At 70.7% G+C, this 41,971-nt stretch carries 44 protein-coding genes and 4 pseudogenes; 29 read left to right on the top strand and 19 right to left on the bottom strand.

The genetic code is table 11. The annotated features are described in order from the left end of the window. Positions 1 to 57 precede the first annotated feature (57 nt). The 3 genes from ACY34J_RS05490 to ACY34J_RS05480 all read left to right on the top strand — a co-directional run bounded on the left by ACY34J_RS05490 (position 58) and on the right by ACY34J_RS05480 (position 2,758). Positions 58 to 690: a sigma-70 family RNA polymerase sigma factor gene (locus ACY34J_RS05490; RefSeq protein WP_462725341.1), complete on the top strand. Its 633-nt coding sequence runs from the start codon at positions 58 to 60 to the stop codon at positions 688 to 690. Then, on the top strand, positions 687 to 1,445 hold the full coding sequence (locus ACY34J_RS05485) for an anti-sigma factor (RefSeq protein WP_462725340.1): 759 nt from the start codon (positions 687 to 689) through the stop codon (positions 1,443 to 1,445). The genes ACY34J_RS05490 and ACY34J_RS05485 overlap by 4 nt, the downstream gene beginning before the upstream one ends. A gap of 308 nt (positions 1,446 to 1,753) precedes the next feature. Continuing rightward, positions 1,754 to 2,758, top strand: coding sequence for a DUF3048 domain-containing protein (locus ACY34J_RS05480; protein WP_462725339.1), 1,005 nt, complete (start codon positions 1,754 to 1,756; stop codon positions 2,756 to 2,758). A 322-nt stretch (positions 2,759 to 3,080) separates the two neighbouring features. On the opposite strand, the gene ACY34J_RS05475 is transcribed toward ACY34J_RS05480, so the two are convergent. After that, positions 3,081 to 3,497 carry an RNA-binding S4 domain-containing protein gene (locus ACY34J_RS05475; RefSeq protein ID WP_462725338.1) on the bottom strand — a complete coding sequence of 139 codons (417 nt, stop codon included), beginning with the start codon at positions 3,495 to 3,497 and terminating at the stop codon, positions 3,081 to 3,083. 543 nt (positions 3,498 to 4,040) lie between these two features. On the opposite strand from ACY34J_RS05475, the gene ACY34J_RS05470 reads away from it, so the two are divergent. Both ACY34J_RS05470 and ACY34J_RS05465 read left to right on the top strand, forming a co-directional pair. After that, on the top strand, positions 4,041 to 4,547 hold the full coding sequence (locus tag ACY34J_RS05470; protein ID WP_462725337.1) for a DinB family protein: 507 nt from the start codon (positions 4,041 to 4,043) through the stop codon (positions 4,545 to 4,547). Positions 4,548 to 4,776: 229 nt separating this feature from the next. After that, positions 4,777 to 5,640 carry a YihY/virulence factor BrkB family protein gene (locus tag ACY34J_RS05465; RefSeq protein WP_462725336.1) on the top strand — a complete coding sequence of 288 codons (864 nt, stop codon included), beginning with the start codon at positions 4,777 to 4,779 and terminating at the stop codon, positions 5,638 to 5,640. 44 nt (positions 5,641 to 5,684) lie between these two features. On the opposite strand, the gene ACY34J_RS05460 is transcribed toward ACY34J_RS05465, so the two are convergent. After that, complete coding sequence (locus ACY34J_RS05460) at positions 5,685 to 6,503, bottom strand: SAM-dependent methyltransferase (protein WP_462725335.1); 819 nt, start codon at positions 6,501 to 6,503, stop codon at positions 5,685 to 5,687. A 272-nt stretch (positions 6,504 to 6,775) separates the two neighbouring features. On the opposite strand from ACY34J_RS05460, the gene ACY34J_RS05455 reads away from it, so the two are divergent. Beyond that, entirely contained in the window at positions 6,776 to 7,639 is an 864-nt protein-coding gene (locus ACY34J_RS05455; protein WP_462725334.1) for an adhesin, read from the top strand. Here ACY34J_RS05455 and ACY34J_RS05450 read toward each other — a convergent pair. The 5 genes from ACY34J_RS05450 to ACY34J_RS05430 all read right to left on the bottom strand — a co-directional run bounded on the left by ACY34J_RS05450 (position 7,623) and on the right by ACY34J_RS05430 (position 12,522). Next, complete coding sequence (locus ACY34J_RS05450) at positions 7,623 to 9,431, bottom strand: phosphatidylglycerol lysyltransferase domain-containing protein (RefSeq protein ID WP_462725333.1); 1,809 nt, start codon at positions 9,429 to 9,431, stop codon at positions 7,623 to 7,625. The two genes, ACY34J_RS05455 and ACY34J_RS05450, sit on opposite strands and share 17 nt — an antisense overlap. Before the next feature lie 160 nt (positions 9,432 to 9,591). Continuing rightward, entirely contained in the window at positions 9,592 to 10,500 is a 909-nt protein-coding gene (locus tag ACY34J_RS05445) for a M48 family metalloprotease (protein WP_462725332.1), read from the bottom strand. Beyond that, positions 10,497 to 10,883: a BlaI/MecI/CopY family transcriptional regulator gene (locus ACY34J_RS05440; RefSeq protein WP_462725331.1), complete on the bottom strand. Its 387-nt coding sequence runs from the start codon at positions 10,881 to 10,883 to the stop codon at positions 10,497 to 10,499. The genes ACY34J_RS05445 and ACY34J_RS05440 overlap by 4 nt, the downstream gene beginning before the upstream one ends. 26 nt (positions 10,884 to 10,909) lie before the next feature. After that, entirely contained in the window at positions 10,910 to 12,094 is a 1,185-nt protein-coding gene (locus ACY34J_RS05435; protein ID WP_462725330.1) for a glycosyltransferase family 4 protein, read from the bottom strand. Continuing rightward, complete coding sequence (locus tag ACY34J_RS05430; protein WP_462725329.1) at positions 12,091 to 12,522, bottom strand: hypothetical protein; 432 nt, start codon at positions 12,520 to 12,522, stop codon at positions 12,091 to 12,093. The genes ACY34J_RS05435 and ACY34J_RS05430 overlap by 4 nt, the downstream gene beginning before the upstream one ends. Positions 12,523 to 12,681: 159 nt before the next feature. Here ACY34J_RS05430 and ACY34J_RS05425 point away from each other — a divergent pair, with 159 nt between their 5' ends. The 8 genes from ACY34J_RS05425 to ACY34J_RS05390 all read left to right on the top strand — a co-directional run bounded on the left by ACY34J_RS05425 (position 12,682) and on the right by ACY34J_RS05390 (position 18,006). Continuing rightward, the gene (locus ACY34J_RS05425) at positions 12,682 to 13,410 is read left to right on the top strand and encodes a protein-L-isoaspartate(D-aspartate) O-methyltransferase (protein WP_462725328.1); all 729 of its coding nucleotides are present in this window, start codon (positions 12,682 to 12,684) and stop codon (positions 13,408 to 13,410) included. Between the two features lie 240 nt (positions 13,411 to 13,650). Next, a complete protein-coding gene (locus ACY34J_RS05420) occupies positions 13,651 to 13,791 on the top strand; it encodes a hypothetical protein (RefSeq protein WP_462725327.1) in 141 nt (46 codons plus the stop codon). Between the two features lies 1 nt (position 13,792). Then, the gene (locus ACY34J_RS05415; RefSeq protein WP_462725326.1) at positions 13,793 to 14,395 is read left to right on the top strand and encodes a PRC-barrel domain-containing protein; all 603 of its coding nucleotides are present in this window, start codon (positions 13,793 to 13,795) and stop codon (positions 14,393 to 14,395) included. After that, positions 14,382 to 14,855: a PRC-barrel domain-containing protein gene (locus ACY34J_RS05410; RefSeq protein ID WP_462725325.1), complete on the top strand. Its 474-nt coding sequence runs from the start codon at positions 14,382 to 14,384 to the stop codon at positions 14,853 to 14,855. Before ACY34J_RS05415 ends, ACY34J_RS05410 begins: the two co-directional genes overlap by 14 nt. Positions 14,856 to 15,008: 153 nt before the next feature. Continuing rightward, positions 15,009 to 15,242 (top strand): hypothetical protein, encoded by a 234-nt coding sequence (locus tag ACY34J_RS05405; RefSeq protein WP_462725324.1) that lies wholly within the window; start codon positions 15,009 to 15,011, stop codon positions 15,240 to 15,242. Between the two features lie 166 nt (positions 15,243 to 15,408). Beyond that, the gene (locus tag ACY34J_RS05400; protein WP_462725323.1) at positions 15,409 to 16,560 is read left to right on the top strand and encodes a baeRF10 domain-containing protein; all 1,152 of its coding nucleotides are present in this window, start codon (positions 15,409 to 15,411) and stop codon (positions 16,558 to 16,560) included. A 286-nt stretch (positions 16,561 to 16,846) separates the two neighbouring features. After that, the gene (locus ACY34J_RS05395) at positions 16,847 to 17,056 is read left to right on the top strand and encodes a hypothetical protein (protein ID WP_462725322.1); all 210 of its coding nucleotides are present in this window, start codon (positions 16,847 to 16,849) and stop codon (positions 17,054 to 17,056) included. 473 nt (positions 17,057 to 17,529) lie between these two features. Continuing rightward, positions 17,530 to 18,006: an Hsp20/alpha crystallin family protein gene (locus ACY34J_RS05390; RefSeq protein ID WP_462725321.1), complete on the top strand. Its 477-nt coding sequence runs from the start codon at positions 17,530 to 17,532 to the stop codon at positions 18,004 to 18,006. An 81-nt stretch (positions 18,007 to 18,087) separates the two neighbouring features. Here the strand turns inward: ACY34J_RS05390 and ACY34J_RS05385 are convergent. Then, positions 18,088 to 18,474: pseudogene (locus ACY34J_RS05385) on the bottom strand (PP2C family protein-serine/threonine phosphatase); the annotation flags it as partial. Between the two features lie 132 nt (positions 18,475 to 18,606). On the opposite strand from ACY34J_RS05385, the gene ACY34J_RS05380 reads away from it, so the two are divergent. Beyond that, on the top strand, positions 18,607 to 18,825 hold the full coding sequence (locus tag ACY34J_RS05380) for a hypothetical protein (protein ID WP_462725320.1): 219 nt from the start codon (positions 18,607 to 18,609) through the stop codon (positions 18,823 to 18,825). A 21-nt stretch (positions 18,826 to 18,846) separates the two neighbouring features. Here the strand turns inward: ACY34J_RS05380 and ACY34J_RS05375 are convergent, their stop codons facing one another. Next, on the bottom strand, positions 18,847 to 19,686 hold the full coding sequence (locus ACY34J_RS05375; RefSeq protein ID WP_462725319.1) for a YihY/virulence factor BrkB family protein: 840 nt from the start codon (positions 19,684 to 19,686) through the stop codon (positions 18,847 to 18,849). A gap of 502 nt (positions 19,687 to 20,188) precedes the next feature. Between ACY34J_RS05375 and ACY34J_RS05370 the strand changes: the two genes are divergently transcribed. Genes ACY34J_RS05370 through ACY34J_RS05355 form a run of 4 tightly spaced genes read left to right on the top strand, consistent with a single transcriptional unit; the run spans position 20,189 to position 24,742 of the window. Further along, a complete protein-coding gene (locus ACY34J_RS05370) occupies positions 20,189 to 21,559 on the top strand; it encodes a four-carbon acid sugar kinase family protein (protein WP_462725318.1) in 1,371 nt (456 codons plus the stop codon). Beyond that, a complete protein-coding gene (gene pdxA, locus ACY34J_RS05365) occupies positions 21,556 to 22,593 on the top strand; it encodes a 4-hydroxythreonine-4-phosphate dehydrogenase PdxA (protein WP_462725317.1) in 1,038 nt (345 codons plus the stop codon). Before ACY34J_RS05370 ends, pdxA begins: the two co-directional genes overlap by 4 nt. Before the next feature lie 47 nt (positions 22,594 to 22,640). Next, positions 22,641 to 23,957, top strand: coding sequence for an MFS transporter (locus tag ACY34J_RS05360; protein WP_462725316.1), 1,317 nt, complete (start codon positions 22,641 to 22,643; stop codon positions 23,955 to 23,957). Further along, positions 23,954 to 24,742 (top strand): DeoR/GlpR family DNA-binding transcription regulator, encoded by a 789-nt coding sequence (locus ACY34J_RS05355; RefSeq protein WP_462725315.1) that lies wholly within the window; start codon positions 23,954 to 23,956, stop codon positions 24,740 to 24,742. The genes ACY34J_RS05360 and ACY34J_RS05355 overlap by 4 nt, the downstream gene beginning before the upstream one ends. A gap of 71 nt (positions 24,743 to 24,813) precedes the next feature. On the opposite strand, the gene ACY34J_RS05350 is transcribed toward ACY34J_RS05355, so the two are convergent. The 5 genes from ACY34J_RS05350 to ACY34J_RS05330 form a co-directional block, all read right to left on the bottom strand. Then, complete coding sequence (locus tag ACY34J_RS05350) at positions 24,814 to 25,056, bottom strand: biotin carboxylase N-terminal domain-containing protein (protein ID WP_462725314.1); 243 nt, start codon at positions 25,054 to 25,056, stop codon at positions 24,814 to 24,816. 61 nt (positions 25,057 to 25,117) lie between these two features. After that, entirely contained in the window at positions 25,118 to 26,422 is a 1,305-nt protein-coding gene (locus ACY34J_RS05345; RefSeq protein ID WP_462725313.1) for an MFS transporter, read from the bottom strand. An 81-nt stretch (positions 26,423 to 26,503) separates the two neighbouring features. After that, on the bottom strand, positions 26,504 to 27,082 hold the full coding sequence (locus ACY34J_RS05340; RefSeq protein WP_462725312.1) for an HhH-GPD-type base excision DNA repair protein: 579 nt from the start codon (positions 27,080 to 27,082) through the stop codon (positions 26,504 to 26,506). 158 nt (positions 27,083 to 27,240) lie between these two features. Beyond that, positions 27,241 to 28,194, bottom strand: coding sequence for a hypothetical protein (locus ACY34J_RS05335; protein WP_462725311.1), 954 nt, complete (start codon positions 28,192 to 28,194; stop codon positions 27,241 to 27,243). 200 nt (positions 28,195 to 28,394) lie between these two features. Then, positions 28,395 to 29,489: a PP2C family protein-serine/threonine phosphatase gene (locus ACY34J_RS05330; RefSeq protein ID WP_462761937.1), complete on the bottom strand. Its 1,095-nt coding sequence runs from the start codon at positions 29,487 to 29,489 to the stop codon at positions 28,395 to 28,397. Positions 29,490 to 29,666: 177 nt separating this feature from the next. Between ACY34J_RS05330 and ACY34J_RS05325 the strand changes: the two genes are divergently transcribed. Together ACY34J_RS05325 and ACY34J_RS05320 are read left to right on the top strand one after the other, a co-directional pair. Beyond that, positions 29,667 to 31,145, top strand: a complete 1,479-nt coding sequence (locus ACY34J_RS05325) for a glutamate--cysteine ligase (RefSeq protein WP_462725309.1) — start codon at positions 29,667 to 29,669, stop codon at positions 31,143 to 31,145. An 81-nt stretch (positions 31,146 to 31,226) separates the two neighbouring features. Further along, a complete protein-coding gene (locus ACY34J_RS05320) occupies positions 31,227 to 32,246 on the top strand; it encodes a zinc-dependent alcohol dehydrogenase family protein (protein WP_462725308.1) in 1,020 nt (339 codons plus the stop codon). Positions 32,247 to 32,273: 27 nt separating this feature from the next. Here ACY34J_RS05320 and ACY34J_RS05315 read toward each other — a convergent pair whose 3' ends face one another. Beyond that, complete coding sequence (locus tag ACY34J_RS05315; protein ID WP_462725307.1) at positions 32,274 to 33,059, bottom strand: Fpg/Nei family DNA glycosylase; 786 nt, start codon at positions 33,057 to 33,059, stop codon at positions 32,274 to 32,276. A gap of 294 nt (positions 33,060 to 33,353) precedes the next feature. On the opposite strand from ACY34J_RS05315, the gene ACY34J_RS05310 reads away from it, so the two are divergent. The 4 genes and pseudogenes from ACY34J_RS05310 to ACY34J_RS05295 form a co-directional block, all read left to right on the top strand. Continuing rightward, positions 33,354 to 34,829 (top strand): MGH1-like glycoside hydrolase domain-containing protein, encoded by a 1,476-nt coding sequence (locus ACY34J_RS05310; RefSeq protein ID WP_462725306.1) that lies wholly within the window; start codon positions 33,354 to 33,356, stop codon positions 34,827 to 34,829. 39 nt (positions 34,830 to 34,868) lie between these two features. After that, positions 34,869 to 35,321, top strand: a complete 453-nt coding sequence (locus ACY34J_RS05305; RefSeq protein WP_462725305.1) for a YbhB/YbcL family Raf kinase inhibitor-like protein — start codon at positions 34,869 to 34,871, stop codon at positions 35,319 to 35,321. Positions 35,322 to 35,344: 23 nt separating this feature from the next. Next, positions 35,345 to 35,956, top strand: a complete 612-nt coding sequence (locus ACY34J_RS05300) for an MBL fold metallo-hydrolase (RefSeq protein WP_462725304.1) — start codon at positions 35,345 to 35,347, stop codon at positions 35,954 to 35,956. Between the two features lie 63 nt (positions 35,957 to 36,019). Beyond that, a pseudogene (locus tag ACY34J_RS05295) lies at positions 36,020 to 36,228 on the top strand (hypothetical protein); the annotation flags it as partial. Positions 36,229 to 36,235: 7 nt separating this feature from the next. Here the strand turns inward: ACY34J_RS05295 and ACY34J_RS05290 are convergent. Then, positions 36,236 to 37,393: an acetyl-CoA C-acetyltransferase gene (locus tag ACY34J_RS05290; RefSeq protein WP_462725303.1), complete on the bottom strand. Its 1,158-nt coding sequence runs from the start codon at positions 37,391 to 37,393 to the stop codon at positions 36,236 to 36,238. Positions 37,394 to 37,429: 36 nt separating this feature from the next. Then, a pseudogene (locus ACY34J_RS05285) lies at positions 37,430 to 37,569 on the bottom strand (TetR family transcriptional regulator); the annotation flags it as partial. On the opposite strand from ACY34J_RS05285, the pseudogene ACY34J_RS05280 reads away from it, so the two are divergent. After that, positions 37,559 to 37,927 (top strand): annotated as a pseudogene (locus ACY34J_RS05280) (acyl-CoA dehydrogenase family protein); the annotation flags it as partial. The pseudogenes ACY34J_RS05285 and ACY34J_RS05280 sit on opposite strands and share 11 nt — an antisense overlap. 17 nt (positions 37,928 to 37,944) lie before the next feature. Here ACY34J_RS05280 and ACY34J_RS05275 read toward each other — a convergent pair. After that, a complete protein-coding gene (locus ACY34J_RS05275) occupies positions 37,945 to 38,748 on the bottom strand; it encodes a DeoR/GlpR family DNA-binding transcription regulator (protein ID WP_462725302.1) in 804 nt (267 codons plus the stop codon). 100 nt (positions 38,749 to 38,848) lie between these two features. Here ACY34J_RS05275 and ACY34J_RS05270 point away from each other — a divergent pair, with 100 nt between their 5' ends. From ACY34J_RS05270 to ACY34J_RS05260, 3 genes are all read left to right on the top strand, one after another. Next, positions 38,849 to 39,790 (top strand): SIS domain-containing protein, encoded by a 942-nt coding sequence (locus ACY34J_RS05270; protein WP_462725301.1) that lies wholly within the window; start codon positions 38,849 to 38,851, stop codon positions 39,788 to 39,790. Between the two features lie 15 nt (positions 39,791 to 39,805). After that, positions 39,806 to 40,642, top strand: coding sequence for a class II fructose-bisphosphate aldolase (locus ACY34J_RS05265; RefSeq protein WP_462725300.1), 837 nt, complete (start codon positions 39,806 to 39,808; stop codon positions 40,640 to 40,642). A 147-nt stretch (positions 40,643 to 40,789) separates the two neighbouring features. Further along, a complete protein-coding gene (locus tag ACY34J_RS05260; protein ID WP_462725299.1) occupies positions 40,790 to 41,029 on the top strand; it encodes a chaplin in 240 nt (79 codons plus the stop codon). 278 nt (positions 41,030 to 41,307) lie between these two features. Here ACY34J_RS05260 and ACY34J_RS05255 read toward each other — a convergent pair whose 3' ends face one another. Then, positions 41,308 to 41,745 (bottom strand): cyclic nucleotide-binding domain-containing protein, encoded by a 438-nt coding sequence (locus ACY34J_RS05255; protein WP_462725298.1) that lies wholly within the window; start codon positions 41,743 to 41,745, stop codon positions 41,308 to 41,310. Positions 41,746 to 41,971 lie beyond the last annotated feature (226 nt).

The raw sequence follows: 41,971 nt of genomic DNA, 5'->3' as shown, positions 1-41,971 counted from the left end.
GTGAAGCCCACAACAACACCAGGCGCAGCCACTGCGCGGCACAGGCGAAGGGCAGCTATGGGCATACACGGCTGGAGCGGCTACGGCACAAGCGGACAAGGCGGACCCGCCACGCAGGACCCCAGCCACGGGCACGGGCCGGCCTCCCGCAGCCTGACCGAACTCATGGCACAAGTCGCAGCCGGAGACCAGCAGGCCTTCGCCACCCTGTACGAACACCTCTCAGGCCCCGTCTTCGGCCTGGTCCTGCGACTCCTGCGAGACCCCGCCCAATCCGAAGAAGTCACCCAGGAAGTGATGGTCGAGATATGGCGCACCGCCACCCGCTACCAGCCCGACCGCGGCAGCGTCATGACCTGGGTCATGACCCTCGCCCACCGGCGCACCGTGGACCGCATACGCTCCGAACAAGCCACCACCGGCCGGGAAATCGCCAACGCCGCCCGGCACACCACCCCGCCCTACGACGACGTCAGCGAACAAGTCGAACGCCGACTGGAGACCGAACAAGTACGACGCTGCCTGCACACCCTGACCGAACTCCAACGCCAAGCCATCACCCTGGCCTACTACCGCGGCTTCACCTACCGCGAAGTCGCCGCATCCCTCTCCGCACCCCTGGGCACCATCAAAACCCGCCTCCGAGACGGACTGATCAGACTCCGGGACTGCATGGGAGTAAGCGCATGACCAGCCACGACGCCCACGCCCTCACCGGCGCCTACGCACTGGGCGCCCTACCGGAATCCGAACGCCAGGCCTTCGAACACCACCTGAATGCCTGCCACATCTGCACAGTAGAAGTACAGGAACTCACCGCCACCGCCGCCCGACTCGGCACCGCCACCGCCTGCCCACCCCCACCACACCTACGCCAACGCGTACTAGCCCACATAGCAACCATCCGGCAACTACCCCCCCATACACTCACACCCCCCACCCCCCCATCAAACACCAAACCCACCCCCCGACGACTCCCACGTCTACTCCTCGCCGCCTCCCTCGCCACCCACATCACCCTCGCCGCCACAACCGCCTGGCAATACCAACAAGCCCACCAGGCCCGGACCCAAGCCCACCAAACCCAAACCCACGCCACCACTCAAGCTCAACAAATCGCCAACATCCTCACCGCAGCCGACACCAAAACCACCACCACCACAGCCAACGGCGCCACCGCCACCATCGCAGTCTCCCCCAGCCACAACAAAGCCGCCCTCTTCACCACCGGCCTCCCCCCCCTCCCGCCACACCGCACCTACCAACTCTGGTACGCCCAGCACACCCACATGCAACCCGCCGGACTCCTCCACCACAACGGACAACACCTCCTACCCGAACACCCCACCAACACCACCGCCATCGGCCTCACCATCGAACCCACCGGCGGCTCCCCCCAACCCACCACCCAGCCCCTACTCCTCCTCCCCCTCCCCACCCCATAACCCCCACCCACAACCCCGACCCCCACCCCACACCCGAACCCAGCACCTCCCGCCGACAGTGCCACTCAGGCACCCGAGACCCCACCACCCCGGACCGCCAGCACCACCAGCCCCCGACCGCCAACCCCCTCCAAAGACCCAGGACGACACCGCAACCACCCCACCAGCCACCAGACGCCCCCGCCCGCGCACGCCACCAGGGTCGAAAAATGGTGACAAAACACCCGATATCGGGTGTGCAGGGAGAGGCTCATGGGGAACCCGTGCACCGCTTTACCTGATGTGACCCATGAGCAAAGGAGCAGGCCATGCACACCAGGCGCAGCATGGGACCGGTAGCCGGATGGCTCGCCGCAGCGGCGGCCCTGGTCATGACCGCCACCCTGGCCACCAGCCCCGCCACCGGACAGCAACACCACACCCCCACCACCGGGCCACACCCCGCCCAGCCAGCCCAGCCCGGACAGCAGACCTCACCCTTCACCGGACTCCCAGCGCGCCCCGGCCCCGTCCTCGCCGTCAAAATTGACAACGTCGCCGCCGCCCGGCCCCACACGGGCCTCCAAGCCGCCGACCTCGTCTACGTCGAACAAGTCGAAGGCGGCCTCAGCCGAATCCTCGCCATCCTCTCCTCCCACCTTCCCCCCACCCTCGGACCCGTCCGCAGCGCCCGCGAATCCGACATCACCCTGCTACGCCAGTTCGGCCGCCCCGCCCTCGCCTACTCCGGCGTCCAAACCGGACTCAACCCCACCCTCCAAGCTGCCCCCCTCAACCTCGTCAACCCCACCACCGCACCCAACGCCTTCTTCCGCACCGCCAACCGCCCCGCCCCCTTCAACCTCTTCACCCGCCCCCAACAAGCCCTCAAGGCCGCACCCGGCACCAGCAACTCCAAAGACATCGGATTCCGGTTCGGCTCCCCACCCCCCGGCGGCACCCCCATCCCCAACCGCACCGTCCGCTACCCCGCCGCCCAATACACCTTCACCTGGAACCCCACCCAAAGACGCTGGCTCATCTCCTTCGACAACAAACCCGCCACCACCACCGACAACGGCCGCCTTAGCACCGCCACCGTGATCATCCAACACACCACCATCCGCCCCTCCCGCTTCCACGACCGCAGCGGCGCCGTCTCCCCCTTCACCCAAACCACCGGCACCGGCACCGCCGACATCCTCCGCGACGGCAAGACTTTCCCCGCCCGCTGGAATCGCCCCAACCCCCAATCCGGCACCACCTACACCACCCCCACCGGCATCCGCATCAACTTCCCCCGAGGCCCCGTCTGGACCCTCTACACGCCCTAACCACGACGAACCCACAGGACGCCCGGGAACCGGCCGGCAGCCCGAGGCACCGGCCCGGGGCACCCGCCCCAAGGCAGCACCACAAAACCGGCCTCGTTCACCAACTCGGCGACGCGGTCGGGAGACAACCGATGAAAGTCCAGAGACACCGCATGGCCAACGACTCCGCCACATGCAGAGGCTCGTCACCGACCTGGAAGGCAAGCAGCAGGTAGCCACCTGGGCACAGCACCCGGTGGGACTCGGCGAACACCACCGACAACCGCTCCGCCGGGGTGTGGATGATCGAGTACCAAGCGACGACGCCCCCGGGCCCACACCGTCAGGGCCAGACGGGAGTCGACTCCGGTCCCCCCTCACCCTCGGAACGACCGCGGAGACGGTCAAGGTCACGCCTGTCACGCTTCGTCGGACGCCCCGCGCCGCGGTCACGGCGGCCAACCGCCATCACCATTTCGCGGTCCGGCGGTGGCGGGCTGTTGTCGATGAAGCACTCCGCAGCGACGGCCGCCCCGACCCGCTTCCGCACCACTCGCTGGACGACAACGATCCTGTCCCGCCCCGCGTGGCGCAGCCGCACCTCATCCCCGGACCGCACCGCGTGGGCCGGCTTGACGCGCTCACCATTGACGCGAACGTGACCCGCACGGCAAGCCGCAGCGGCCAGCGAACGCGTCTTGGTCAACCGTACGGACCAGATCCAGCTGTCGACCCGCACCGTTCCCTCTTCCGAAGCCATACCACGACCCTAATGCCGGGGCTCCGTACGGACGTCCCCCTCACCGCTTGCCCGAGGCCGACGGTCGGTGACGCCCCCGAGCATCCCCGTATCGCCAGGGCCCGGGTGCGCCACAGTGCAGAAGCGATTCGCACATCACCCCCGCCCCTGCGCCTCAGCCGCACCCGCGCCGGCACGCGGCGCGAGTGCGGGCTCGGCGTCCCGTCGCCGCGGTCTGCGCTGGTAGCAGTCCGCACACAACGGAACCAGGCGTGGCCCACCCGCGGTCTCCACAACGGCCTCCAATCCCGCCACAGCCGCCGTCGGCACGTTGCACAAGCGGCACAGAGCAACACCGGCACTCACCAATAGACCATCCACATCGCTCATAAACCCCTAACGCCCCCAGAGGCCGCCAGTTCCGCCCCGACCACAGTGGGACGGCATCGCTGCGAACGACTGCTCCGCACAGCACGACCACCACGCCAATGGTTTCCATCCCGGCGGAAGAGTGCGGCGAGGCTCGGGACGGGGCAGCATCGTGACAGTCGAAAGGAATCACCAGTGGCCACCGAGCGAATCAGTCCGCCCCTGATCGCGGATGAGCGTGAGATGCTGCGCGCCCACCTGGACTTCCAGCGCGCGACGCTCGCCCTGAAGTGCGACGGCCTCTCCGACGAGGACCTGCGCCATCAGTCGATGCCGCCCTCGACGCTTTCGCTGCTCGGCTTGGTGCGGCACATGGCCGAGGTGGAGCGCACATGGTTCCGCAGGGTGATCAATGGGGAGGACATCCGCTTTGTGTGGTCGGACGACCGCGACTTCCAGGCGGCGTACGACGCCACCGGCGCCACGCGGTCCGAGGCCTTCGACGCCTGGCAGGCGGAGATCGAGCACGCCCGCCGGATCGAGGAGGAGGCGGAGTCACTCGACGTGACCGGCTACCAGCCCAGGTGGGGCGAGAATGTGTCCCTGCGGTTGGTGATGGTGCACATGATTCACGAGTACGCCCGGCACAACGGGCATGCCGACTTCCTGCGTGAGGCAATCGACGGGACCGTCGGCTTCTGATACGCCCGCCTGAACCCGCGGCACCCCGGACAGAAAGACCTGTCTTCCCACCCGCATGGTTCAAGGATCATCCGGTGGGCATTCGCAGCCGGGGTGTGGAGGCGAGCCGTGGTACCCGGCGCCATCGCGAGTCACGCCCACCCGGCGGACTGAACCGGAAGCCCGCCATTCGGAGGCTCGAAGCGTCCACTGCTACCCGGGATCCTGGCGGGCGGGGTAGTCGAGATGCATGCCCCACAAACCTTCCGGCCCCGAGCACCACAGGTCGCTGTACACCCGGCTGCGCCATGCCTTCCACCGTTCCCCGGCCGGGCGGAGCTGGCGTCGGGGCAGCGAACTGGAGCTGATGCACCGCGCGATGGGGTTCGCGGCGCTCGGGTTCCTCACGCTGGTGCCGCTGCTGATCGTGGTGGCCGCGGCGGATCCGGCGAACGGCCACGGGTTCGCCGAGTGGCTGGCGGACGGTCTCGGTGTGTCGCCCAGCTCGCGGGGGGAGGTCAAGCAGCTGTTCGCTCCACCCCGGCAGGCTCTGGAGACCACGACGGGCTTCAGCCTCGCGGCACTGGCTGTCTTCGGACTGACCTTCGGCGGGGCGGTGCAGACCGGATACGAGAAGGTGTGGGAGCTGCCCCCGAGCCGCTGGCACACCGCCTGGCGGCATCTGGTGTGGCTCGCCGCCCTGATCGGCTATCTCCTCGTCTCGGCCCACGTCACGCTGGGGACCGTGGGCATCGTCGGGATGGGCGGAACCGTCCTGCGCATCGGCATCACGACGCTCACCTCCCTGCTGTTCTTCTGGTGGTCCCAGCGTCTGCTGCTCGCCGGGCGGGTCAGCTGGCGCGCCCTGCTGCCCGGGGCCGCGGCCACGGTGGTCGGGCTGTTGGGCCTGCGGGTGTTCTCCCGGCTGGTGTTCTCCCCGCTGATCGCGTCCAGCGCCGTCACCTACGGGCCCATCGGGACCGTCCTCGTCGTGCAGTCCTGGCTCGTCGGGGTGGGATTCATCGTCTTCGGCGGCGCTCTGGTGGGCCGCATCCTCCACGAGGAACATCCCCGGCACCGCGCCGGCCGCCGGGAAGAGACCTCACACGGGTAGCGGCAGCCGGTCACGCACTACTACCTGGCGAGTCCGGCCACGGACTACTTCCTGGCGAGTCCGGCCACGATGAGCTGCTCCCAGACGGTGAGCTGGTGCTCCCCCGCGCCGATCCGCACCACTGCGTCCGCCGTGTCCGGGCGCCACAGGGTGGTCGGTACGATGCCGGGCTCCAGGATCTCCAACTCGCCGAAGAGGTGCCGGATCTCCTCGTCGCTGCGCCACCGTCCCCGGCCGAACGTGGCCTGAAGCACCGCCTCGGCCTCCGCTGTCTCCGGGTTGTTGCCGCTGCGGAAGTGGCTGATGAAGAAGTAGCTGCCGGGCGGAACCTGCTCCTGCCAGTAGCGGACGACGGCGACGGGGTCTTCGTCGTCGTTGAGGTGGTGCAAGATGGCGCTGAGGATGACGGCGACGGGCTCGTCGAAGTCGATCAGGGCAGTGGTGTCGGGATGCTGCCGGATGGCGTCCGGGTCGCGGACGTCGGCCTGGATGACACGGGTGTGCTCGTTGTCCTCCAGCAGCGCCCGGCCGTGTGCGAGGACGATCGGATCATTGTCGACGTAGACCACGCGGGCGTCGGATATGTGGCGCCCGGCGATCTGGTGGACGTTGTCGGCGGTCGGCAGCCCGCTGCCCATGTCGACGAACTGCCGTACCCCCGCCTCCCGGGCGATGTCCCGTACGGCGCGTGCGAGGCCTTGCCGGTTGCTGTGGGCGATGGCCACCGAGCCGGGCAGATCGTGCTTGAACTTGTCCCCGATGAGGCGGTCTACCTCGTAGTTGTCCTTGCCGCCGAGGAGATAGTCGTAGACCCGGGCGATACTCGGCTTGCTCTGGTCTACTCCGGGAACGCCCTCGGCCATGACAAGTGCCCTTCGTACGAACGGGGTTGCGTCGTCGCCGACATCGTAGGAGATGAGCGGGCCATTCGGCGCCCGTTCGGCGGGCCTGGGTGACCTACTGGGGAGCCGCCCGGCGGTCGCGGAAGCGGGGGTTCAACTCGGGCTGCCAGACCCCTACCTAGGGCTCGTCACCTGGTGCATAGTGTCGCTCCATGGCATGTGATCAGTGCGGCGGGCGTGCAGGACAGTTGCCGGGCCTGCTGTGCTCGTGCCAGGCGGCCCGGGGCCCATGGGTGGCGCGCGAGAGCATGTACGGCCGTTGGAAAACCGTCCCCCGCGGCCGGAAGATCGCGGTGGTCTCGGCCGCCGTCCTTCTGCTCCTCGGTGCCATCACGGCGGCGAACCGGATCGCGGCTCCCGCCCCGGAACCCCCCAAGGCCGGTACGGAACCGGACACCGAGTTCCGTACGGATCCGAGCCTGATCCTGCCGACGGGTGTCGCCCCGCAGCCCAGCCTCACCAAGTCGGCCAAGCCCACGGCGGCCAAGGCCACTGACACCGAGCCTGCGAAGAAGAAGAAGAAGAAGCCGACCGCGACGAAGCCGGCGGAGAAGAAGCCTCCGGCGGGCGGCTCCGGCACCTTCACCGCGTGGGCGGGCCGCGGCTGTCAGAGTCCGGCCGGCTCCGGCTACGACGAATTCGGCAGGTACTCCGACGGTATCGAGGGCTGGTACACCGTCAACTCCGCTCCTCCGTCCGGCGCTCCCTGCGATGGCACCTTCTCCGCCGTTCCCATGTCGGGCAGCCGCAGCACCGACCACGACAACCGGGTGATGTGGTGGTGGACCGTGGGAGGCGGCTACGACCGGTGCGCGCTCTCGGTCTATGTGCCGACCAGCGCCGACAGCCGGGATGTCGCGGGCGACCCCACGACGTACCAGGTGCTCGCCGCCGCATCCACCGACGCCGCGCCCTACGGCAGCTTCCAGATCGACCAGACCGCCAACCGGGGCCGTCTCATTCCCGTCGGCACCTGGCCGGTCGTAGGCGGCCGCCTCGCGGTGCAGATGCTCGACCGGGGCCAGGACTGGGACCACAGCGGCCCCACCTACGCCCACCACGCGGCGGCGCAGCTGAAGGTCACCTGCCGGCGGTGACGGTGTGCCGGCGGCGGAAGAGTGCCGGCAGGCTCGGCGCGGTGATGAAGCCCTCCGCGCGGGCGCTGGCGATGCCGATCCGCGGGATCTCACTGCTCTTCTCGAACAGCAGATACCGGGGCTCCCAGATCGGCCGGTACTTGGCGTTGGCCCGGTAGAGGGACTCGATCTGCCACCAGCGGGAGAAGAAGGTGAGCACCGAACGCCACAGCCGCAGCACCGGTCCGGCCCCCAGCCGCGAGCCGCGTTCGAAAACGGACCGGAACATGGCGAAGTTCAGTGACACCCGCTCCACGCCGACCTCATCGGCGCGCTGCAGCAGCTCGATGATCATGAACTCCATCAGGCCGTTCTCGGAGTTGCGGTCCCGGCGCATCAGGTCCAGTGACAGCCCCGTGCTGCCCCAGGGCACGAAGCTGAGCAGGGCCCGCAGCTCGCCCGCGCTGTCGTGGCATTCCAGCATGACGCAACGGCCGTCGTCGGGGTCGCCGAGGCGTCCGAGCGCCATGGAGAAGCCGCGTTCGGTGTCGCTGTCCCGCCAGTGGTCCGCCTTGTCGAGGAGGGCGGCCATCTCGCTTTCCGGTATGTCCTCGTGGCGGCGGATGCGCACGCTGTAGCCGGCCCGGCGGACTCGGTTGTGCGCCTGCCGGACCCCGCGCATAGCCCGCCCTTCGAGGGTGAAGTCGGCGCGGTCCACGATCGCCTCGTCGCCCAGTTCCAGGGCGTCCAGGCCGTGCCGGGCGTAGATGGTGCCGGCCTCCTCACTGGCGCCCATCACGGCGGGCACCCAGGCGTGCTGGCGCGCTTCGTTCAGCCACTGCTCGATAGCGCCAGGCCATGCCTCCGGGTCGCCGATCGGGTCTCCGGAGGCGAGGCTGACACCGCCCACCACCCGGTAGGCGATCGCCGCTTTGCCGGTCGGCGACCAGATGACGGCCTTGTCGCGGCGCAGCGCGAAGTAGCCCAGCGAGTCCCGCTCGCCGTGCGCCTGCAGCATCTCGCGCAGCCGGTTTTCGTCCTCCTCGCTGAGCAGCTCGCGGCCGCGTGGGGCGCGGAAGCACGCGTACAGGACGAGCAGGAAGGTCACCGCGATCAGGAGGTTGATCAGGACGTCCACCCAGCCTGGTGCGTCGACGGTGGCGAACCTGTCGGCCAGCGGGCCGACGGTGACTCCCCGCAGCAAGGTGTAGGCGATCAGGTCGCCCAGCGACGCGCCCGAGACCCGGTTGGTGACCCACACCAGCAGGGTGCCGATGGCGCCCCACACCAGGATGCCGCTCACCAGGACGGCCAGCGCCAGCGCCGGGTTGGAGCGGTCGCCCTTGGCCCGGAACTCCTTGCGTCCGACCACCAGCGCCAGCACGAACAGGCCGGTCAGCAGGGCTGAGAACCAGTTGAAGCCGTGCCTGCGGTACTCCTCCTGGGTCAGCGCCAGCACGTACAGCGCGAACAGCGGCCCGGCCAGCAGCATGTTGAAGATCCACGCGGCCCGTTTACGGCGCCGCATCACCACGGCGAGGAAGAGAGCCAACGCCGCGGAGACCAGGCCGGCGGTGGCCAGGTACGGGGTGAAGTACTGGCCCGCGTTGTGCTCGCGCACTTCCTCGCGGAAGGGCACCGAGACGACTGCCACCAGGTTGAGCAGCGCGACAAGACGCAGATACCAGACCGTGGCCTGAGCTGCCCGCACCCGCAGCCGTGAGCTTACGGGCGGCTGGTCGTGGCGTTCGGGGACCCGGCTCGGCCGTGGTTCCTGCTGTTGCGTGGTCCGTGCTGGCTGCTGTGCAGACACGCTGGGGCGTCACCTTTGGGTGCTAGATGGGTGGATGTGGCGGGTGGGGCAGTTGGAGCTGGACGCGTAGCTTTCCAGCGGCCCGGGCTTCAGGGAACCCCGGTTCACTGAACGGCGGATTGCGCCTTGATCACAGCATGCTCGTACCGTGCGGATCTTGCTATGTGGGCAGTACGGGCAGTACTCGGGCGAGCAGGTGCAGGAAGTCACTGGTCGCGTCGGCGGCTCCGAATGCGGCGACGGCTGCGAGGGCGAGGACTGCCGCGGCCCAGGCCCGGGCGGGCGAGGGCGGCGCGGCCTGCAGGGCAGCGACACGGCGGGTGATGGCGAGCCGGGAGAAGTGCAGGGCGCATCCGACGCTGCTGCGGCGGGAGAGGAGGGCCGCTCGGGCGAGCGCGCGGGCCGCCGTGGTGCGGTCGGCCACGGTGCCGGCGGCGTGCTCGTCCGCCCAGCGTTCCAGCAGGAAGGCGACGGTGTCGCGGAGCGGGACCAGGAACGGGTTGAGGGCCGCCGCGAGGTCGACGGCCAGCCGCAGGCGGTCGTGGCGGTGCGACAGGTGGGAGCGCTCGTGCGCCAGGAGGACGTGGCGTTCGCGCGCGTCAAGTCCGGCGAGCATCGTGGAGGTGACCAGGATCCGTCCGGGCGGCCCGGGGATGGCGAATGCCTGCGGGGTCGGGGATGCGGCGACGATCATTTCCGTGTCGGCCGCGTACGTCTCGCTCAGCCGCCTCAGTGCCCGGCGGGTCGTGCGGTGGGCGCGGATCACCCGGTGCACCCGGTACAGGCCGATGACGATGAGGACGGCCGCGGCGACGGCGATGACCTGCGGGACCGGATCGGGGATCTGGACGCGCTTCTCCCTGGCCTCCGCGATCAACGGCGGCGACTCGTCGATGAGGGTTCCCGCCAGCAGCAGCATCGCCCAGCCCGAGGCCACGGCGGTGACCGCCCCGGTGATGGTCAGGGCGCGGGCGACGTGTGCGGGCGCGAGAGGGCGGGCCGCCGCGAGCGGACTCGCCACGGCGAGCAGCAGGGACAGCAGCAGAGGGATATAGACGTCGAGCCTCACGGACCGTGGCCTCCACCCAGGAATCCGCGCAGCGCCTGCTCCTCGGCAGCACTGAGTCCGGTGACGAACTGCTGGAGGGCTGCGATGGGGTCCGGCCCCCTGTCGAGGGCCTGGTGCATGACCTCGGCGGTGAGTTCGGCGGCGTTCTTCGAAGGGCGGTAGGCGCCACGGCGCCCATCGGCGTCGCGGATGACCAGGCCCTTGTCGTACAGGCGCCTCAGAATGGTGTGCACGGTGTTGTACGCCAGGCCGCCGCCGAGTTCTGCCTGGATGTCGGCCGGAGTCAGGGGCTTGTCGGTCGCCCACAGCGCGGCGAGCACTTCGCTCTCCAGCTCACCGGGATTGCGCCGCTCCCCCACGCCGCGGGGGCTGGTTCCTGCCATGGGGCCACCTTACATCTCGTAGGGTCCTACGCTGCCGGGCAGGATGTGGGGGACTCCTGTGCATGGAGCAGCTCGGTGAACAGAGCCTCCCACCGGGGCCGGATACGGTCCATGCTGTAGCGGCGGGCAGTGGTGGCCGCCCGCTCTCCCATGGTCTTGCGCAGTTCTTCGTCCTTGACGAGGCGGTTGATGGCGGAGGCCAGGCCGGCGGTGTCGCCGAGGGGGACCAGCAGGCCGTCCTCGCCGTGGCTGATGATCTCCTTGGGCCCTTGGGGGCAGTCGAAGCTGACCACCGGCACCCCGTGGCTCATGGCTTCGGCGATCACCATGCCGAAGCCCTCGTGCCGGGAACTGAGGGCGAAGACGGAGGCCTTGGCCAGTTCCTCGTCGAGCCGGTCGGTGGAGCCCATCAGGTAGACGTGGTTGTACAGGTGCTTGCGGTGAATGAGTTTGCGCAGCCGGTCGCGCTCGGGGCCGGAACCGTAGATGCGCAGCTGCCACTCGGGGTGGCCACTGACCACTTGGGCGAACGCTTCGATCAGCGTGTGAAAGCCCTTGGCCTTGACCAGCCGGCCGGCGGCGAGGACCAGTGGCCGGTCCAGCGTCGAACGCTGCGGATCGGCGTCGGCGAGCGGGTTGGGGATGCTCTCGATGCGCACCTCGGCCCCGGCGAGCGCCGCACGGTAGTCGGCCTCGTCGGCGGCGGTCAGGACGGTGACGGCGTCCAGGTCCCGGTACCACCGGTCGATCTCGCGAGCGAGGTCCGGCTTGTGGTGGGCGTAGTGCAGGTGCTCCTGGCCGACCCTGACCACGGAGGCGGGCCCGAACCGTGCGGAGAGCAGATTCAGGGCGGGCCGGGTGGTGACCAGCACCCCGCCCTGAAGGGAGCACAAGTAGCGGGTGATACGCCGGTCGGTCAGCCGGTTGAAGCGGTCGTAACGGACCTCGGCGGTCGGCACCAGGCGGCTGGCGCCGCGCATCATGAACGCCTCGACCTGGCGCCGCCAGGCAGGCGTGGCATCGGTGATGTCGATGAGGGGATGCAGGCGCACCCGGGGGTCGATGCGGAATGCCGGTGTCCGGCGCTGCCGCCAGACGCTGGCGATCTCCACCTCGTGGCCGGCGGCGGCGAGTGCGTTCGCCTGGTTGACCACGGTGCGGACGGTGCCGCCGACCGTGTAGGCGTTGAGCAGCAGGAAGCGGATCTTCACGCATGCTCCTTCCGGCAGCTGATCGAGAGGTTGTCCGTGATCGTGTAGAAGGGCTTGAGCCGCATGCCCGCGGCGGACTGTGCCGGGTAGGTGAAGATCTGCTTCTTGCCGACGATGTCGTCCAGATGGCGTCCCAGCCGCAGGAGCTCTCCGTGGCCGGGCAGGTCGAGGTAGAGGTCCCAGGTCTGCCGTTCCGCTGTGCACGCGCGGGCCAGGGAGTCCAGCGGGATGCGCGTTTCGAAGCGGATCCCCTGTCCGGTCGCGGGTAGGCGCACCTCGGCCTCCTGCGGTGCGCGGGCGCGGATGACCAGGGTGCCCGCGCCCGAGTCCGTACCGACCGCGGTGCCGCGGATCGAGATCTCGCCGCCGCGCGGCCAGACCTCGTCGACCTCGGCCTGCGGCAGTGCGGGAACCGCGACTGCGTCCATGGCGAGCGTTCCTTCCACGTTCTCCCCTACGCCTTGTAGTGTTTCCGAGGGAGACCCTACATGGTGTAGGGGGGTGCTCGTGACCGACGAGGCCACATGTCGCCGGATGAGCGGCCGGCTCGGCGCTTACCCGCGGCGGACGCCAGAATGCGGGTGCTGATGAGCGCGATGACCGCATGGCCGAAACGTACGATCCTTGACACGGGGGGATCGGAGGCGGAGGCGATGCAGTACCGCCGCAGCGGACCCTCCCCGGAGGATCTGGTGCGTGCCGCCCGTGCCGCAGGCGTGACGGACGACCGCGTGCTGGAGGCCGTCCGCATCACTCCGCGAGCGCGCTTCGTCCCGGCGGGCCATCTCGCCTCCGCGTACGCCGACGAGCCGATTCCCATCGCCCACGGCCAGGTGACAACGCAGCCCTCGCTGGTCGCCATGATGATCGCCGCTCTCGGGCTGACCGGCGGCGAGCGCGTGCTGGAAGTCGGTACCGGCTATGGCTTCCAGACCGCGCTGCTGGCCCGCCTGGCCGCGTACGTCGTCAGCGTCGAGCGGTGGCCGGACCTGGTGGCGGAGGCCCGGCGCCGCCTGGCCGGCGAAGGTCTGGAGAACATCGAGCTCGTCGTCGGCGACGGAACCCGTGGTGTGGCTGCCGGCGCTCCGTACGAGGCGATTGTCGTGTGCGCGGCCTTCCCGGAGGTGCCCCCGCCGCTGGTCGCACAGCTGAAGGTCGGTGGCCGCCTCGTCCAGCCCATCGGGCCGGGCGGGCTGGACGAGGTCGAGCTGTACGTGCGGGGACCGCAGGGCCTGGAGTACCGCAGGAGTATCGTTCCCGCCCGGTTCGTCCGCCTGTACGGCGCCCATGGCTATCCGCCCGGCGCTCCGGGCTGAGGCCGGGTGCGCGGTTCAGCGGCGGCGCGGCTGTACGTCTGCGGTGGCGCGGCTACGGCCCCGCAGGCTCACCAGGCGCTCGGCGCCGGCGAGTTGGTCTTCCAGCGGAAGGTCCGGCCGTGCCGTAGGCCGACACGCGAAGTGACCCGGCCCTGGCGCGTGTGGACACCGGGTAGGCGGTAGCTGATGCTGGAATGGCAAGTCCGGGGCTGAGCGTGACTCGAAGGGGAGTGATGCGCGATGGACTGGTGGGTGTGGCTCCTCATCGTTGCGGCCGTGGTGATCGTGCTGGCCGGATCGGCGATGGGCGTCCAGGCACGTCGCCGCACCGGCGGAGTGATCGCGGTGCGGCGGCACAGGCGTACGGCGAAGCGAGGCTGACATGACCGCGCTGATGCGGGCCACCACGATCACCAAGCGCCCTGTCGTCACGCTCGGCGGTGAAGCTGTCGCGCAGGTCAAGGATGTCGTCTTCGACAGCGAAGGCGGGCACGTCATCGGATTCACGCTCAGTGGACGCAAGCGGCTGTCCGGGCCGATGAAGCAGAGCCTGCCGTGGCGGGGCGTGCACGCGCTCGGGCACGACGCCGTCATGATCGCGAGTGAGGACGCGTTCCAGGAGGGCGCGGAGGTGGTCGAACACCCCGACGCCAAGAGCGAGGGCGGGGACGGGAACGGGAACGTGCTGGGAGCACGGGTCCTGACCGACCGCGGCAGCGAACTGGGCTCCATCGTCGATGTGGTGGTCGACGCCGGAGCCTCAATCGCGGATGTGGTCGGCTACGAGATCGCCCCCGCCAAGGCAGGCGGCCGCCGGAGGCGGACCACGTTCATCCCGCGGGTCGAGACCTCCGCGGTCTCCCGCGAGGCGCTTGTCGTCCCCGCGGCTGTGGCGGACTTCGCCGCTGAGGACCTGCCAGGCTTCGAGACCCAGGTGCAGGCGTTCCGAGCCCACTTCCGAAAGGGGCCCGATGCTGTTCAGTGAGACCGCCGGCCGCTCCGTGGTCAGCGTGGCCGACGCGGCCACCGTCGGCGTGGTGGACGGCTTTGTCGTGGATCCGGCAACGGCCCGGGTCGTGGCACTGCGGCTGCGCAAGACCAAGGACGCCCGGAACATCCTCACCTGGCCTCGTATCCACGCCATGGGACAGGACGCCGTCATGGTGGCCTCGCGCGACGAACTCGAGGGCCGCGAAGCGGGCAGCCTCGGCGAACTGACGGCCGAACGCCACAGCCTGCCCGGCAAGCGGGTGCTCAGCGAACGCGGCAACGAACTCGGAGCGGTCAGCGACGTGGATTTCGATCCGGAGACCGGCTCCGTCCTCAGCCTGATCACCGCCCAAGGGGAGATCGCCGGCAAGGAGATGATGGGCGTCGGCTCGTATGCCGTGGTCGTCCACGAGAGCGCGTCACCGCAGCCGAAGGAGTCGCAGGCGCCGGAGTGACGGACGTGGCCGGTGCGGCATCAGCGGGCCAGGCTGGCAGTTGCTCGTGTCGGCCGGCGTACGTCACCCGTCCAGTTCCTTTCGGTCGCTGCCGCGGGTGACGCGCGGTCTCATGGGAGTGCCTTCCATGAACCTGGTCCGAAGGAGACGCCGATGCATCAGATGCGCGCCGAGCGCGAATCCGGCTCCGTCGGCTCCGACCAGACCACGGTGCTGTGGCATGTCATCGGACGCGCTGCCGACACCGCGCTGTGCGGCCGCCGGCTCGATGCCGTGGCCGAGGCCGTCCCCGGGCACGACGCCGAGGACGAGACGGACCGGTACTGCGCACCGTGCATGGCGGCCGTCTACCGGCTCCAGGCATCAGAGGAGCTGCCACCTCAGTAGCCGCGGGACGGCGAGCCGGATCGTGCCGCAGCTCTCTGCCCGTCTCCGGGGACGTCAACGCCACCTCCGACAAGCGGCTGGACATCCCCACAGTGCTGTTTTGCCCGAGTAGGCCGTGGAACCCGGGTCCAGGCGAGGCGGGGGCCCAACGGGAGGAGCAGCAGAGATGATCACACAGGAGACGATCGACAGGCTCTTGCGCTTCGAGGAGCCCAGATTCCCGGTGGTCTCGGTCTACGCGCGGGTCGACGTGGATCCGGCCGTTCGCAGGGAATTCCGCGCCCGTGTGATCGACCTGTTGGACCAGATCCGGCCGATGGCCGACGACACCTCGCTCGACCACGACGTACGGATGTCGCTGCGTCGCGACATGGACCGGATCGCGGAGGCGGCCGAGTTGGAGCGTACGAAGCCTGGAACGGCCGCGTTCTTCTCGTGCAGCGGCCGGGATTTCTTCGAGGAGGTTGAGCTGCCACGCCCGCTGCGCGACAGGATCCAGGTCGACGCGACACCGTGGATCCGCCCGCTGGCCGCGGTGCTGGACGAGTACCACCGCACCTGCGCGGTACTGATCGACAAGGCGTGGGCGCGGGTGTGGGAGCTGCATCTGGACGAGATGCAGGAGATCGAGGCGTTCCAGGACCGGACCATGCGGAAGACGGCCTACGCCGTCCCCTTCGAAGAGCCCCGCGTCCGCAACAAGGCCGACGAACTCGCCAAGCTTCACTACCGGCGGACCGCGGGTCTTCTGGCCGAGCTGTTCCGCGGCAGGGGGTTCGATCTGCTGGTCATCGGCGGCCACCAGTACGAGGTGTCCGCCTTCATGGAGTTCCTTCCCCGCGAGCTGCGCGAACGGATCGCGGGCACCTTCCCCATCGACCCCGACACCGCCACCCCGGCCGAGGTCCGCAAGGGCGTCGACGCCGTCGTCCAGGGCTACGAGCAGGAGCAGCAGCGTCGCCTCGTGGACGAAGTGCTGGAGGCCGCGGCCGCCGGAAAACCGGCCGCGGTCGGGCTGCGCCCCTGCCTGTGGGCGGGGTCGGTCGCCGCGGTGCAGAACCTGCTCGTAGACGACGAGCAGGTGACGCCAGGCGTGGTCTGCGATCGGGACGGCTGGCTGGCGCTCGAGGGCGGGACCTGCCCGCTCTGCGGTGAAGCCACCCGGCACACCCCCGATGTCATCGACGAACTCGTGGCGACGGTGATCGACGAGAGCGGCACGGTCAAGCATGTGAAGACCGAGACCCCGTTGCGCGAGCACGTCACCGCCGCATCACTGCGGTTCCCGCTGCCGCCCGAGCCCCAGTCCCAGCGCTGACATACGGCCGCCTTGACTGCGTAGATATCTGGGCGAAAGATGACATATAGGACCGGTCAACCGCAGGAGGCGCCGCAACGTCCGCGAGACGTCCGCGGGCACGCGTGACGCCTCCTGGGTACCGGCCAGGCTCCCGGCGGCTCCTGTCAGGATCGGAGCCTTCAGTGACGACTGAGCTTCAGATGTTGATGGGAAATTCCGGGGGCCGTCTTGTGTCTGCTTCCGTCCCGCTTTGTGGTACCGGACACGGCGACGCCGCGTCGGCGCCCGACCGAAGGAGAGACCCGTGGGCGGCAGCATCGACACCGCGGCCCTGCGCGCTGCGGTCCGCACTGCCGAGCGCATCCTGGAGAACGCGGCCCGGGAGGCTGAGCAGCGGTACCCAGACGACCCGCGCGCCCAGCGCGTAGCCGAGATCGGGATGCTCAGCGGCGCGCTGAAGGCATTGGTCGACGCGGTCCGGCCGTTCATCCGGGAGAAGGAGGCCGGGCGGTGACCACCGAGGGCGGACCACCGTACATCTGGCCACGGTGCACAAAACGCCCCCGGCCGATGAAGCGTCAGCTCATCCCGCCCCGGAAGGCGGTTGGCACGTCGCCCGCTGGACCGGCAGCGGTCCCGAAGCAGTGCTGCACCACATCCGCGACGACCTCATGCTCACGTCGGCGGACGCCTGCGCAATGACGCGGCCATGGTGGCGGTCCGGCGCTCACCCAAACTGCAGCCGGGCCACCCATCAGGAAGATCGTCCATATCGGCGGGATTCCCCGCAACGCCGACGCAGCCCCGGACCCCTGAGCCATGTCCCGCCCTGCTCCGGGCCAGGAATGATCAATCCGGCGCAGCCGTCCGGTTGACGCCCTGAGACGGGTGTGACCACGAGCCGACCGGGTACCTGAGTCACTCGAAAGCGGACCTTATGGGGCAAACTCTCAGAGAAGACGGAGGTGGGCCGTTATGACGGTTCCCGTGCGACGACAGCGACCGGTCGGAACGCTCGAGCGGCGGCTCCCAGGCTGGGGCAGGGACCCTCTGAGCGAGTTCGATGATCTCTTCAGCCGTATGGGCGCGCTGCTGGAGTCCACGGTCGGCGGCGGTCTCGCCCCGGCCGAGCAGTTGGCGTGGGCACCGCCCGCAGAGCTGACCGAGACCGCGGACGCCTACGTGGTCGAATGCGAACTACCCGGTGTCAAGCGCGAGGACATCGACGTCGAGATCAACGAGCGGGAGCTGCACATCACCGGCGAACTCAAGGAACCCGAACGCAAGGGGATCATGCGGCGCGGCAACCGCCGCTACGGCCGGTTCGACTACCGGGCGGTGCTGCCTGGCGAGGTGAACGCCGAAAACGTCAAGGCCACGTTGAACGACGGAGTGCTCACGGTGACCATCCCCAAGGCAGAAACCAGCAAGCCCCGCCATGTGGAGATCACGATGGGGGAATGATCCTCCCTGCCGGTCGCCTGGGGTGATGCGCTCACCCCGGGCGGCCGCTTTCCTGCCACCGCGGCTGCGAGGCCGTCCGGGTCACGGCGGGCCGGGGCGGGCGATGAGCAGGGCAACGTCGTCGTGGTCGCCCGGGTGCCGCAGAGCATGCAGCAGCAGATCGCAGGTCTCCTCCAGCGGGCGGTGCGGGTCGTCCAGGAGCTGGAGCAGGACGTCCAAGCGCTCGTCGATGGGGTGGTCCCGGGTTTCGACCAGGCCGTCTGTGTAGAGGACCAGCTGGTCGCCAGGGCTCAGGTCGATGGTGGTGGCGCTGAAGGGGACGCCACCGACGCCCAGCGGTGCACCGGTGGGCAGGTCGACCAGTGCGGGCGGGCAGCCGGGACGTACGACGGCGGGTGGCAGGTGCCCCGCGGTGGCGAGATGGCACTGGCCGTCGTGGGGGTCGTACACCGCGTAGACGCAGGCCGCGCTTCACCGCCACGGTCGGCATTCCGCCGACGGCCTGCACACGCTGAGCGGCCGCCGGCATTCCGGATTCTGCGCCCGTGCGACCGTCAGGCGCCCTGGCGTTCGCCCGCGTCACCGCGCACCCTCGAACACATGGGGGACACGAAGACACCGCCCACGGTGTGCGATGAGTGCGGACACGCCGACCCGACGGTCCGCGATCTCGGCTTGCGGACGCCGTATGCCCTGTGCGACCCGTGCTTCGACGACCTCGTGGCCACCCGCACCCTTGCCGGGCCCCTGCCCCTCTCGCGGGTCCTCGGCGACATGGCTGCCGGCACGGCACGGAACCACCGGGGGAACCGCGCGTAACGCACCCCGTCCTGCACGCGGTCACCGGCGCAGCTTGGCCAGTTCGGCGTTGAACTGTGCGCCGGTGAGCAGGGCGAGGTTGGACAGCCACAGCCACACCAGGAAGACGATGATCCCGGCGAGTGATCCATACAGGCGGTTGTACGTGCCGACGTGGGAGGCGTAGAGGGCGAAGCATCCGGAGGCCAGAAGCCACAGGACGAGGGCGAGCGCCCCGCCCGGCACCCGGCGGCGAACGCCGCGCGTCTCGGCGGGTCCGGTGCGGAACACCACCAGGACCAGTACGGCGGCCAGGCACAGCAGAAGTGGCCACTGCACGGCGTTCCACGCGGTGCCGACGGCCCCGCCCACCCCGAGCAACCTGCCGCCGGCACGGGCGAGTTCCCCGGTGACCAGCAGCGCGATAGCGCTGGAAATGAGCAGTGCCAGCAGCACCAGCGCCGTGAGCGCGATCCGGGGCGCGGTGCGCCACACCGGGCGGCAGTCCTTGACCCCGTGCATGGCGTGCAGGGCGCGGCGGAAGACGGCCAGGTAGCTGGAGGCGGACCACAGCGCACCGGCTGTGCCGAGCACGGCCAGCAGCCATGCGGAACGCTGGTCGGCCATGCTTGTGAGCGTGTGCTCCATGACGCCACGGGACTCGGCGGGTACGACAGCGCTGACGTGGCCGATGAGGTCCTGGACGGCCGCCGCGCGGGTGATCCCGATCAGGGAGACGAGGACGAGCAGCGTCGGGAAGATCGCGAGTACCGCGTAATAGGTGAGCGCGGCGGCCCAGTCGGTGACGTCGTCCCTCCAGACGGATGCCGGGGTGCGGCGCAGCGCGACCAGGCAGTCCTGGTGGCTGGGGAGTCCCGGCATGTTGTTCACGGGTGTGGCCGGGGGTGCGCCGCCCTCCACCTCAGGTCGCGGCGCTGTCACAGTCCCTCGCGAGTTCGGCCTCGGCCGTCAGCGGCTGCTTCCGCTCTGCGGTCGGGTCCTCCGGCCCGGCCGGCGGTGCATCGACCGCTACGCAGGGCTCTTTCCTGCTCGTTGGGCATCGGGGGCAGCCACCTCCGTACGGACGTTAGCGCAAGCACTTCTGCTCGTGCTGTCGAACACACAGTGTTCCCGTCCTGGCCAGACGCATGGCGCGGACCGAAACGGGTGTGAAGGAGGCGTGAACCGCCGCGACGCCGGCGTGGCACCCCGCGCCGAGCACGCAGACCATTGTGCGCGATCCGCGCAGGATGACGGCGCCTGCGTATCCCTTGACATGCCTGTGCGGGGGCCACCACCCTTCAATTGACTGATTCACGCACAAGAACCTGCGCGAACTGGTCAGTTAGGCGAAGGGGCCGAACGCAGCCGAGAGGGGAACCCCGTGGCACAGGTGCTTGTGGTGGCCGATGACCTCACCGGCAGCAACGCCACCGGAGCACTCTTCGCCCGGCTCGGACTGCGGGCGGTCACCGTCGGCGACCTCGCGCAGGTGCCGCGCTATGCCGACCGCGTTGACGTCCTGGTCGTCAACACCGGCTCCCGGCACTTCCCCGAGACAGACGGTTATGCCGCCGTGCGCGCCGTCGCCGAAGCCGTCGGCGACGTCTCCCTCGTCGTCAAGCGCGTCGACACCACCCTCCGCGGGAACCCGGGCCGCGAACTGGACGCGACCGTCGATGCCCTGACAAGGCGTCACCCCAGAACCCCGGTCCGCGTCCTCGCGGTGCCCGCGTTCCCGGACGCCGGCCGTACCACCGTCGGCGGGATGCACCTGGTGGACGGGGTGCCGCTGACCCGTACGGCGGTTGCCCGCGACCCTTTCACCCCGGTACGGCACTCCCGCGTGGCAGCCGTCCTCGGCGAACAGAGCGCGCTGACCGTCGCGGAAATCCCGCTCGATGTCGTCGAGTACGGCCCCGAGGCCGTCGCGGCGGCGCTGCGCGCCTCCGCCGATGTCATGGTGTGCGACGCCACCGAGAACGAGCATCTGCGCACCGTCGCCGCCGCGGCCGCCCGGGTGGCGGCCGAGGACGGGGTGCGCTGGATCTCGCTGGATTCCGGCCCGTTCGGCGCGGCGTTCGCGGCGGAACTGGGCATCCGGCCGGCCGGCGCCTCACCCGCGCGCATCCTGGCGATCGTCGGCAGCGCCACCGACCGTACCCGTGAGCAACTCGCCGGCACCGAAACCGCCCTCGGCGCGCACTACGCCCAGCTGGACCCGGCCGACCCCGCACCGGACGCCGACCGGATCGTCCGTGAGCTGCGGTCGGCAGCCGAGGCCGGGGCATCGGTGCTCGGCGTACGGATCGCGCCCGGCGCAGTCCACGACCCGGCCGCCGCCACCCGTATCCTGCGCTGCCTGTCGGACGTGGCCGCTCTGGCGGTGCCGCGGTTGCGTCCCGGCGGGCTGTACGTCTCGGGCGGCGACGTCGCCGCCGCGGTCACCACCGCCCTGGGTGCGGACGGCTTCGCCATCGAGTCCGAGGTACTGCCGCTGGCGGTGGCCGGTCATCTGGTGGGCGGCCCGCACGACGGGCTGCTCTTCGCCACCAAGGGCGGCCTGATCGGCGGATCCGATGCCGCCGTGGCCTGTCTGGAGCACCTGCGGGCCATGTGCACACGTCATGCCGGCGCCCAGGTACCGGAGGTACCGCGAAGATCCGGCTCCGCCCCGCTCCCCCAGTCTCCCGATACCTCCCAGCTCCCCCCACATCCGAACCAGCGAAACACCGAAAAGAGGGCACCATCATGACCAGCCGTCGGCTCCCTGTCCTCGCCGTCACCCTCGGCGATCCCGCGGGCATCGGCCCGGAGATCACCGCCCGGACCCTGGCCGACCCGGACACCGCCGCCCTCGCCCACGGCATCGCGGTCGGCGACGCCGCCGTGCTGCGCCGCGCCGTCGCGGTGTGCGGTCTGGATGTCTCCGTCAACGCCGTCGGCTCGGTCGGCGAGGCCCGCTTCGAGCCGGGCACCATCGACATCCTCGACCTGGGTATCGCCGGCGACGACCTGGAGTGGGGCACGGTCGGCGCCGTCGCCGGACGCTCCGCCATCGCCGCCATCGAGGCCGCCACCCGGTCCGCGCTCGCCGAGGAGGTCGACGGCATCGTCACCGCGCCCATCAACAAGGAGGCGATCTGGGCGGCGGGTTCACGGCATCTCGGCCACACCGAGATGCTGGGCGAGCTCACCGGCGCCGAGCACTTCGACACCATGTTCGTGGTCCGCGGCCTGAAGATCTTCTTCACCACGCGGCATGTGTCCCTGCGTACGGCGCTGGACCAGATCACCGAGGAACGGGTGGCGCGCAGCATCCGTCACGCCCTCACCGCCCTGCGGGTCTTCGGTCACGACGAGCCGCGGCTCGCCGTCGCCGCGATCAATCCGCACGGCGGTGAGGGCGGCCACTTCGGGGACGAGGAAATCACCGCGCTGCGCCCCGCCGTGGAGAAGGCCGCTGCCGAGGGTCTCGGGGTCGTCGGCCCCATTCCGGCCGACTCGGTGTTCCACCAGGGACTGCAGGGCCGCTTCGACGGCGTGCTCTCCCACTTCCACGACCAGGGCCACATCCCGGCCAAGACGGTGGACTTCGACGGCACGGTCTCGGTGACCGTCGGACTGCCGATCCTGCGCACCTCGGTGGACCACGGCACCGCCTTCGACATCGCCGGTACGGGGCAGGCGTCGCCCGCCACCATGGCTGCCGCGTTCCGCGCCGCAGCCGAGTTCAGCGGTTCCCGGGACCGCATCCGGGCCACCTACGGCACCACGTCCGGCGCTTGAGCAGACACCGTCCCAGCACGCCCGCCCACTCGTACGCAGGAGCCGCCATGTCCCAGAACCCGGCAGCGCCGCCGGCCACCGGCGCGATACCCGCCCAGCGCTGGACGTACGTCATCCCCGTCGCCGCCTTCATGTACATGCTGGCGTATCTGGACCGCAACAACATCTCCGTGGTCCTGCCGTATCTGGACGGCGATCTGAAGCTCTCGGCCGCCGACCAGGGCCTGATCAGCGGGATCTTCTTCATCGGATATGTCTTCCTGCAGATACCCGCCGCGATCCTGGCCCAGCGCTGGAGCGCCCGTAAGACCGTCCTCATTCTGATGGTCTCGTGGGGCCTGGCCGCGATGGCCTGCGGACTCGTACAGACCAAGGGTCAGTTCTACGCGGCGCGCCTGCTCCTCGGGTTTTTCGAGGGCGGAGTGTGGCCGGCCGTGCTCATCCTGCTCGCGTCGTGGTTCCCGCTGCGCGAGCGGGCCCGCGCCAACGCCCTGTGGATGGCCTGCCTGCCGATCTCCTCGATCATCATGGCCCCGCTGTCCGGCTTCATGCTGGACCACATGAGCTGGCGCTGGGTGCTCATCGCGCAGGGCATTCCGCCGCTGGTGTGGGGACTGGTGTGGTGGTTCGCCGTCGCCGACCGCCCGGATCAGGCGCGCTGGATCTCCCGCGCCGAAGCCGACCACCTGCGGCGCGAGCTGGCCGCAGACGAGGCCGCCAAGCCGGCCGCGGGCAGCGGCTCGTACCTCGCCGCGATCCGGCAGAAGTCCGTCATGCTGCTCATCGCCGTCTACTTCTTCTGGATCACGGGCTTCTACGGCTTCAGTCTGTGGCTGCCGTCGGTCATCAAGACCCTCTCGCACGACGGCTCGGCGACGGAGGTCGGTCTGCTCACCTCCATCCCGTTCACTGTGGCGCTGGTCGCGATGGTGGCGTGCGCGGCCTGGTCCGACCGCACCGGCAGGCGGCGGCACGCCGTTGCGGTTCCCCTCGTCGTCGGCATCGTGGCGCTGCTGCTGGGCCAGGTGGTGCATGGCGCGGTCGTCCAGATGCTGCTGCTGTGCGTGGTCGCCGCGGCGCTGTACGCGCCGTACGGACCGTTCTGGGCCATCCCCGGAGAGCTGCTGCGCATCGAGGTGGTGGCGGTCGCGATGGGGCTGATCAACGCCCTCGGCAACCTCGGCGGCTTCGTCGGTCCGTATCTGGTCGGCTGGCTCACCGACATCACGGGAGCGAGCCTGACCGGGTTCGCGGTGCTCGCCGGCTTCCTCGCGGTGGCCGTGGCCTTGGTGACGCTGGGGCTGAGGCCGCACGTCCGCGGCACGGCGGCAGCTCCCGCACCGGCCGCCGAGGGTGCGCGATGACGGGCAGCCGCCCTCGCGCCCCGCGCCGCGGCACCGCGAGGCGCCGTGACGACATGCTGCGGGAGGTGCTGGCCGGCAACGGCGACATCGCCGAACTCGCCGCCCGCTTCGAGGTATCGGTGTCCACCGTCCGCCGCGACCTGCAGCAGCTGGCCGACGACGGGCACATCCACCGTACGTACGGGGGCGCGGTCGCCGGCGGGCACGCCGTGGAGCGCACGCTGGACGAGAAGGAGTCCGGCAACCGCGCGCAGAAGGAGGCCATCGCGAAGGTCGCGGCCGACTGGGTCGCGGACGGCGATGTGGTGCTGATCGACGCGGGCACCACCACGGGACGGCTCGCCCGGTACCTGCGCTCGCGCGACGGGCTGACGGTGATCACCAACTCCACCACCGCACTGCGCCACCTCGCGGACGCACCCGGCGTCGAGCTGATCGTGCTCGGCGGCCGGGTGCGCCGGCCCAACGGGGCGATCCTGGGTCCCACGGGCGAGGAGATGCTGCGGCGGATGACCCCCGACCGGGTCTTCCTCGGCGCCGACGGCGTCCACGCGCGCGACGGTCTCTCGTGCCCCTCCCTGGAACAGGCGCACATCAAGCAGCTGATGGCGCGACGGGGGCGCGAGGTGTGCGTACTCGCCGACGCCTCGAAGCTGGGCAGCAGTCCGTTCCCCTACCACGCGCTGCCGGAGCGGCCCTGGACGCTGCTCACCGACGGCGGGGCCGGACCGGAGGCGGTACGGGAGTTCGCCGCCACCGAACTGTGCACGGTGGTCACCGCGTAACAGCGGGCCTGTTCACCAGGTGTCGATGCAGGGGCGCGAGCCGCGGGCGCGGCCATGCGCCCCCGCATCGCTCAGCAGGGGAACACCTCGAGGAGATCCGGGCCGGGCCCCACCCAGGTCAGGCACCCGTCGATGCACCGCCGCGCGAAGTCCGCGTTCTCGGCGAGCAGGCCGTAGCCGGGGTGGACGGCGTCGCATCCCGCGCGCACCGCCGCGGCGACCACGTCCGCGGCGTCGAGGAACGCGCCCGGTCCCTCGCCGTCCAGCGCGACAGCCTCGTCGGCCAGGCGGACGTGCAGCGCGTCAGTCGGCACGCGTAAAGGCAACCTAGCCGGAGGGTAAGAACCGCGACGAAAGTGCGGTAGGGACTCGGGGTCAACCGGTAACGGGGGTGTGCGGATACGCGGGCCGCCGCCCGGGCGAGCGCAGCACCAGCGCCATCAGCGCCGCCATCGCGCACAGCGCCCCGGAGGCGAACCAGACCATGTCGTAGGAGCCCAGCGCATCCCGTACCACGCCCCCGAGGAAGGCGACTACCGCGGCGCCCATCTGGTGCCCGGCGCTCACCCACCCGAAGACGATGGCGCCGTCCGGGCCGTAGAGTTCCCGGCTGAGCGCGATGGTCGGCGGCACGGTCGCCACATCGAGCAGGCCGAAGGCGACGACGAAGAAGATCATTGACGGCCGCACGACCGGTGCCAGCAGCAGCGGCAGAAAGACCAGCGAGGTCCCGCGCAGGGCGTAGGTGACGGCGAGCAGCCGCCGGGCGTCGTACCGGTCCGTGAGCCACCCCGAGGCGATGGTGCCGCCGACGTTGAAGACCCCGATCAGCGCGAGCAGCGAGGCCGCGGCCGTCATCGGCATGCCATGGTCGTGCGCGGCGGGGGCGAAGTGGGCCAGCATGATGCCGTTGGTGGAGGCGCCGCAGATCGCGAAGGTCCCTGCCAGCAGCCAGAACGGTCCGGTCCGGGCCGCCTGGTGCAGCACCCCCACTGTCCGCCGGGCGGCCCCGGACGCCGGAGCGGGCTTCGGCTGGAACTCCTCGGCCCCGTACGGCTCCACGCCCGCGTCGGCGGGATGGTCGCGCAGCAGCAGCCACGCCGGCGGTACGACGGCCAGGGCGACCAGCGTCATGGACAGCGCGGCCGGACGCCACGCGTAGCGGTCGATGATCCAGGCGAGCAGCGGCAGAGACGCCAGCTGTCCGAACACGTTCGCCGCGGTCAGGATGCCGGTGACGAGACCGCGCCGCCGGACGAACCAGCGGCCGGCGATGGTCGCGGCCAAGGCCATCGCCATCGCACCACAGCCCCCTCCGACCAGCACTCCCCAGGCCAGGACGAGCTGCCAGGGCTGTGTCATCACCGTGGTCACGGCCGCGCCCGCGGCGGTGGTGCTCAGCGCGAGGGTGACGACGCGGCGGACGCCGAAGCGGTCCATCAGCGCGGCGGCGAAGGGGGCGGTCAGCCCGTACACGGCCATGTTCACCGAGACCGCGGATCCGATGGTGCTGCGTGACCAGCCGAATTCCTGGTGCAGCGGGCCGACGAGCAGCCCTGGTACGGCGGTGAAGGCGGCGGAGACGACGATGGCTAAGGCCGCGGCTCCGGCGACCGGCCAGGCGCGGTGCACGCGGGGCCGGACGGCGGGCGCGGGGAGGGGTGTGAGGCAGGAGGTCATACGCACGACCCTGCAGGCAGGGGCCGTCGTCACACGAGTGGCCGGAGAGCCCCTATGCGCAAGGATCGGGCCACGCCTCGCTCAGGACTTCTTGGCGGCGCGTTTGGCTTCCTGCTTGTAGGCACGGACCTTGGCCAGCGACTCGGGCCCGGTGATGTCGGCGACCGAGCGGTAGGAGCCTTCTTCGCCATACGACCCTGCCGCCTCCCGCCAGCCCTCGGGTCTCACCCCGAACTGCTTGCCCAGCAGCGCGAGGAAGATCTGGGCCTTCTGCTTGCCGAATCCGGGCAGGGCGTTGAGGCGTTCGAGAAGTTCCTTGCCGCTGCGCACGTCGCGCCACAGGCCGGACACTTCGCCGTCGTAGTGCTCGACCAGGTACTGGCACAGCTGCTGGATCCGCTTGGCCATGGAGCCCGGGTAACGGTGCACGGCGGGCTTGGCCGACAGCAGCGCCTGGAACGCCTCCGGGTCGTAGGCAGCGATCTCGTGCGCGTCGAGGTCGTCGCGGCCCATGCGCTGCGCGATGGTGTACGGGCCGGTGAACGCCCACTCCATGGGGATCTGCTGATCGAGAAGCATTCCGATCAGCAGGGCCAGCGGGCTACGGCTGAGGAGTTCATCGGCCTCCGGCTCCTGTGCGAGCCGAACAGTGGTGTTCATGGGTGCCCCCATCCGCCTTCCTCTGTGCGGCGCTTCCTCTGTCGCAGGGCAGGAAACGCTCTTCGGGACACCATGCTGCGCCATGAGCCGATTCGCGTGCTGCCGACGCTCGCTGTCACCGGGGTGAGTTCCCCCCGGGGTGCTCCGGGCTGCGCCCGTCACCGCTTGTCCGGGCGCTCGCCGCGCGGGCTGCCGCTCCGTACCTGCTCCACCTGGGCGGCCGCCGCCTCGGCGCGCTCGCGGGCGCGACCGGCCGCCTCATGGGCCCGCTTCGCCTTCGCGCGGGCGGCGCGCTCCGCCTTCTTGGCATTGCCGAGTTCCTCACGAACCTGCCGCAGTTCGGCCTCCAGCTGCTCGGCCCGGGTCTCGGCCTGCTGCCGCCACTCTTCGCTGCCCGCCAGCTCATGGTCGGCCGTGACGGCTCCCTTGGCACTCGCGCGGGCGGCCTGCTGGAGCGCTTCCGCGTGCTCACGGGCGCGGGCCACCCGCTCGTACTGCTCGCGCTCGGCGCGGTCCCGCTGGGCCTGCTCGGCCTGCTTGGCCTGCTGCCGGCGGCGTGCGGCCAGATCCGTCACCTCGGCCGGACGCGCCCGCACAGCGCCGCCCGGAGACTTCGCCGGGCGCAGCCGGTGAACGGTGGCCTCCGTGGGCGGGCCGAAGCCGACAGGAGGGGTCAGAGGCTTCGCCAGCCGGCCGGTGGCCAACTCCCGGGCGGCATCGGGGTCGGCCAGGGCGGCGTGCACGGTGGCCTCGATCTCGCGCAGGACGCTCTCCCCCACCCGGCGGCCCGCCTTCGCGGCGAGCTGCTGAGCCTGCCGCGACAACGCGGAGACGAGCTGCCGCTGCTGCTGTGAAAGGTCGCGCAGCTGCTGTCCGTTCAGCTCCCGGTGGGCACGGCGCAGCTGCTCGCCGAGGCCCAGCAGCGCCGTGATCTGCTCGCGGTCATGGCGTACGAGGAGGTTGACCGCCCAGGCGGCCATGGTGGGACGGCGCAGGGCGCGGATCTTGGCGCCCTGCCCGCGCGGAGCGTTGCGTGCCGCCTGATCGCGGGCGGCGGTGAACTCCTCGGGCGGCAGCCCGTACAGCTCGTCGGCGACATCCTCCCAACCCATGCTTGGAGGATTTCACCCTTTTGGGATGCCCGAGGGGCCGGTTACGCCAGGCGGCCTCATGGGGTGCGGTGAAACCGGTCCCGCGGGCAGGATGCGGTCACCCGGGGGGCTCCGGCCGCGGCCATTTTCCGGTCTCACAGCCGCGGTGCTCGATGAAGTCCTTGAACCGGTCCCAAAACTCGTGCCGCCTGTGGGCTGGTTCACGCCGACTGGGTGCGCTCGATGGCGATCAGCGCGGCGTCGTCGCCAAGGCTTCCGCCCACGAAGTCCAGCAGATCGGCGCGGATGGTCCGCAGCAGTTCATCGGGGCCGCCCGCGTTCCAGGATGTGAGGCGCTCGGCAAGCGGATAGAACTCGCCCGACACGCCCCGGGCTTCGATCACGCCGTCGGTGTAGAGGAGAAGCAGGTCGTCGGGCAGGAATGGGCAGGTGCCGACCTCGTAGACCGGATCCGTCAGTGCGCCGAGGCCCAGCGGCGGAGCGGGACGGCTGAGCTCGAGAGGGATGATCTCGCCCCGGCGGAGCAGCAGCGGCGGGGGATGACCGAGATTGATCAGGTGGATCTCGGGGGCGTGGTGGGGTATGTCGAGGACCACGGCCGTGACGAAGTCCTCTTCGGCGTCCTTTTCTTCCTCGGCGAGCTCGATCAGATCGCGGCTCACGCTGCCTTCCAGATAGGCGGCGACCTCGGGAAGCGTCGTATGCCGATGGGCAGCCTCCCGGAAGGCCCCGAGCAGCAGCGCGGCATCGCCGATGGACTCCAGGCCCTTGCCCCGGACATCGCCGATGATCAGCCGTGTGGTGTTGTCGGTGCGCGCCGCGGCGTAAAGGTCGCCACCGATGTGCGCTTCGGCCTCGGCGGCCAGATATACGGACGCGACCTGCAGCGGGCCGATGGCCCGCGGGAGGGGTCTGAGCAGTACGCGCTGCGCGGCCTCGGCCACGGAGCGTACCTGGGAGAGCTGGCGCTCCCTCCGCTCGCGCAGGTAGGTGTAGACGACGACGAAGGCCGAGATGATCACCAGGGCGATGATCTGCACCTCGTGATTGAGCGTGGTGACGCCGCCCCGTGCGAAGCCGACGACCACTAGTGCCGCCACGGCGAGGGCCCCGATGAGCGCGGTGAGCCGAGGACCGCCGAAGGAGGCGGTGATCGCGGGGGCGGCGACCAGCAGCGGGCCGAGGTGGACGTTCCACGGGAAGAAGAAGATGTCCACCACCATGACCGCGGCGATCAGCCCGAGCGGGATCGCGACCAGCGCATGGGCCGCACGCCATGGCCGGCTGAGTTCCATAAGGGCCCCCTGCAGGCGCACGTCTCCATTACACCCCCCTGTCGCGGGCACTGGCACATCCCTCGCCGAGCCGAGTCGGTGGCTGTCCGTCCCCTCCGCTCACCGCTGGCCCGCGCGGGTCCCGGCATGCGACGCTGAGATCCGGGGGCGGCTGCCGAGGAGACCTCGGGAGGGCTGATGGGACGGGATGTCCCGGCGCTGGTGTTCACCCGCGACGACCGCCGCAGGTACCGGCACAAGATGCAGCTGTGTCTGGACGCTTTCGCGCGGATGCTGCGCGAGTCGCGCTTCGAGGCCGAGCGGCCCCGGGTCGGGCTGGAGATCGAGCTGAACCTGGTGGACGGGGCCGGAGAGCCGGCGATGCGCAACACCGAGGTGCTCGAGGCGATCGCCGATCCGGCGTGGTCCACCGAGCTCGGCCGGTTCAACCTGGAGATCAACATTCCGCCGCGCCAGTTGACCGCCGGTGGCCCGGGCGCCTGGGAGCAGGAGGTTCGCGACGCCCTCAATCACGCGGAGTCGCGGGCCGCGGCCATGGGCGCGCACCTGATCATGATCGGCATTCTGCCGACGCTGCGGCAGAGCGATGTGAGCGCAGCGGCGCTGTCGGACAATCCGCGCTACCGGTTGCTGAACGAGCAGGTGTTCGCGGCGCGGGGCGAGGATCTGCTGATCGCGATCGACGGGGTGGAACGGCTGCGCACCTGGGCCGACACCATCACCCCCGAGGCCGCCTGCACGAGCACGCAGTTCCACTTGCAGGTGAGCCCCGAGGAGTTCGCGAACTACTGGAACGCGGCCCAGCTGATCGCGGGCGTCCAGGTCGCGCTGGCGGCCAATTCTCCTTTCCTGTTCTGCGAGGAGCTGTGGCCCGAGACCCGCATCCCGCTGTTCGAGCAGGCCACCGACACCCGTGCCGAGGAGCTCAAGGTGCAGGGCGTACGGCCACGGGTGTGGTTCGGCGAACGGTGGATCACCTCGGTCTTCGATCTGTTCGAGGAGAACGTCCGCTACTACCCCGCGCTGCTGCCGCTGTGCGACAACGAGGACCCGGTGGAGACCCTGGAGCGCGGGGACATGCCGGAGCTGTCCGAACTGACCCTGCACAACGGGACGATCTACCGCTGGAACCGGCCGGTGTACGCCGTCGCCCACGGCAAACCCCATCTGCGGGTGGAGAACCGAGTCCTGCCGGCCGGCCCGACGATGGCCGACGTGACCGCCAACGGGGGGTTCTACTACGGGCTCGTACGGGCCCTGGCCGAGGAGGAACGGCCGGTGTGGACGCGGATGTCGTTCTCCGCCGCCCAGGACAATCTGCACGCGGCGGCACGGCACGGCATCGACGCCCGCCTGTACTGGCCGGGGATGGGCGAGGTCCCCGCGAGCGAACTGGTGCTGCGGCGCCTGCTGCCGCTGGCCCACCAGGGCCTGGAGCGCTCCGGGCTGGATGCGGCTTGGCGGGAGCCGATGCTCGGCATCATCGAGCAGCGGTGCGTGAGCGGGCGCAACGGCGCAGCGTGGCAGAGCGAGGTGTTCCACGCGATCGACGAGGTGGCGGCCGTCGACCGCCATGAGGCGCTGCGCCGGATGACCCGGCTGTACATGGACTACATGCATCTCAACGCCCCTGTCCACACCTGGCCGGTGGACTGAGGGGCGCTCCGGACCCTGCTGGAACGACCGGGCTCATAGCGGCGAACACGGGGTACCCGGACCCGTGAGAGGAGGGACTGGATGGAGCCGCAGATCCCGTCGGTGACCCGCGCCTGGGTGGTCGAGCGCCCCGGCCCGGTCAGCTCCGGGCCGCTGCGGCGCGTGGAACGCCTCGTGCCCGCGCCCGGGCCCTACGAGCTGCTGGTACGGGTACGGGTGTGCGCCGTGTGCCGGACCGATCTGCACCTGGCGGAGGGCGATCTGCCGCCCCGCAAACCGCAGTGCACCCCAGGTCACCAGGTGGTCGGCGAGGTCATCGCCGCCGGCTCCGAGGTCGAGGGCTTCGGCCTGGGCGACCGGGTGGGCATCGCCTGGCTCGCGGGAACCTGCGGCCAGTGCCGCTTCTGCCGTACGGGGCGGGAGAACCTGTGCCCGAACTCCCGCTACACCGGCTGGGACATCGACGGCGGCTATGCCGATCACACGCTCGTCGACGCCCGGTACGCCTACCACCTGCCAGCGGGCTGGAGCGACGCGGAGGTCGCACCGCTGCTGTGCGCGGGGATCATCGGCTACCGGGCGCTGCTCCGTGCCGACCTGCCGCAGGACGGCCGGCTCGGTATCTACGGATTCGGCGCCTCTGCCCACCTGACCGCCCAGCTGGCCATCGCGCGCGGAGCCACCGTGCATGTCGTCACCCGCACCACCGAGGCGCAGCGGCTGGCGCTGGAATTGGGCGCGGCCTCAGCCGGGGCCGGACCGCCGCCCGAACCGCTCGACTCCGCGATCCTGTTCGCGCCGGCCGGTGAGCTGGTGCCGGTCGCGCTGGCCGCGCTGGACCGGGGCGGAACGCTGGCGGTGGCCGGGATCCATCTGACGCCCATCCCGGGCCTGGACTACGAGCGCCATCTGTTCCAGGAGCGGACCCTGCGCAGCGTGACGGCCAACACGCGCGCGGACGGCCGCGCCTTCCTGGCGGAGGCGGAGCGGGTCCGGCCCACTGTCCGACTGACCCCCTATCCCATGGACCGGGCCGACCAGGCGCTGGCCGATCTGGCGGCCGACCGGATCACCGGCGTGGGCGTACTGATCGCGGACTGACCCGCCGGCCCAGGGTTGCCGGGCCGGTCAGGATTTCTCCGGCTGGCATCGCGGGCACCACAGGGTGCTGCGGCCCGCCGTCCGGGAGCGGCGCAGCGGGTGCCCGCAGCGCGGGCACGCCGGATCGGGGTCGTCCCGGCGGCCGGTGAGCCAGGACGGCCGCGGCGGTACGCATCCCACACGCACCGATGCCCGCAGTACGCGGCGCATTTCGGTGTAGAGCCGTCGGCGCTCGTCGTCGGTGAGTTCGTGGGCGCGGGCCCTGGGATGGATACGCGCCCGCCAGAGGATCTCATCGGCAAGCAGGTTGCCGAGTCCGGCGATCACGGACTGGTCGGTGAGCACCGCTTTGATCGCCGCGCGTCGGCCGGACAGCAGCTGCTCGAATTCGGCGCGGTCCACGGACAGCGCGTCCGGCCCCTGCTCGGACAGGATCTTTTCGACGGTGGCATCGTCCGTCAGCCAGATGCCCTGCAGCTTGCGCTGGTCCCGGAAGCGCAGCTGATCACCGTCCAGGGCGAAGATCACGCGGTCGTGCCGGTCGAGCGGGTCGCTTTCCTGACTGCACAGGAGCCGCCCGGTCATGCCGAAGTGCAGCAGCACGGTGAGACCGTCGTCGGTACGGGCGACAAGCCACTTGCCGTGCCGGGTCGGGGCGGAGAACCGTCGGCCCTCCAGTTCGCGTTTGAACCGCCGCGCGGTGATTCCGTGCAGCACACCCGCATCGCGCACCTCGACCCGTTCGATGCGCCGGCCCTGCCCGCATGAAGCCAGGACCTGCCGGAATCCCTCGACGTCCGGCAGCTCGGGCATCGCGTCAACCGCCTTTCGGGCTCCCCGCACCACTCCTGTAGGAAACGCGGGGATTGTTCCCTTGTTTCGCTCCCGTTCCTCCTGGATCACCCAAAGGCCGTGTCTGAATATGTTCAATCTCACAGACCTGCACATTGAATGCGGAATCTACGATATGCGACATTGTTGAAAATCTCGGCGTCAAGGAGATTCGGAGGGACGGCCGGCTATGTCAGCTCTCGCCGCCCCTCACGCATGCCCTGACATCGACCGCGCCCCTGGCACCGGCGTGCCTGTCCACCGTGAGGCAGGCGTATGACGAGTGCCCTGGAGCCCCCCACATCCGCAGCCGCGGTCGACAGCCGCCGGCAGCTTCGCCAAGCCGCCATCCGCGTACTGCGGGATCACTGGACCGGGCGGGCGACCGTACCCTCGCGAGCGCTGTATCCGCACCAGTGGAGCTGGGACTCGGCGTTCATCGCGATCGGATTGCGCCATCTTTCGCCGCGGCGCGCCCAGCGGGAGCTGGAGACGCTCTTCGACGCGCAGTGGGGCGACGGCCGCATTCCGCACATTGTCTTCAACCCGTCGGTGCCGCTCGGCGCGTACTTCCCGAGCCCCGACTTCTGGCGCTCCTCCACCGCCGGCCGCGGCTGCGGGGCCCCTGTGGACATCCAGACCTCGGGTATCGTGCAGCCGCCGGTGCATGCCGTCGCCGTCTGGCAGGTACACCTGGCCGACCCGGCCGAGTCCCGGCGCCGCGGCTTCCTCGACCGCGTCTACCCGAGCCTCGCCGCCTGGCACCGCTACCTGGCAGCCTCCCGGAACCTGGGCGGCCACGGTCTCGCCGCGATTGTCCACCCCTGGGAACCGGGCCTGGACAACAGCCCGGTCTGGGACCGGCCCCTGCAGCGGGTCGAGCCCACCACGCCCGGCTCGTACCGGCGCGCCGATCTCGACCACAGCCGGCCCGCCGAGCGCCCGACCGACCTCGACTACGCGCGCTACGTGCGCCTCGCCCTCACCTACCGCGAGCACGGCTACGACGACGCCCGCACGCCGCATGACTTCGCCGTCGAGGACCCCTGCTTCAACGCGCTGCTGATCGCCTCCGAGTACGCGCTCGCCGAGATCGCCGACGCCATCGGCGCGGACGCCGCCACCCACCGCCGGCGAGCGGAACAGCTGACGCGCGCCCTGGTCGAGCTGCTGTGGGATCCGACCGCCGAGATCTTCGCCGCGCGTGACCTGGCCACCGGCCGGCTGATCAGCGGGCGCAGCGTCGCGGGGCTGGTCCCGCTCATCGTCCCCGGCCTGCCCGAGGACATCGTCGCGGCGCTGCTGCGCACGGCACACGGCGAGCACTTCCAGCTCGGCAGGCGGCACATGGTGCCCAGCTACGACCTGACCGCCTCGACGTTCGACGGCAGCCGGTACTGGCGGGGTCCCAGCTGGTTCAACACCGCCTGGCTCATCCACCGGGGGCTGGTGCAGTGCGGCAGGCCGGCGGAGGCAGCGCAGCTGCGGGAGTCGACCCTGGCGGCGGCGGAGCGTACGCACTTCGCCGAGTACGTGGATCCGTACAGCGGACAGGGGCGCGGTATCTGCCCGTTCAGCTGGACCGCCGCCCTGGCGCTGGACCTGCTGCAGGGCGCGGAGGCCGCCGATACGGCCGTCCTGCCGGCTGGTGCGCGGACGGTGATCCCGCGGCAGCCGGCCTCCGCTGAGGCACAGGACACCCAGCCGCCCCCGACGATTCCCTCGCCGAGGCGGGCGCCGACGGAGCCATAGGCCGGAATGGGAGTCTCCGCTTCGGGTACAGCGGCGAGCATGACCGGAATCGAGCTTCACAGTTCAGCATTCAATGACCATGCGGGGATCCCCCGTCGCTACACGAGGGACGGCGAGAACCTCTCGCCGCCTCTGACCTGGTCAGGCGTACCGGAGGAGGCGGAGGAGCTGGTGCTCGTCTGCGAGGACCCCGACGCACCGTCCGGAACCTTCATCCACTGGCTGGTCACCGGCATCTCACCGGACAGCCGCGGCGTCGACGCCGCGCAGCTGCCGCAAGGCGGAACCCTCCACGCCAATGGATTCGGGGACCGAGGGTGGGACGGGCCGCAGCCGCCCAGGGGTGACAACGCGCACCGGTACTTGTTCCATCTGTACGCCCTCGCCGCCGGGATCGACCTGTCGGACCGGGCGACAGCCAAGGAGGTCCACCGCGCCGTCGACCGCCAGCAGATCGCCAACGGCACTCTCGTCGGCACCTACCGGCGCTGACGGCGCCGGGCCGAGGCGGACGCATGGCTCAGGCGCCGCGCCCCCGGCTGACGCTGCTCGGGGTCGGCGCGATGAACTCGCCGCGCTTCGCGCCCGCCGGTCTGCTGCTGCGGTACGGCGGACACCGGGTGGCCTTCGACGGCGGTCCGGGCGCGGACCCGCCCCAGCGCCTGGACGCCTGGCTGGTCACCGATGAGCGGGCGGAGCTCCGCTCAGCGCTGCGCCGGATGGCCGCCGAGCGCGGCGTCGAACCGCGGGCTCGGGACCTGACGCTGGGTGAGCTGCGCGTGCGTCTGTGCTCGGTCGTGCACACCTCCCATCCGACCTATGGCTACCGCATCGAGGCCGGTGACCAGGTGGCGGTATGGGCTCCGGAGTTCTGGGAGTTCCCGCCGTGGGCCGCGGACGCGGATCTGATGTTCGCCGAAGCCGCGGCCTGGGACCGGCCGATCCGCTTCCGCGGTGGCGTGGGCGGCCATGCGACCGTCCACGACGTCGGCGCCGGGGCCGTACGGCACCGGGTGCGGCGCGTGGTCTACGCGCACATCGGACGGCCCTGCATCCGGGCGATGGACGCCGGCGCGCGGCCCGAGGTCGGCGAGTGGGGCCACGAGGGCCGGACCTACACCCTCTGAGCGCGTGCCCCGGGCAGCCGCCGGCCCGGCGCTGGTGCCGCTGCCCGCGCGACGCGGCCGCACGCCCAGACGGTGGACGGCCGCACCGACCTCGGGGGATGGCCTCCGGGCAGGTCGCCGGACCGATCGACGACCTGCCGTCCTGCGCGGAGCTGGTCGGCCGCATCATGGCCGAGGCCCGCGAAACCCTCCGCGCCCTGCCGGTACCGGGGCGCCGGCGGACACGGCCTCTCCTTCTGCCGGGAGTTGACGCCCGGCACGACGATGGGTGATGGCCCGTCAGACTCGCTCGATGATGGTGACGTTGGCCTGGCCGCCGCCCTCGCACATGGTCTGCAGCCCGCGGCGGCCACCGGTCCGCTCCAGCTCGTGCAGCAGCGTCGTCATCAGCTTGGTTCCGGTGGCACCGAGCGGGTGGCCCAGCGCGATGGCACCGCCGTTGACGTTGACCTTGTCCGGGTCGGCTCCCGTCTCCTTCAGCCAAGCCAGCACCACGGACGCGAAGGCTTCGTTGATCTCCACCAGGTCGATGTCGTCCAGCGACAGACCGGACTTCTTCAGCGCGTACGCCGTCGCCGGGATCGGCGCGGAGAGCATACGGATCGGGTCCTCACCCCGTACGGACAGGTGCTGGATGCGGGCGCGCGGCGTCAGGCCGTGCTCGGCGACCGCCCGCTCGGAGGCGATGAGCAGCGCGGACGCGCCGTCGGATACCTGCGAGGAGACCGCGGCGGTCAGCCGGCCGCCTTCCAGCAGCGGCTGCAGCCCGGCCATCTTCTCCAGCGAGGTGTCGCGACGCGGGCCCTCGTCGGTCGTCACGTCCCCGTACGGGACGAGCTCACGGTCGAAACGCCCCTCGTCGATGGCCCGGATGGCCCGCTGGTGCGAGCGCAGCGCGTACTCCTCCATGGCCTCCCGGGTGATGCCCCACTTCTGGGCGATCAGCTCGGCGCCGTGGAACTGGTTGACGGGCTGGTTGCCGTAGCGGGCGCGCCAGCCCTCGGAGCCGGCGAACGGGCCCTGGTTCAGGCCCAGCGGCTCGGTGGCCTGGCGGCTGGCGAAGGCGATCGGGATCTGCGACATGTTCTGCACGCCGCCCGCGACCACCAGGTCCTGGGTGCCCGAGAGGATCCCCTGGGCGGCGAAGTGGAGGGCCTGCTGCGAGGAGCCGCACTGCCGGTCGACCGTCACGCCCGGCACCTCTTCGGGCAGCCCGGCGGCCAGCCAGCAGGTGCGGGCGATGTCCCCGGCCTGCGGCCCGACGGTGTCCAGGCAGCCGAAGACCACGTCCTCGACCGCTGCCGGGTCGACGCCCGAGCGCTCCATCAGCGCCTTCAGCACATGTGCGCCGAGGTCAGCCGGGTGGACGGCGGACAGGCCGCCGCCCCGCTTGCCCACCGGGGTGCGCACGGCTTCGACTATGTAGGCCTCGGGCATGGCAGCTGCTCCTCTCAGAGGTCCTCGGTATCCATGTCAACTCCGAAGGGCGATGCCGTCCAGCACCATCGTCAGGTACTGGCGGGCGATCTCCTCGGGCTGTGCTTTCCCCCCGGCCGGTACCACGATGCGGCGTCCCAGACGGTGTCGCGCACGAAGCGGTAGGGGGTCGCGATCGGCTCGTTCCAGGCGGTGAAGCACCGCCTGGCCGACACGCTCATGGCCCTGGAGTTCGCGCAGCCTCTGGTCCACTCCGCCGCCCTGGCCCCGGCGGCAGATACGGGAGCGCGAAGCTCTGTTGAGGGTGGTGGTGGGAGTCGGGTGGGAGAGCCGGCAGCCGGCCGCGAGGTGGCGGCAGCAAAGGTCGCGGCAGGCGAAGCCGCCTACGCCGCGTCGCGCACGGCCCTGCGACTCCATGGGGCCATCGGCTGCACCGAAGCGCTGGACCTGTCCTTGTGGATCCGCAAAGCCCGCGCCGTCCGCGACGTATGGGGCACCCCGTCCGTCTGCCACGCCCGTGTCCTCCTGCCCTGAGGCTCAGACCCCGGCCGTCAGACGGCGATCACCTTGACCCCGGACTCGGCGATCAGATCCTGCGCCTCCCGGGCGATTCCGGTGTCGGTCACCAGGTAGTTCACCCGGTCCAGGCCGGCGATCCGGGCGAACGCGCGCCTGCCGATCTTCGAGGAGTCGGCGGCCACGACCACGCGGTGGGCGCGCTCGGCGAGCAGGCGGCTGACGGCCGCCTCGTCCTCGTGATGTGCCATCAGGCCCCGTACAGGGTCGATGCCGTCCACGCCCAGCACCGCGATGTCCAGGACGACCTCCCGCAGCACGCCGCCTGTCAGCGGGCCCACCAGTTCGTACGTCTGCGGGCGGGCCACCCCACCGGTGAGCACGATCTTGATATGCGGTCGTACGGCCAGCTCGGCGGCGATGTTCAGCGCGTTGGTCACCACCGTCAGAGCCGGGGCGGGCGGCGCCGGGGCCCGCCCGCCCGACTGCGCGGTGCCGCCACGCAGCGCAAGGGCGCGGGCGATCTCGGTCGTGGTGGTGCCGCCGTTGAGGCCCACAACGTCGCCGACGGCCACCAGTTCCGCGACCGCCTGTGCGATCCGCTGCTTCTCCGAGGCCTTGCGGGCGGTCTTGTAGCGCAGCGGGAGCTCGTAGGACACGCCGTGCGCGACGGCTCCTCCCCTGGTGCGCACCAGCATCTGCTGCGCGGCCAGCTCGTCGAGGTCGCGCCGGATGGTCGCCACGGACACCCGCAGGGCGGCCGCGGCCTCCTCGACCTGCAACCGGCCTTCCGCCGCCAGCAGTTCCATCAGCGCGCCCCACCGCTCCTGCTTGGACACGTCCCCGGCACCTCCCTGCCCTTGCCCCGCTCACTTTACGACACAGCACTTTCGCTCTTTAATGATTGGTCGACCATAGAAACAAGCATCTTCGAGCATCATGCTGCTCTGTTCTGAGGAGCTCTCCATGCCCCACGGCTCGTCCGTCACGGCCATCGAGATCGCGTCACAGCCCGAGTGCTGGCGCCGCACCGCGGAGTACGCCCCGTCCCAGGCCGGCATCCTGCCGCAGCCGGGCGAGAGGACGGCGGTGGTGGGCTGCGGTACGTCCTGGTTCATCGCCCAGTCCTACGCGGCCCTGCGCGAGCGGGCGGGCCATGGGGAGACGGACGCCTTCGCGGCCTCCGAATTTCCCGTCGGACGCCGCTACGACCGGGTGCTGGCGATCACCCGCTCCGGTACCACGACCGAGGTGCTGGAGCTGCTCGCCCGGCTGAAGGGCACCACCGCCACCGCGGCCATCACCGCGGACCCGGCCACACCCGTGATGGAAGCGGCCGACCGGGTCGCCGTGCTGGACTACGCCGACGAGCGCTCCGTGGTGCAGACCCGGTTCGCCACCAGCGCGCTCGCCCTCCTCAGGGCACATCTGGGCGAGGACCTGACCGCCGCCGTGGCCGATGCCGAGCGCGCGGTCGACGAGGAGTTGTCGCCGGAGGTCCTGGCGGCCGAGCAGTTCACCTTCCTGGGCACCGGCTGGACATACGGGCTCGCCCAGGAGGCTGCGCTGAAGATGCGGGAGGCGGCCGGTGCCTGGACCGAGGCCTATCCGGCGATGGAATACCGGCACGGGCCGGTCAGCATCACCGGGCCCGGCCGCGTGGCCTGGGCGTTCGGCGATCTGCCCAAGGGGCTCGGGGACGAGGTCGGGGGCGTCGGCGGCATCCTGGTCGCCGACTCCTGCCCCACCGCCGCGACCGGCCCGCTCGACCCCATGGCCGACCTGGTACGGGCGCAGCGCCTGGCCGTGGCCATCGCCGAGGACAAGGGCTACGACCCCGACCGCCCGCGGAACCTCACCCGTTCCGTCGTCCTGCACTGAAGCGGAGGAACAGCCATGCCACTCGCCGCCACCGCGGACCTCATGGCCGACGCCGCTGCCGAAGGGCGCGGCCTCGCCGCCTTCAACATCATCACCCTGGAGCACGCCGAGGCGATCGCACTGGCCGCTCACGCGGCCGCGCTGCCGGTGGTCCTGCAGATCAGCCAGAACGCCGTGCGGTTCCACGAGGGCGCGGTCGAACCGGTCCTCGCTGCCTGCACCGCCATCGCCCGGGCGGCGGCCGTGCCCGTGGCGCTGCACCTCGACCATGTGGAGGACCGGGAGCTGCTGCACGCGGGCGTGGCCGCCGGCGCCGGTTCCGTCATGTTCGACGCCTCGAAGCTGCCCTACGAGGAGAACATCCGGAGGACGGCGGAGTGCGTGCGGTGGGCACACGAGCGGGGCATCTGGCTGGAGGCCGAACTCGGCAAGATCGGTGGCAAGGACGGCGCGCACGCCCCGGGCGTACGGACCGATCCGCAGGAGGCGGCTTCGTTCGTCGCCGCGACCGGGGTGGACGCCCTCGCCGTGGCCGTCGGCAGCTCGCACGCGATGACCGAACGCACCGCGCGGCTCGACCACGATCTGATCGCGCGGCTGCGCCAGGCCGTCCCCGTACCGCTGGTCCTGCACGGCTCCTCCGGTGTGCCGGATCAGGAGCTGCGGCAGGCCGTGAAGGCGGGGATGGTGAAGATCAACGTGGGTACGGCCCTCAACGTCGCCTTCACCGGCGCGGCACGCGAGGGCCTGCACGCGCATCCCACCGTGGTCGACCCCCGCAGATATCTCGCCCCGGCTCGCGACGCGATGGCGGCGGTGGCCGAGCATCTGCTGCGCGTGCTGGCTAAATGATGATATGTCACTCATAGACAACCGAAGCACCCGGCCATCACCCGTTTGCGTGCGGAACGCAACCTCGGCGCGGCTGAAGCGTTGATCCGGTCCCGGCCCCACTCGGACGGGATCTTCCTTCTGCACACAATGAAAGGTTCTACGTTCATGTCGCGTATTGCCAAGGCTGCTGTTCTGACCGCCGTTGCGGGTGCCGCCGTGACCGGGGCCGCCGGTGTCGCCGCCGCCGACTCGGGCGCCACGGGTGTCTCCACCGGTTCTCCCGGTGTGATCTCCGGCAACACCGTCCAGGCCCCGGTCCACGTTCCCGTCAACGTGTGCGGCGCCACTGTCAGCGTCGTCGGTGTGCTGAACCCGACCATGGGCAACACCTGCCTCAACGCCTGACACCGCTTGGAGGTTCAGGAAGGGTCCCGGAATTCGGCACCCCCTGTGGGTGGTACGGCCGGGAGCAGCCCCTGGCCCTGCCTCCACACCCGTGGCGCCCCCGGCGATGCCGGCGGGCGCCACGTCCGTATCTCCGGCTGGGTCCCTTCAGCCGGCCTCGCCGAGCAGCGGCCCGAACCCGCCCCGGTGCGCCAGCAGTTCGAGTTCGTCCAGCGCCTGCTGCGACTCGCGGGCAGTGAGCCGGGGAGCCACCCATTTAGCGGCCCAGCCGGCAGCGGTCAGTGGACAGACCGCTCGAGCAGGCGGGTGCGGGCGTTCTGCACGCGGTGCGCGAGGATTTCCGCGACGGTCCGCGTCAGCACGTATCCGAGCGCCGGGTCCGCCTCGCACAGCGCCCGTACCTCGGCCCCGTCGAAGGCGTAGGCGCGTACGGGGCTCAGCGCCTCGGCTCCAAAATCCCAGGTGTACGGGGGGAAGAGCCAGGACCATCCGAGCAGATCACCGGGGCCCAGCGTCTCCACGGTCGTGCTGCGGCGCCCCGGCAGCTTCAGGTCCAAGGTCACCGCCCCCGACCGGATGACCCAGAAGCCGGTCGCCTCCCCGCCTTCCTCGAAGATCCGGGCGTCCTGCGGGAAGGACACCTCGCGGGCGAGTTCCATCAGACGGTCGCGGTAGTCGGCCGGCAAGGCCCTCAGCAACCGGGTCGCACTGGTCATGACCGGGAGCCCTCCTCGCCTCCGACGCTGGCCGCCGGGCGCGCCCGCACATCGATCCGCCGGGCGCGCCCGCACATCGATCTGCCCCGGCGCTGTCTGCCGCGCAGCCCGTACCCCCATTGCACCCACGATCGCCCGCCTACGGCATCCCGAGGCGCCGGTTCAGATGTCGCCGGGGGCAGGGCCCCGGCCGCGGAGCCGGCGCGAGTCGGTCGAGGTAGCCAGG

It is taken from the genome of Streptomyces sp. HSS9-12 (assembly GCF_054963655.1).
This window is presented reverse-complemented; position numbering and strand designations above follow the sequence as displayed.

Bases quoted from the DNA above. Each gene is read 5' to 3' on its own strand.
- ACY34J_RS05415 (WP_462725326.1), top strand. From the start codon at position 13,793: ATGACCGCGCTGATGCGGGCCACCACGATCACCAAGCGCCCTGTCGTC.
- ACY34J_RS05330 (WP_462761937.1), bottom strand. From the start codon at position 29,489: ATGGAACTCAGCCGGCCATGGCGTGCGGCCCATGCGCTGGTCGCGATC.
- ACY34J_RS05410 (WP_462725325.1), top strand. From the start codon at position 14,382: ATGCTGTTCAGTGAGACCGCCGGCCGCTCCGTGGTCAGCGTGGCCGAC.
- pdxA (WP_462725317.1), top strand. From the start codon at position 21,556: ATGACCAGCCGTCGGCTCCCTGTCCTCGCCGTCACCCTCGGCGATCCC.
- ACY34J_RS05260 (WP_462725299.1), top strand. From the start codon at position 40,790: ATGTCGCGTATTGCCAAGGCTGCTGTTCTGACCGCCGTTGCGGGTGCC.
- ACY34J_RS05405 (WP_462725324.1), top strand. From the start codon at position 15,009: ATGCATCAGATGCGCGCCGAGCGCGAATCCGGCTCCGTCGGCTCCGAC.
- ACY34J_RS05315 (WP_462725307.1), bottom strand. From the start codon at position 33,059: ATGCCCGAGCTGCCGGACGTCGAGGGATTCCGGCAGGTCCTGGCTTCA.
- ACY34J_RS05490 (WP_462725341.1), top strand. From the start codon at position 58: ATGGGCATACACGGCTGGAGCGGCTACGGCACAAGCGGACAAGGCGGA.
- ACY34J_RS05345 (WP_462725313.1), bottom strand. From the start codon at position 26,422: ATGACCTCCTGCCTCACACCCCTCCCCGCGCCCGCCGTCCGGCCCCGC.
- ACY34J_RS05400 (WP_462725323.1), top strand. From the start codon at position 15,409: ATGATCACACAGGAGACGATCGACAGGCTCTTGCGCTTCGAGGAGCCC.
- ACY34J_RS05475 (WP_462725338.1), bottom strand. From the start codon at position 3,497: ATGGCTTCGGAAGAGGGAACGGTGCGGGTCGACAGCTGGATCTGGTCC.
- ACY34J_RS05460 (WP_462725335.1), bottom strand. From the start codon at position 6,503: ATGGCCGAGGGCGTTCCCGGAGTAGACCAGAGCAAGCCGAGTATCGCC.
- ACY34J_RS05420 (WP_462725327.1), top strand. From the start codon at position 13,651: ATGGACTGGTGGGTGTGGCTCCTCATCGTTGCGGCCGTGGTGATCGTG.
- ACY34J_RS05465 (WP_462725336.1), top strand. From the start codon at position 4,777: ATGCCCCACAAACCTTCCGGCCCCGAGCACCACAGGTCGCTGTACACC.
- ACY34J_RS05320 (WP_462725308.1), top strand. From the start codon at position 31,227: ATGGAGCCGCAGATCCCGTCGGTGACCCGCGCCTGGGTGGTCGAGCGC.
- ACY34J_RS05305 (WP_462725305.1), top strand. From the start codon at position 34,869: ATGACCGGAATCGAGCTTCACAGTTCAGCATTCAATGACCATGCGGGG.
- ACY34J_RS05270 (WP_462725301.1), top strand. From the start codon at position 38,849: ATGCTGCTCTGTTCTGAGGAGCTCTCCATGCCCCACGGCTCGTCCGTC.
- ACY34J_RS05425 (WP_462725328.1), top strand. From the start codon at position 12,682: ATGAGCGCGATGACCGCATGGCCGAAACGTACGATCCTTGACACGGGG.
- ACY34J_RS05430 (WP_462725329.1), bottom strand. From the start codon at position 12,522: ATGGACGCAGTCGCGGTTCCCGCACTGCCGCAGGCCGAGGTCGACGAG.
- ACY34J_RS05340 (WP_462725312.1), bottom strand. From the start codon at position 27,082: ATGAACACCACTGTTCGGCTCGCACAGGAGCCGGAGGCCGATGAACTC.
- ACY34J_RS05335 (WP_462725311.1), bottom strand. From the start codon at position 28,194: ATGGGTTGGGAGGATGTCGCCGACGAGCTGTACGGGCTGCCGCCCGAG.
- ACY34J_RS05380 (WP_462725320.1), top strand. From the start codon at position 18,607: ATGGGGGACACGAAGACACCGCCCACGGTGTGCGATGAGTGCGGACAC.
- ACY34J_RS05355 (WP_462725315.1), top strand. From the start codon at position 23,954: ATGACGGGCAGCCGCCCTCGCGCCCCGCGCCGCGGCACCGCGAGGCGC.
- ACY34J_RS05325 (WP_462725309.1), top strand. From the start codon at position 29,667: ATGGGACGGGATGTCCCGGCGCTGGTGTTCACCCGCGACGACCGCCGC.
- ACY34J_RS05290 (WP_462725303.1), bottom strand. From the start codon at position 37,393: ATGCCCGAGGCCTACATAGTCGAAGCCGTGCGCACCCCGGTGGGCAAG.
- ACY34J_RS05265 (WP_462725300.1), top strand. From the start codon at position 39,806: ATGCCACTCGCCGCCACCGCGGACCTCATGGCCGACGCCGCTGCCGAA.
- ACY34J_RS05300 (WP_462725304.1), top strand. From the start codon at position 35,345: ATGGCTCAGGCGCCGCGCCCCCGGCTGACGCTGCTCGGGGTCGGCGCG.
- ACY34J_RS05310 (WP_462725306.1), top strand. From the start codon at position 33,354: ATGACGAGTGCCCTGGAGCCCCCCACATCCGCAGCCGCGGTCGACAGC.
- ACY34J_RS05360 (WP_462725316.1), top strand. From the start codon at position 22,641: ATGTCCCAGAACCCGGCAGCGCCGCCGGCCACCGGCGCGATACCCGCC.
- ACY34J_RS05440 (WP_462725331.1), bottom strand. From the start codon at position 10,883: ATGGCAGGAACCAGCCCCCGCGGCGTGGGGGAGCGGCGCAATCCCGGT.
- ACY34J_RS05485 (WP_462725340.1), top strand. From the start codon at position 687: ATGACCAGCCACGACGCCCACGCCCTCACCGGCGCCTACGCACTGGGC.
- ACY34J_RS05255 (WP_462725298.1), bottom strand. From the start codon at position 41,745: ATGACCAGTGCGACCCGGTTGCTGAGGGCCTTGCCGGCCGACTACCGC.
- ACY34J_RS05375 (WP_462725319.1), bottom strand. From the start codon at position 19,686: ATGCCGGGACTCCCCAGCCACCAGGACTGCCTGGTCGCGCTGCGCCGC.
- ACY34J_RS05480 (WP_462725339.1), top strand. From the start codon at position 1,754: ATGCACACCAGGCGCAGCATGGGACCGGTAGCCGGATGGCTCGCCGCA.